Raw genomic sequence first — 57,671 nt, 5'->3', positions numbered from 1 at the left:
CAAAGCCGAGAATGAACAGGCCGAGTGCCGCCAGAAATGGCTGGGTATCGCGCTTGCCGCGGATGCCGGTCAGCAGCAGCGCAAAGCAGCCGAGCACCAGAACCGGTACGATGATGCTGAAGACGGCGGTTGGCCAGCTGAACCAGCGCTCCAGATATTGCGGCCTGAGGAACGGGGTCCACAAGCTGACGATCCCCATGGTGGCGATCGTGGCAAAGCAGGTGCGCAAGGCGATTCCGCGGGCTCTTTCGGCAAGTTCGCCAGTCGTCTTCATGATAAGCCAAGTCGAGCCGAGAAGTGCATAGCCGATCAGGATGGCAAAGCCGGTGGCGATGGAAAACGGTGTCAGCCAATCCCACCATGCCCCGGCATAGGCACGGTTGGCCACCGGGATGCCCTGGACGAGGGCGCCGAGTGCTACACCCTGTGCGAATGCCGCGACCATCGAGCCACCGGCAAAGGCCCAGTTCCACAGGAACTCGCCGCGCCTGGTGCGCCAGCGGTATTCGAACGCAACGCCGCGGAAGACCAGGCCCAGCACCATGGCGATGATCGGGGCGTAGAGGGCAGACAGAATGACGGAGTAGGCCAGCGGAAAGACCGCCAGCAGACCGCCGCCGCCGAGCACCAGCCACGTCTCGTTGCCGTCCCAGACCGGTGCGACGGAATTCATCATCACGTCACGGTCGCGTTTTTCCGGAAAGAACGGGAAGAGGATGCCGATGCCGAGATCGAAACCGTCGAGGATGACATAGGCGAGTACCGCGAAGGCAATGATGGCGGCCCAGATGAAGGGAAGATCAATGGCCATGATGTACGCTCCCATGAGTGTGTCCGGTCGCAGGGCCGGGCATGATGCCCGAGGTCCTGATCGGTCCGTCGCCGAGATCGGGCATCGGATCGCGCGGCAGGCGTTTCATCAGCCGCAGGATGTAGAAGGTACCGGCGCCGAAGACGAAAAAGTAGACGACGATGAAGGCGATCAGCGAGGCGGCGACGGCCGGGGCGGCGATCGGCGAGATCGAGTTGGCGGTCAGGAGTTCGCCGTAGATCGTATAGGGCTGGCGGCCGACCTCGGTGGTGATCCAGCCGGCGAGCACGGCGGCGAAACCGGCGGGCCCCATCAGGACGGCAGCCCGGTGCAGCCAGTCATTGCTGTCGAGCGTGCCCCTGAGCCGGCACCACAGGCTCCACAGGCCGATGCCGAGCATGGCAAAACCGATGCCGACCATGACACGGAAGGACCAGAAGACCACGGCGACGGGCGGCTCGAGGTTGTCGGGAATGGTATCGAGGCCTGCAAGCGGCGCGTTGAGGTCATGCTTGAGGATCAGGCTGGAGAATTTCGGGACTTCGATCGCATAGTCGATGCGCTTTTCCGCCGTGTTGGGAATGCCGAACAGGATCAGCGGTGCACCGTCCGGATGGCTGTCGAAGTGGCCTTCCATCGCCATGATCTTGACCGGCTGGTGTTCCAGCGTGTTGAGGCCATGGAAATCGCCGGCCATGATCTGGATCGGTGCGACGATCGTCGCCATCCACATCGCCATCGAGAACATGGTGCGCGAGCGCCGGGGTGCAGTGTTTTTCAGGAGGTGCCATGCGCCAACGGCGCCGACCACGAAGGCCGTGGTGAGATAGGCGGCAAGCACCATGTGGACGAGCCGGTACGGGAAGGACGGATTGAAGACCACCTTCCACCAGTCGAGCGGAATGTATTGCCCCGCCTCGTTCATGCCGAAGCCGGCGGGCGTCTGCATCCAGGAATTCACCGCCAGAATCCAGGTGGCCGAGATCAGCGTGCCGAAAGCGACCATGAAGGTGGCGAGGAAATGCAGCTTCGGGCCGACGCGGTGCAGGCCGAACAGCATGACGCCAAGGAAGCCGGCCTCCAGGAAAAAGGCTGTCAGGACCTCATAGCCCATCAGCGGCCCGATGATGGGTCCGGCCTTGTCGGAAAAGACGCTCCAGTTGGTGCCGAACTGGTAGGACATGACGATGCCCGAAACCACGCCCATGCCGAAGGCAACGGCGAAGATCGTCTTCCAGAAATTGAACAGGTCCATGTAGACCTGATCCTTCTTCCACAGCCAGAGCGCCTCGAGCACGGCGAGAAAACTCGCAAGGCCGATGGAGAAGGCCGGGAAGATGATGTGAAACGATACGGTGAAGGCAAACTGGATGCGAGCGAGCAACGTCGCGTCAAAACTCTCGAACACGGCACAATCCTTTCGAGGACCCGATCGCCGTCTCTTGGCCTCTCCGCCTGCCGCAGCCTGTCCTCGGCCATGGCGGGTGAGCGCGGCGCCGAACCCTTGGGCTATAGTCTGAGCCAATGGCGCGAAAGGTCAATGACATCGCTGCAACCATGATGTCACACTGCGACAATCGTCCACCTGCGGCATAGTTGCATCCGGCCGGTCGACGCCCCCTGACGTTTCGTCAACTATGGGATGACTTCAATCGGATCGTCCCGAAATGCGACATCCGTAAAATTTTAACTGTTGGCTTAAGCGGCCCGCAAACCCTGCCGGCTATGGTCCGTTTATCGAAGAGCGAAACCTGCCAAACGGTCCTGTTGCATGATGACAACCGTATCTTTGTCGGGCTTCGATCCTGATGGGCTGCACCGCCGGTCAAAGCTTTGCCGCCGCGTGCAGGCCCGATTATTGACTGATCGCTTTCGCGATAGACGTTGCCTGAACTGTCCCGACTTGCCGCAGGAATGTCCCTTCCTGCGGCCTTTTCGTTTTGGAGACTGTTACGCCCGGGAAAGATAGGCTTCCGCCAGCTCGGTCCAGAAGGCGGCGCCGACCGGCAGCAGGTCGTCGTTGAAATTGTAGCCGGGGTGGTGGAGCGATTTTTCGTTGCCGGTCACGCTGGAGCCGAGGAAGAAATAGGTCCCTGGCCTGTCTTTCAGCATATAGGCGAAGTCCTCGCTGCCCATGTACGGGCGTTCGAGATCGACGACCTTGCCGGGACCGGCAAGGCGCACGGCGAGATCGCGGACGAAATCGGTTTCGGCCTTGTGGTTGATCGTCGCGTCATAGCTGCGGTGATAATCGACGGTTGCCGTCATGCCATAGCTTGCCGCCTGGTTTTCGGCGATCAGCCGGATGCGGCGTTCCAGTTCGTCGCGCACCTTCGGATCGAACGAACGGATGCCGACGACGATCTCGGCGCGTTCGGGAATGATGTTGCTGGCCGAGCCGCTATGGAACGAGCCGACGGTGACGACGGTCGGGTCCATCGGATGGATGTTGCGCGAGACGATCGATTGCAGCGCCATGACGATCGAGGCGCCGCAGACGACCGGGTCGGCTGTTTCCTGCGGTTCGGCGCCGTGGCCGCCAAGGCCGTGAACGGTGATTTTCGCCTCGTCGACGGCGGCCATGATCGGGCCTTCCCTCAAGGCGAACTGGCCGAAGGGCAGGCCGGGCTCGTTGTGGAGTGCAAACACGGCATCGCAGGGGAATTTGTCGAACAGGCCCTCGTCCATCATGATCTTGGCGCCGCCGAAATTCTCTTCCGCCGGCTGGAAGATGAGGTGCACCGTGCCATCGAAATTCTTCCGCTCAGCCAGCGCGCGGGCAGCGCCCAGAAGCATCGTCGTGTGGCCGTCATGGCCGCAGGCATGCATCAGGCCGGGGGTCTTGGACGCATAGTCCAGACCCGTTTCCTCGAAGATCGGCAGCGCGTCCATGTCGGCGCGGATACCGATCGAGCGGTTGCTGGTGCCGTTTTTCAAGGTGGCGACGAGGCCGGTCTTTGCCAGGCCGCGCGTGACGGTATAGCCGAGGCCTTCAAGGCAGGTGGCGACGAAATTCGAGGTGCGGACCTCTTCGAGCCCCAGTTCCGGATGGGCATGCAGGTCACGGCGGATAGCGACCAGTTCCGGCATGGAGTTGGTCAGGTTCACGTTCAATGTCATATCAGGCACCGCGGGTTGGTATACGATTTTCAAGATAGCGGAAAGCGAAGACAAGAATTCCTGTCAGGCACATGTAGATCAGCGCGAGCAGCAGAAGCGGCTCGTAGGTGATGTAGGTATCCTGCCGCACCTTGGAGATGACGGCATAGACGTCGATGACGGTGATGGTGGCAACCAGCGGCGTCGCCTTCAGTTGCAGCACGGTTTCGCCGTTGAGCGTCGGCAAGGCCCGATGAATGGCGCGCGGCAGCCAGATGCGGCGAAACAGCGTCCAGCGGCTCATGCCATAGGCCCGCGCGGCCTCGATTTCGCCGGCCGGCACCCCGGCAAAGGCGCCGCGCATCACTTCGCCCTCATAGGCAGCAAACGAAATGGTCAGCGCGGCGACGCCATAGGGCCAGGATTCGCGCAGGTAGGGCCAGAGGAAGGAATGGCGGATCGCCGGAAACTGCGGAAACAGCGAGCCGAGCCCGTAATAGATAAGCCAGAGTTGCAGCAAGAGCGGCGTGCCACGAATGACCGTGCAGAAGCCTTTTGCCAGCGCCTTCAGCGGCCAGGGACCGGTGACCTGCACGAGCCCCAACGGCACGGCCAGAAGAAAACCAAGGATCGCGGTGCTGAACATCATCGCCAGCGTGATGACGATGCCGTAGCCGAGCCGCGGCAGATATTGCGGTACCCAGTCCCAGCGCATGAACCAGGCGATGCAGAAGATGAGCCCGGCGGCGATGGCCAGCAGAACGATGCGGTGCGGCTTGAAGAAGCTTTCCGCCGTCGGCAGATCTTCCGGCGTGAATGCCATGGCATGGGTGGTGGCGTCGGTGGTCGTCGTTTCGATCATGACTGCTCCACGAAGCCGCGCCGGGCCCGGCGTTCGATGATCTTGATGATGACGTCAGAGACAAGCGTCAACATCAGGTAAAGCACGCCGGCCGCACAGAAGAACAGCAGATAGGCCTTGGTCGATCCGGCCGCCTGGCGGGTGACGAGCGTCAGTTCGGAAAAGCCGACGACGGCGAGAAGGGCTGTGTCCTTGGTGGCGATCAGCCAGAGATTGGAAAGGCCGGGAATGGCGTAGGGCAGCATGGCGGGCAGGGTCACCCGCGTCATCACCTTGGCGGGCGACATGCCGTAGGCGCGCGCCGCCTCGATCTGGCCGGCGGGAACGGCCTTGATCGCGCCGCGCAGCACCTCGGTCGTATAGGCGCCTTGCACCACGCCGATGACGAAGATGCCGGCGACCAATCCGCTGATATCGACCTCACCGATGCCAACCAGGCCAAGAACGTAGTTGAGCGCGTCGGTGCCCGCATAATAGAGAAGCAAGATCAAAACCAGTTCCGGCACGGCGCGCACGATCGTCGTATAACATTCCATCAGGTCGCGCGTGATCGGGCCGCCATAGAGCTTGCCGCATGCGCCGCCGATGCCGAGCAGCAGGCCCAGGGTATATCCGCCGATGGCGATCTCGATTGAATTCATCAGGCCGTGCAACAGCACGCCACCCCAGCCGGGCGGTTCAAGGGCCAGAAGGCTCCAGTTTATCAAGGATACAGGATCGGCCATGAATTTTGATCTTTGCCTCTGCCCCTCACCCTAGCCCTCTCCCCGCAGGCGGGGAGAGGGGGTGACGGAGTTTGCCGCTTGTCCTTCTCCCCGTTTACGGGGAGAAGGTGCCCGATAGGGCGGATGAGGGGCAGACTGAGGCCGCCTCATTGCATCCCATCATTCGCCGTAGATGTTGAAATCGAAGTACTTCTTGGAGAACGTGTCGTAGGTGCCATTGGCGCGGATCGCCTTGATGGCGGCGTTCAGGCTGGCCTTCAATTCGTCTTCGCCCTTGCGCAGACCGATGCCGGCGCCGGCCCCGAGGATTGCCGGGTCATCCTTGACCATGCCCTTCAGGTCACAGCATTCCTTGCCCTGGTCGGTCTTCAGGAAGGCGTCGAGCGCGATCACGTCGGCCTGCACGGCATCGAGGCGGCCGGCAGCCAGATCGTTGTTGGCCTCGTCCTGCGTCTGGTATTCCTTCACGGTCACGCCGTTCTCGCCGAAATACTTATTGGCATATTCCTGGTGGATGGTGGAGACCTGAACGCCGATCGTCTTGCCTTTCAGGCCTTCCGGTGTCGGTTCGAAAGTCTCTGACTTCGGGCCGATGACGGCGGCCGGCGTGTTGTAGTATTTATCGGAGAAATCGATGGTCTTCAGACGCTCTTCCGTGATCGACATCGAGCCGATGATCATGTCGATCTTCTTTGAGGTCAATGCGGGAATGATGCCATCCCAGGCGACGGGCGTGATCACGCAGTCCAGCTTGGCTTCTGCACAGATGGCCTTCTGGAATTCCACCTCCCAGCCTTCCCAGTTGCCCGAGGCATCCGGGGAGGTGAACGGCGGATAGGGCTCGGCGGCGAAACCGACCTTGATCGGTTCGGCAGAAGCGGCGCCGGCGGCTGCAATGCCGAGCGCGAGCGACATAGCGATGGTTTTGAGCGTCTTTTTCATGCTGTTTCCCTTTTTTGTTTTCGTGGTTTTTGACTTTAGTGGATGGAGCTGATGAATTTTTTCAGGCGCTCCGACTTCGGATTGCCAAAAATCTCGTCCGGCGATCCCTGTTCGTCGATGACGCCGTCGGCCAGGAAGACGATGTGGTTGGCGACATTGCGGGCAAACTTCATCTCGTGGGTGACGAGGACCATCGTCCGCTTCTCCCTGGCAAGGTCACCGATGACCGTCAGCACTTCGCCGACGAGCTGCGGATCGAGCGCCGAGGTCGGCTCGTCGAACAGCATCACCAGCGGTTGGATCGCCAAGGCCCGGGCAATCGCTGCGCGCTGCTGCTGGCCACCGGAGAGAAAGGCCGGATAGGCATCGCGTTTCTCGAACAGGCCGACGCGGCGCAGCAACGCCTCGCCTGTGGCGGTGGCTTCGTCCTTGGACTTGCCGAGCACATGGATCGGAACTTCGATGACATTCTGGAGAATGGTCATGTGCTGCCAGAGATTGAAGCTCTGGAACACCATGCCGAGCTGGGTGCGCAGGCGCTGCACCTGTTTGCGGTCCGAAGGCATCAGGCCGCCGTGACCGTCTTTTTTCATGGCGATCGTTTCGCCATGTACCGTGACCGAACCGGAGGTCGGCAGTTCCAGCATGTTGATGCAGCGCAGGAACGTCGATTTTCCGGAGCCGCTGCCGCCGATGATGGCGATGACGTCGCCTTCGTTGGCGGTCAGTGAAACGCCCTTGAGCACTTCAAGCGGCCCGAAACGTTTGTGGAGGTTTGTAACCGCAATCGCCTGGGCAGGTTTCGTCATGAAAAGTCAGTCCTGTCGAGACAGGTCGCCAAATCTGAACGCATGAAAACAGTTCCCCTGTTTGTCTGTCGTGCGGCATTTTTGCCTGTCACGCTGTTCCATGAAACGCATCGTGGCACTTGTACAGAAATTATTCAACCGTATAATAACTTCGACGCTGCTTTTTTGGCAGCCCCGCCAAATGAACAATTTTCCAACAGGAGTAGACGATGACGGCTTATGGTTCGCAGGAGATGTCGGCCAATCTGACACGCGTGCTGATGCGGCGCCCGGGCGCAAGCCTTGCCTCCGCCGATCCTGCGAAATGGCACTACGGTCCGACCTTCGACGGTGAAAAGGCCGTGCGCCAATATGCGGAATTCGCGCGCCTGGTGGAAAAGTCCGGTGCTGAAATCCTTTGGCTGGAAGACAAGGGCGATGGTCTTGCCGACGCCATGTTCACCCATGATCCGTCGCTGATGTCCAACCATGGCGCCATTCTCCTGCGCATGGGCAAGCCGCTGCGCGAAAAGGAAACGGCGTTGCATGAGGCGGCCTACAAGGCGGCCGGCATCCCGATCCTCGGCCGCATCGTCGCGCCGGGCACCGTTGAAGGCGGCGACTGCATCTGGCTTGACGCCGAAACACTCGTCGTCGGCCGCGGCGTGCGCACCAACGAGGAGGGCATTTCCCAGCTCTCGGAGATACTTGATCCGCACGGCGTCACCGTGCTTGGCTACGACCTGCCGCTCTGGCATGGCGAGGAAGCCTGCCTGCATCTGATGTCGGTGATGAGCCCGCTGTCGCGCGATCTGGCGCTGGTCTTTGCGCCATTGCTGCCGGCCTCGTTCTACCAGCTGCTGAAGGAATGGGGCATCACCCTGATCGAGGCGCCGGCTGACGAATTCCATGCCAGCAACGGCCTCAGCCTCAATGTGCTGCCGGTTCGCCCGAACGAGGTGATCATGGTCGCGGGATTCCCCAAGACCAAGGCGGCGATGGAAGCGGCGGGCTGCAAGGTCGAGACCTTCGACGCCGATGCGTTGTGCATCGCTTGCGAGGGTGGCCCGACCTGCCTGACACGGCCTGTCCTGCGGCGAGCCGCATGAACCGGCGGACGTTCCATCGCGCACCGGAGGGGGAGCGGCGGCAGGAGCTGATCGAGGCGACTCTCGACACGATTGCCGAGCTTGGCCTGCGCGGTGCGACCGTCCGCCAGATCGCTATCCGGGCCGGTGTGACGGCGGGGCTGGTGCGGCACTATTTCGCCTCCAAGGACCAGATGGTGGAGGAGGCCTATCGCTCGGTTCTCGCGACCTTCGCCGCCAAGGCCGCCGATATCACCGGCGATCCGGCGACGCGTCTGAGGCGCTTCATCGCGTTCAACCTGACGGCGCCGGTCGCCAATGACCGCAGCCTGTCGCTCTGGGCCTCGTTCATCAGCCAGGTCCGGCTGGATCCGGCGCTTGCCGCGATCCACCGCGAAGGCTATCTCGGCTTTCGCAATGATTTGCAGGGTTTGATCGGCGATTTCCTGAAGTCGCAAGGCAGGCTTTCGGGAGAAGCCGATTGCCGCCGCCATGCGATTGCCATCAACGGCATGATAGACGGGCTGTGGCTGGAAGCCTGCCTTGCCGGCGAGCTTTTCGAAGAGGCCGAGCTTGTGGCAATCGCACTATCGTCGAGCGAGGCCCTGTTGGGATTGCCGTTCGGCAGGGATGAACACACGGCCGCCTCGTAGTGGCCTAAGCGCGGCAAGGACGCCGCAACATTTTGACTGAGGGCAGGAGGCTCCCATGCGCTATTCATCGATCACCGACCGTCTGGCCGATCTCGGTTCGGAAAAATGGGCGCTGCATATCCGCGCCCGGCAGATGCAGGCGAGCGGAACGGACGTCATTCAATTGACCATCGGTGAGCCGGACATGCCTGCCGATCCCTCGCTCCTGGCTGAAGCGCAGCGGGCGATGAACGCGGGGCGTTACCGTTATTCGAATGGCCGCGGCGAGCCTTCGGTGGTCAACGCGCTGACCGCCCGCTACGCCAAACGCCGCCCGGACGTGACGGCGGAAAACGTGCTCTGCTTCCCCGGCACTCAGACGGCGCTGTTTGCCGTCATGCTGGGTCTCGTTGAGGCGGGTGACGGCGTTTTGGTCGGCGATCCGCTTTATGCCACCTATGACGGGGTCATCCAGTCGACCGGCGCGCATCGCGTCACCGTGCCGTTGAAGCCGGAGCATGGGTTTCACATGCAGGCAGCCGATCTCGAAAAGGCGATTACGCCGAAATGCCGGGCTCTGTTGCTCAACACACCGCACAATCCGACCGGCGCTGTGCTGACGGCCGGCGAAATCAAGGCGATCGGCGACATCTGCCGCAAGCACGATCTCTGGATCGTCTGCGACGAAGTCTATGAGGAATTGATCTTCAACGGCCCGTTCGCCTCGCCCTTCGACGATCCGGACCTTGCCGAGCGCACGGTCGTGGTCTCGTCGATCTCCAAGTCGCACGCCGCCCCCGGCTTCCGCAGCGGCTGGGCCGTCGGCCCCGTGGAGTTTGCGAGCCGCCTGCTGCCGGTATCCGAAACCATGCTGTTTGGCGTGCAGCCTTTTATCGCCGACATGACGGCCTATGCATTGACCCATGACATCGGCACCTCCGCCGCCATGCGCGCCACCTATAAGACGCGCGCCGATCTGATCGTCGAGGGGCTTTCGAATGTGCCGGGTATCGTGCCTCTACCGCCCGAGGCAGGCATGTTCACGCTGATTGATGTGGCGGGCACCGGCCTGACTGGCGAAGCTTTCGCCTGGATGCTGCTGGAACAGGAACATGTTGCGGTAATGCCGGGAGCGTCGTTCGGCAACGAGGCGACGTCCTTCCTGCGTGTCAGCCTGACGGTGCCGGACACCGTCATCCAGGAAGCCTGCGCCCGTATCGCCAAGCTGGCGATCCGGCTTCTGACGCCAAAGGAGCGCTGTGCATGAGCGAAGCGATGAAAACCGTCGGCGAAGTGCTGGTCGACCTGCTTGAGGCCAATGGTGTCGAGGTCGTGTTCGGCATTCCGGGCGTGCATACGGTCGAACTCTATCGCGGTCTTGCCGCCTCGAAGATCCGCCATGTCACGCCGCGCCACGAACAGGGTGCGGGCTTCATGGCCGACGGCTATGCCCGTGTCAGCGGCAAGCCGGGCGTGGCTTTGGTCATCACCGGGCCAGGGCTGACCAACACGATCACGGCGATGGCGCAGGCGCGGCAGGATTCGATCCCGATGCTGGTGATCTCCGGCGTCAACCGGCGCGATTCGCTCGGCCATGGCCGCGGGCTGCTGCACGAATTGCCGGATCAGCACGGCATGCTGAAGACGCTGGCGCTCTATTCGCAGACGCTGCTCAATCCGGCCGATTTGGGGCCTGTCGTCGAACGCGCCTTTGCCATCCTGACCTCCGGCAGGCCGGGCCCAGTGCATATCGAAATCCCCACGGACGTCATGACTGCGCGGATCGCCCCGCCGCCGCTCAGGAAAGCCACGGCGACGCGGCCAAGGGCCGATGCCGAGACACTGCAGAAAGCGGCCATCCTGTGCGGCGATGCCAGCCGTCCGGTGATCCTGTGCGGTGGCGGCGCGATTACCGCCGAAGCCGAGATCCAGGAACTGGCCGAGCGCATCGGCGCGCCTGTTGTCATGACCGTCAATGCGCGCGGTATGCTCGCCGGTCATCCGCTGAGGGTTCCTGCCAGCCCCAGTCTCAAGGCCGTTCGTTCGTTGATTTCCGACGCCGATCTGGTCATCGCGCTCGGCACCGAAATGGGCCAGACCGACTATGACATGTATGCCGATGGAGGCTTTCCGATCCTCGGCAACCTGATCCGCACCGATATTGACGCAGCGCAGCTGGCACGCGGGCCGCATGCGGCCCTGTCGATCCTGTCGGGCGCCAAAGCGGCGATATCCGGCATTCTCGTGTTCCTGACAGCCAAGCCGGCGAGCAAGGGCAAAGAACGGGCAGCAGCAACGCGCAAGGCTGCCATGGCCGAGCTGACGGCAAAGACGCGCACCGAAATCGGCGTCATCGATATCATCTATCAGGCATTGCCGGATTGCGTGATCGTCGGTGATAGCACCCAGGCCGTCTATGCCGGCAACCTTTACTGCGATGCCCCGCGGGCAAAATCATGGTTCAACTCTGCGACCGGCTTTGGCGCGCTCGGCTACGCGCCGCCGGCCGCTGTCGGCGCGGCCGTTGCCGATCCGACAAAGCCGGTCATCTGCCTTGTCGGCGATGGCGGCATTCAGTTTTCGCTGGCCGAACTGGGATCGGCAGCCGACATCAACGCCAATGTCATTTTCGTCGTCTGGAACAATGACGGTTACCAGGAGATCGAGAGCTTCATGGTCGATGCCGGGATCACCCCGGAAGGCGTAAAGCCATCGGCCCCCGATTTTCTGCTTGCGGCCAGCGCCTATGGCGTACCGGCGGTGCGGCTGTCGAAGGCGGGCGACCTTGCGGCGGCACTTGCGAATGCCCGCAAACGCGGCGGTCCGTCGTTGATCGAGATCCACCAGACGCTGACAGCCGGCGTCACGGCGTGAGCGCGCAGGCTTGAGGTGTTCAGTAGGCGTGTCTGATGGTAAGATTTGACTTTGGCGGCGGGCGATGGTTTCTAGGCCCGCTTGCGCGCTGAATCGGCGCGAGGCCGGCGATTTTCAGTGAACCGCCAACGGGAAGGACGATGTCCTCTATGGGCATGAACGGCAACAGCATCGGTCGGAACCAGGCAGGCAAGCTTTTTGCCGTGCTGTGGATTCTGGCGGCGGCACTTGCCATGCAGTTCGTCGCGTCGGCGCAAGGCTTTTCGTCGCGGTTTTTGACGGAAGCGAGTGCCGGAAACGTCGGGGTTCCGGAAAGCGGCACCTCAGACACGACGCTTTCGCGTCACGCCGTTCGTGCTTTTCCGGTTGCCGACCTGCGTTTTCTGGCTGATCGCACCGACGGCAAGTCTTCGCCGGGCGGGCCGGGGCCATTTGTGCTGCCTGCGCCGGTTCGGGTCGCATCCATCACTTACGGCAGCATGCCCGCCATGGGCTCCTCGCATGCTGCGATAACCGGAACGCAGGGTGACACGACCCGCGCTCGCGGACCTCCGGCGTTTTACGCCTAAATACTGCCCAGGGCAGTCTTTTGCGCATCGGCGCAACTTTCCTTGATGCATCACACCTGCCGTCCCAGCCTTTGCCGGATGGGCGCAGGCTATAATGGAACCTCAACATGCGCACTTCGAAATGGGCCGTTCTGGCCTATGTCGCGATTACCCTCTTTGGGATACTCGCGGCGCTGCCCAACATACTGCCGGCATCCGTCCAGCAGCAATATGCCTCGTTCCTGCCGGTCAAGCCGGTCACGCTCGGCCTTGACCTGAAGGGCGGTTCCCATCTGGTTCTGGAAGTCGATGCGGCCGGCCTGCGTCAGGCGCGCCTGAACACGCTTCTCGACGATATCCGCGGTGCACTGCGCACCGAACGGGTGCCGACGTCCTCGGCCCGCATTGCCGGCGACGCAATCGCCGTCAAGATCGCCGATCAGGCCGATCGCGACAAGGTGATGCCGAAGATCCAGGAGCTGGCAGCCCCCGTCGGCACGCTTGGCTTCGGCGCGGCAAGCTCCGATATCGAAGTCACCACCGTCGATGACACGATTACGATCAAGCTCACCGAGGCCGGCCTCAGCGAACGCATGACGGCGGCCGTCGATCAGAGCCTTGAAATCATCCGCCGCCGCGTCGACCAGGTCGGCGTTGCCGAGCCGCTGATCCAGCGCGTTGGTTCCGACCGCATTCTCGTCCAGCTTCCGGGCCTTCAGGATCCGACGCGCCTGCGTCAGCTGCTGGGCTCGACCGCGCAGATGAGCTTCCACATGGTCGATACATCGGTCGATCCGAACACGACCACGCCACCGCGCGGCGTCGACATCCTGCCGGGGACCAATGACGGTGCCAAGTATGCGGTCGAAAGCCGCGTGGCGATTTCTGGCGAACGTCTCGCCGACGCCAAGGCCGGGTTCAACCAGCAGACCAACGAACCGATCGTTTCCTTCACCTTCGACAGTCAGGGCGCACGCCAGTTCGCGGAAATCACCCGCGACAATGTCGGCTTGCCTTTCGCCATCGTGCTTGACGGCAAGGTCCTGACAGCGCCGCGCATCAACGAGCCGATCCCGGGCGGCCAGGGCCAGATCAGCGGCAACTTCACTGCCCAGGAAGCAACCGTTCTCTCGGCACTCTTGCGCTCCGGCGCCCTGCCGGCGCCGCTCACCATCATTGAAGAGCGTTCCGTCGGCCCGAACCTCGGTTCGGATTCGATCCGCATGGGCATTTACACCGGTCTTGCCGGTTTTGCCCTCGTCGTCACGCTGATGGTGCTGCTCTATGGCGCCTGGGGCATGATCGCCAATCTTGGCCTTCTGCTGCACACGATCCTTACCATCGGCGTGCTCGGCATGCTCGGCTCGACCCTGACGCTGCCCGGTATTGCCGGTATCATCCTCGGTATCGGTATGGCGGTGGACGCCAACATCCTGATCAACGCCCGTATCCGGGAGGAAACGGAGGGCGGTGCAGGGGCGATGAAGGCGCTCGATATCGGCTTCAACAAGGCCTATGCGACCATCATCGACAGTAACGTCACGACGCTTTCCGGCACCATCCTGCTGTTCATGTTCGGCACGGGCCCGGTTCGCGGTTTTGCCATCACCATGATGCTCGGCATCGCCATCTCGATGTTCACCTCGATCACCGTCGTCCGTCTGGCGATGCGTGAGGTTGTTGTCCGCCGCAAGATGAAGAAGCTGGAAATCCCGTCGCTGTTCGGCGGCGTGCCGCATATCCCGAAGATTTCCTTCATGAAGGGGCGCTTCGTCGCCATCGGCATGTCGGCCTTCCTGTCGGTCAGTTCGGTGGTTCTGTTCTTCCATCCGGGCCTGAATTACGGCATCGATTTCGTCGGTGGTATCCAGGTGGAGGCGACGTCGAAGTCCGTGCTCGACCTGCCCAAGCTGCGCGAAGAGCTCGAAGGCCTCAACCTCGGCGAAGTCGCGCTGCAGGAGTTCGGCCAGAACCAGTCCGTCCTGATCCGCGTCCAGCGTCAGCCGGGTAGCGAGCAGGAGCAGACGGTTGCCCTGAACAAGATCAAGGAAGGTGTGGCCCAGGTCATTCCGGATGCAAGTTTTGAGCGCACCGAAGTCGTCGGCCCGACGATCTCGGCCGAACTGGCCCGCTCAGGCTTCCTGGCCGTCGTGCTCGCGATGCTGGCGATCCTGTTCTACATCTGGTGGCGGTTCGAATGGCACTTTGCCGTCGGCGCTATCGCGGTGCTGCTGCTCGACATCACCAAGACGATCGGCTTCTTCGCGCTGACCGGCATCGACTTCAACCTGACGGCCATCGCCGCCCTTTTGACGATGATCGGCTATTCGGTGAACGACAAGGTGGTGGTCTATGACCGCATGCGGGAAAACCTGCGCAAGTACAAGTCGATGCCATTCTCCGACCTGATCGACATGTCGATCAACCAGGTGCTGGCGCGATGCATCTTCACCTCGATGGCAACGGCGTTTTCCCTGGTGCCGATGGCGATCTGGGGTGGCGACGCCGTGAAGAGCTTCGCCTGGCCGATGATCTTCGGCGTCATCGTCGCAACCACCTCGTCGATCTATATCGGCGGGCCGATCCTGCTCTTTCTCAGCCGTTGGTGGAAGGACCGCGAATCTACCCGCGCTCCGGGGACCGAGCTGGCCAAGAACTGATCAGCAGGGATGCGAAAAAAAATCGAAAGGGCGGCTGCGGCTGCCCTTTTTTCGTCCCATGAAAGGTCTATATCTCCGCTTGCGGGCGAACTGAGTCGTGCTCAGGAATTAGATTGTGATTCCACAATCCGGCTTTTCTTGAACATGTTCTGCTTCGATCGATGAAAGTCACGAACAAAAGAGTATTATTTTTCGTTTTCAGCCAATTTTAATTGACAAAATTGGTGATGTATTCTACTTTTGGATTATCCGCTGATGGAATGAACCAGAGCGGAGCTTGAAACTTGCCCGGAAAAGCATCCGACCGGGCCTTTGCCGAAGGAGAGAGCCATGTCTGACAATGCCCGCATCGCCGCTTTCCGAGGTACGCATTCCTATTGTCGCACAATGAAAGACCTTTGCATTCGCACCTTCTGGCGAATGTGAAATCCAGGCCGTCCTTTCCTTGAGTTTTGTACGATTTGAATGATCCGCGCCATGGCGTGGAAGGAGCATTTTTCCATGAACAAGCAGGTTATAGAATTTGGCGGCGAAGCCGTCGGGGTGGTGGTTCCGGAGGCCGGCCGGCTGAAGTTCGTCGCCGTGAAATATCATGTCTGGGATCTGGATTCGCGGCACTTTCGCACGGCCGACGAGGCTCGGGCGGCGGTGCGCCAGTTGATGGTTTCGCAGACTGCCCGGCGGCCAGCGTTGCGGGTTGCGGATACATCGCAGGCATTTGCGCTCGCATAAGCCATAAATATGCATGAAAACCGCAGTTTGGCCATCTTTTCACTAAATCGGTATATTGGCACGGCTTCTCATGTGATATGCCGTGTATATATGATGGCAATCAGCAGGCAGGCGCTGTTTTCAGGTGCCTGTTTGTGAAAAGAGCGAACTGCGATGCTGACCAAAAAGGGAAAATACGGATTGAAGGCGCTGGTCGATCTGGCACGGCTTGATCCGGGTGAGACCGCTTTCATTACCGAGATCGCAAGCCGGAACAATATTCCAAAGAAGTTTCTCGACACCATTCTCTTGGAACTGCGCAACGCCGGCATCCTGCGCTCGAAAAAAGGGCCTGGCGGCGGATATTCGCTGTCACGCCCCGCATCGGAAATCCGCATCGGCCAGGTCGTGCGCACGCTCGATGGGCCGCTGGCGCCGATCCGCTGTGCCAGCCGGACCGCTTATGAGGTCTGCGATGATTGCAATGATCCCGATACATGCGAAGTCCGCCGCTCGATGACCACCGTGCGCGACGCCATTGCCGAGATTCTCGATACGATGACGCTGGAAGCTTTCATCAGCAATCCCGGCCAAGCGATTCCCGGGGACGACGAAAGCGTCACGAAACGGGCGGGCTGACGCCGGAATCCGATTTTCTTGGGCTGAAAGCTCTCGTGGTTTCGCATTTTCTCCGGAAAAAGCGCAATTTGGCCGTTTTGGTTTGATCTGAGGGCGCTCTGGTTATAACCGGATGCGTAGTTGTGCTTTTGGAGTGGCGATGATGGGTCTCAGGCAAGTCGATATGAATACACCGCAAGAGGGTATTGTTATTGAATCGCTGACGCGATCGATCGCCACGGCGGTTGACGGCATCAATGCGTTTGCAACCCAATTTGCCGCCGATCAGGTGCTTTCGCGCAGCCTGGTCGATGCCGTCGAGCTGATCGCGGGCGGCCGTGGCCGCGTGGTGGTTTCCGGCGTTGGCAAGAGCGGCCATATCGGCCGCAAGATTGCTGCGACCCTGGCATCCACCGGGACGTCGGCCTATTTCGTCCATCCGACGGAAGCCAGTCATGGCGATCTCGGAATGATCACGTCCGAGGATTTGCTCATTCTTCTGTCCTGGTCGGGAGAGACTGTCGAGCTTGGAAACATGCTGGCCTATGCCAAACGTTTCAATGTTCYGGTTGTCTCCCTCACCTCCAATGCGGAAAGCCTGCTGGCGCGCAATTCCAGCGTCGCCATCACCTTGCCGAAAGTGCAGGAGGCCTGCCCGCACGGATTGGCGCCAACCACGTCTGCAATGCTGCAGCTGGCGGTGGGCGACGCCCTGGCGATTGCGCTTCTCGAGCGGCGGGGGTTTTCCGCGCAGGACTTCAAGACATTCCACCCCGGCGGCAAGCTCGGTTCCCAGCTGCTCCTCGTTCAGGAACTGGCGCATGAGGGCGACGCGATCCCGCTGCTTTCGCTCGGCAGCCCGATGGGCGACGCGGTTATCCAGATGTCCTCCAAGGGCTTTGGCGTCGTCGGAATTACCGACGAGACGGGTAAGCTCGCGGGCGTCATCACCGATGGCGACCTGCGCCGCCACATGTCGCACGGTCTGCTTCTCGAAACCGTCGATACCGTCATGTCGCATAGCCCGCGGGTCATCAAGGGCAGTGCCTTGGCAAGTGCTGCAATGGAAATCATGCAGGCACAGAAGGTGACCGTGCTCTTCCTGGTGGATGATGCTGGGCTTCCGAGCGGAATACTTCATATCCACGATCTGTTGCGCGCCGGTGTGGCGTGACACAGGCTTGGTGAGAAGGGTCGCGGCCCTTGTCCCGTGCCGATAGTTTTGACCCTGCTTCTATAAGAAGCGGCGTTCGGAAAATGGCCTTGCGAGCGGATGTCCTTGTCTGAACAGCACCAACTCACGATTTCGCATCCGGAGCAACCGCCTGGTGAGGCGGGCTCTCCTGCGCCGGTCAAGATGATTACGACTTATGCCTTCCACATCCACGGTTGGAAGAAAGAGATTTTCAGGCGTTATTTTCCCGATCGCACGTTTGTTTTCGTTCCGATGTACGCGCGCGAGGCCGATTTTGAGGATTGGGCGGTCCGCATTCTCCGCGAGGAAAATCCCCAGATCTTCGTCTGGAGCTTGCGGGCGCCAAAGAAGCTTAAATCCTTTGCCGCACAGCATCAAATTCCTGTCTTCTACATAGAAGACGGTTTTATCCGCTCGGTCGTGGCCAATGCCAGCCGTACCCCACCGCTGTCCCTCGCCCTTGACCAGGGCACTGCCTATTTTGATTGCCGTGAACCATCCGATCTGGAGCGGTTGTTGTGCAGCTACGATTTCGACGGTGCGCCAGAGCTTCTGGCGCGGGCGTCGGCCGGTATTCGCTTTCTGCTTGAAACCGGCGTGAGCAAATACAACAGCGATATCAGGACAGATATCAACGATCTCTATGGCCCGAAATCCGGCAAACGCGTGCTGGTGATCGGTCAGGTCGAAGATGACGCATCCATTCAATTCGGCTGTCTCTCGCCCGTGACGAACAATGATCTGGTGCGGTTGGCGGCCAAGGAAAACCCGGGCGCGCAGATCATCTACAAACCGCATCCGGATATTCTCAACCGGGTTCGCCTTGCCCAGTCCGATCCCCAGGATGTCCGGCATCTCTGCCAGATCATCACGCAGCCTCTCTCCATGAGCCAGGCGTTCGAGACGATCGACCACGTTTATACCATCACATCGCTTGCGGGCTTCGAGGCCTTGCTTCGAGGCCTGAAGGTGACCACCTACGGCTGCCCATTCTATGCCGGCTGGGGGCTGACGGACGATCGCCAGCCCAATGAACGCCGCGGTCGGACCCTCACCATCGAAGCGCTGTTTGCGGGCGCGTATCTTTTGTATCCACGGTATTTCGAACCAAAAAGCGGCAAGGGCCTCTCTTTCGAGGAAACTGTGGACGGAATATTGCATTATTTCTCAATGGCGAAGGATGACAGGCCGCCCCCGCAGCCGTTAGCACCGGAATGGCAGGCATGGGGGGCATATGGCATTCTTGGCTGGAGGCATTTGATTGCCCCTCCTTTGTCTCTGATTATTTCCAGGATCGGCAATGATCGAGATGCGAAGACGTTCCGGCAGGATCCAATCCTGTTTTTCCGGGAGCTGTCCAACCCAAAACTCAGATTTATCGGGCGCATCCTCTATCCGTTTGGATAGTTGCGTTTTCGAACAGATGAGATCGACATGAGCCGGACTTGATGGTCCATCAACTTGAAAATTGCTTTCAAGAGAGTAAGAGCTAGGTACGCAAGCCATATCGCACGCCGGGACGTGAGTCGCCGTTATTGGCATCCATGCGTTCTGCGGTTAGAAAGCAGCCAGAGTTTGGAACATGTCGTCACACATATGCGGGTCGTTGCTGCCTTGCTTATCCGCGAAATGGAAGCGCGGTTCGGCAGCAAGCCGGGAGGCTATGTCTGGGCATTGCTGGACCCAGCGGCGCATGTGTTCCTGATGACGATCATATTTCAGGCAATAGCACGCGCCCCTGCCTTAGGCGCCAGTTTTCCACTTTTCTTCGCAACCGGCTATATCGGGTTCCAGTTCTACCAGGCGACCGCGACCTATTTGAACGGGGCGGTCAAGGCCAACAGGTCATTGCTGAGCTACCCCAGCGTCGCGCCGGTTGATACGATCGTTGCCCGATATTTTCTGCAACTGGGCACGACGGTGGTGGTGGGTGTCGTTGTCCTCGGGACGATTGTCGTGTGGATGCGCACGCCACCCGAACTCACCTGGCTGGCGATCATCGAAGCGGCCCTTGTCGCAAGCATCTTGGGGCTTGGCATGGCGTTGGTCAACAATGTCATGTTTTTGAAATACGCGCTGTATGAGCAGGTATTCGGTATCGTCAACCGGCCGCTTTTTCTGATTTCCGGCGTCTTCTTCCTGCCCGACGCTATGCCGCACCCCTATCGGGAAGTGGTGCTTTTCAATCCGCTTGTCCATGTGGTCATGCAGTTTCGAGTGGGGTTCTACAGCGAGTATAGGGCGGCGGGCCTTGATATGCCCTATGCCTATACTTTCGCATTTTTGACATTGTTTATTGGAATGCTGTTGTTCACGTCATCGTCCGCATTGTTGAGAAGTGAATAATGATCAGGCTTGAGCAGGCGACCAAGTTCGCACGCACGAAAGGCATCAAGAAGCCGATCATTGATCGCGCTTCGCTTGTTTTGCAGCGGGGAAAGAGCATTGGCCTGCTCGGCCGCAACGGTGCAGGAAAATCCACGCTGCTTCGGCTGATCGCCGGTACGATCAGGTTGGATAGCGGCAGGATCATACGCAAAGGCAAGATTTCCTGGCCGCTGGGGTTCCAGGGGAGTTTTCAAGGGACCATGACAGGCGAGCAGAATGTTCGTTTCGTGGCGCGCATCTATGGCGTGGATACCCGTGAATTGATCGCCTATGTCGAAGATTTTGCCGATCTGGGGCCGTTCTTCAAGGCGCCGGTGGGGACTTATTCCTCCGGGATGAAGGCCCGTCTTGCTTTTGGATTGAGCATGGGCGTCAATTTTGACTATTATCTCGTCGATGAAATTACCGCCGTCGGGGATACGAACTTCAAGAAGAAGTGCCAAGTCGTGTTCGAAAGCAGGCTTCAGGATTCCGATGTGATCATGGTGTCTCACAGTACCTCGACCATTCGCGATTATTGTGATTGCGGGGTGGTTATGGAAAATGGCAAATTAACCTATTATGATGATATTGAGGACGCGATCCGCGCTCACAATGGCAATATGAGGGAACGATAAATGGCGACCATCGGCAATGCGGCTCCAGGGGCTGCGCAAAATGATGGGGCTGTGGATCGGCTGAAAAACGCGGATGTCGTCAAGTCGAAAAGCGTACACCTGCTTGAAGGGCTGCTTGGAAACGATGATCGTATGCTGGCGCCAAAGCTAAAGTCAAAAGCGCCCAACAAGCTCCACAAGGTTATCACGCATCAAGTCAAGAAGCGGGGTTGGTTGAGTTCGCTTCGGCTACGCCATGCCGTGATCATCGGCAGCTTTTTTGCTTTCGTCGCATTCCCCGCCGCGCTGGCATCGCTCTATATGATCTTCGTCGCCTCCGACCAGTATCATAGTTCGGCATCCTTTTCGGTCCGCAGCATCGAGGCAGCCGGCGCACCTGATATTCTTGGGATGTTTTCGCAGGCATCGACGGGCAATACACTCTCCGATAGCTACATTCTGATGGATTTCGTTCGCAGTGAAAGAATGCTGACCGAAGTCGAGAAGAAATTTGATCTCGAAAAAATCTACGCGGCGCGGGGCCTGGATTACTTCTATGGAATGGCGGCCGGCCTGCCGGTGGAAAACAGGCTTGAGTATTGGCGCAGCATGATCGACATCAATTTCGATCATGCGTCGGGAATCATGCAGTTGCAGGTCAAGGCATTTGACCCCCGGCAATCGCAGGAGCTTGCCAAGTTCGTCATTCAGCAGAGTGAAACCTTGATCAACGATCTCTCCGCGTCGGCCCGTGACGGTGTCCTCAAGGCCGCGCAGGATGAAATGCACCTTGCGGAGGGCCGTATTTCCAAGGCGCGCGTGGCCGTGCGCCAGTACCGCGATGCCTCGCAGGAAGTTGACCCCGTGGAAGGCGCCAAGCTCGCGGCTCAATTGATTGGGGGATTGGAGGCCCAATTGGTGCAATTGAATTCTGATCTGGCAACGGCAAAATCGCAAATGAGCGACGACACGCCGCGCATGCGCGTGCTCAAAGCGCGTATCGCCAGCGTCGAGGAACAGCTTGCATCCGAGCGCCAGCGTCTGGGCAGCGGTAGTGCCGACAGCCAATCCTCGGAAGCCAATAGCGATGTTGCCGGCCGGATTCAGAAATACGAAATTTTGGAAACAGAGCGCGAATTCGCCGAGCGTGCCTATACCGCATCTCTGGCCAGCCTCGAAAAGGCACGCATCGAAGCGAACAACAAGCAGCGTTACCTTGCGGTCTTCATCGAACCAACGCTTTCGCAATTGGCTCAGTACCCGGCACGCTTCCTGAATTCATTCCTCGTTGCGCTGGGCCTGCTCTTCGCATGGGCCGTTTTTGTCATGGGTTACTATAATATTCGTGACCGCACCTAGTTCGAACTGACAATGGAGAGTGTCGAGGCCGGGCAAGCGCGCTTGCTCGGCGATAATTCTTCTGATTTGCTGTGAACCGCTGAGCCATCAAGGTTTATTTCCGTAGCGCATGAGCGCCGGCCCGAACGAGGCCTGCCCGGTATTCAATAATGAATTTTTTTGCGAAGGCCCGCCGGTATATCAAGTCTCTGCCGCGCATTCGTTTTTTCAAGCCCTTGGCCATTCAGCTTGATTGGGGACATGACAATACCGTCGATGCGAAAGGCCGATTGATTGCGACAGTGCGTCTCTATGGCAGCCAGAATCGGATTGAACTCCCCAGGTCATCCTCCTTCACCGGACATATAACCATTCGGGGGCAGGGCAACCGGATTGTGATCGGCGACAATTGCCGTCTGGCGGGCGAGTTCATCGTCAAGGGGTCCAATCAGACCGTGACCGTGGGCGAGGGAACCACATTCGAGTCAGTCTATGTCCTCTGTCTCGAGCGCTGTGACGTCACCATCGGGCGTGGCTGCATGTTTTCCCGGGGGATCGAGGTGCGCACCAGCGATGCCCACGCGTTGATCCGGCGAAGAGACGGCCGGCGGCTTAACCGGGCCGCGCCGGTCGTGGTCGGCGATCACGTCTGGGTTGGTCTCGGTTCCATTCTGAACAAGGGGACAGTGATCCCGGAGGATTGTATCGTCGGTGCCAAATCCTTTGTTAACAAGGCTTTCAGCGAAAGCGGCGTCGTGCTGGCCGGAACGCCCGCAGCGATCGTCAAGCGTGATGTTACATGGAGCCGGGGACGCAAGCACCGCTGGTMACGGGAAGAAATGGATGCGTGGCGCGTTGCCGAACCGGTCAATGAGGACGAAGACTGATTTTTGACGGCTTGTTGCGCGGGGGCGGGTCGACGAACCCGCCGGGTTGATTGACCGATCGGTTATGCAGTCTTTCCGCGATCGCCTCCGCGCCGGCATCCGTGCCGGTTGCCGAGTAGAAATTGCCCCTGACCTGAATTGCCGCCGCGAGCAGACGGAAAAAAGCGGTCCGGACCGGTCCCTGCGGCTGTGCCGGAGCTGTCCAGAACCGATCGAGCTCTGTCTGGTCGCTGAGGCCGGCAATATCGAAGACGGCCGTTCCCAGCACCTTCACGGGTTTGCCGAGCTGTAGGGCATGGAGGCCGACGGTCGAGTTGATCGTGACGACGCCCGCGGTTTTGCCCAGCAGCGCATTCAGGTCGCCGCCGTCAATAAACTGCACGCGCCCGCCAATCCCAAGTCCGGTTGCAAACGCCTCGACATGGGCGCGCCAGTCGATGAGCCCGTTGTCGAGCGGGTGGATTTTGACAATCAGCTGGGCCGTGCGCGGGGCATGCGCGGCGAAGGAGGTAATCACCTCGGTGATTGCCTCGCGTTGATCGTTGTAGGGCGAATGTGACCGCAGCTGGAAATCGGTTTGCAGTTGCAACGGGAAGACAAAAAATGGGGCGTCGCCGGCCAGCGCGCGCTTAACACGCATTGTTGCATCCAATTTTCTTTTCTTGCCACCCGCCAGCCGCATCACCCAGCCGACATACTCTGCCAACGGATGGAACAGGGCGTGGCGGCGATAGTGCGGAAAGAGAAACCACAGGAAAACGTTCGGCAGATTGTAGAGAAGGTCATAGGCAGCTTCGGCAGCAAAGCTCTGCGTATGACGTCTCTTCCAGTCCGGTTCGGCAAGGGTACGGGCCGCCTCGACGATCTGCTGGGGATCATTGGGAAAGTGCGAATTGGACGACATTCCATCGCGTTCGACCGTCAGCCAGTCCGGCCGCAGATAGCCCATTTCGACAACTGAAACCGCTATCTTCCGGTTCCTGGCGGCTTCGAGTGCAACGAGATGGTAGGGACGCTCCTCACCCAGCAGAACGAGATCGGTGACAGCATGCCGATCCATGAAGGCGCCAACATGGACATGCCAGGCGTTTCCGCCCCGGCCGCGGTAATTATAGCCGCCCTTGCGCCGCCAGAAAATCTGGTCGCCCGGATTGAGGTTGATCCTCAGGCATTCATGACCCTTGACCTCCAGCCGATCGGCGATCTTGGCAAAGATCGGCGAGGATGGGCCCTGCAGGAAGAGGAAGACGCGCCGCTCCGGTGCATTTTGCAATGCCATCGTCACCGAACCTTTGAGAACAGCGCCGGCACTATCGCAGATCATCCTTGTGCAGATTGGCATGCTTCAGCATCGCTTCCAGCAGTTTCCACGGTTCCTCATTACGCGGAAACGACGGAGCATTCTGCGGTGTGCGCGCGGCTGCCAGGGGCACGATGAAATAATCGGTGCGGGGATCGGGGAAAGGGTCGGCAAAGGATTTCAGCAGCGGCGCGTGGTCACCGTAGAAAACCATCCAGACGGGGCGGTCGAGCCTGTTCAGATGGTCGACAAGTTCACCCAGCGCCTTGTCGGACTGCTGCAGGATCTCGAGATAGATCGCCACAGGATCGGCCATTCCTTCGACGCGGTTGGGCTCCCACGGCCCGTGGTTGGCCATCGATGCAACGAAGAGAAAGCTGCCCTTGTCGTCCGTCTGGCTTTCCACCTCGGCGATGACCTTTCGGGTCAACGCAGCGTCCGAGACATAGGGGCCATCGCGGGCCGGATCGTGCTCGAATTCATCGAGCATGGTCATCTTTTCGAAGCCGAGCTGCGGCATGGCTTTGTGGCGAAGAAAAAACGTCCGGTCATACGGGTGCATGAAATGCGTGCTCCAGCCCGCATTCTTCAGCTTCGTCGGCCAGACGACGTCGGTATAATGGCTCGCCCGCAGGTAGGGATAGCTTGCATCGATATGCAGATCGTCGGGAACCAGGCCGCTCAACACGGCGAACTCCGTGCGCAGCGTGTAGCCGCCCTCGAAGACAGTTGCCAGGCGGCCCCATTGCACGGCAAGTTTCTGCAGCCTGTCGATGGCCGGAAGCTTGATGCTGTCCACCCCGCAATGGCGCATGTCGATGAAGGATTCCGACTGCCAGACAACGACCAGCGGCGCCTTGTTGTCGGCGTCGTGACCGATCAGGTCCTGAACCGCAGCGAAAAAGCGTTCCTGCAGTTCGGCAACGATCTTTTCGCGGCGCCGGCCGAGCCAGAGGATGAAATGGAAGACGACGGACGCGAAGGTTCCGAAGCGGATGGTGCTGACCTTGACATTCGGCTTGCCGACAAGATGTTGCACGAAATCAGCCACTGGCCGGTTGACCGGGCCATAGAACAATAAAATCCAGGGCAGGTCGGCGGCCAGGATCATCAGGATGATCCAGAGGAGCTTCTGGCTGGCAGGCAAGACACTGGGCTCGAAATACATGTACAACGCCGAGACGCCGAAGACATACAGGAAGGCGACCACCCAGAAAACGATATTGAGCGAGTTGGCGTAGAAGATCGACTTGTACTTGAATACGTCGGCGACCAGGGCAATATCCGAAAAGACCAAAGGTTCGCGAATGAACTTGTATTTGGCCCGGGATATGCCGGTGAAGATGACGAAAAAACTCATGGCGCCGGCGCTCGCATAGAGAGGGCGCCAGGAAATCGCAAAGAAGCCTGCAAAGACGAGGGCAATGATCGGCAGCCGCGACAACATATCAACAGTCGCACGCCGGCGGCTGAACGGCGGCCGGTGTCTGCGGCGTTCGCGTGCAGGCAAGGCAAACTTGTCCGTGAACAGGATGACTGAACAGGCCAGCGCGTAGCAGAAAAAAGTCAGCGTTACCGGGTGGTAGTGCATGTGGAGCGACGTCAACGCCAAACGGATACCTTCGATCTTTCATCCATCGCTGACGCGTCATGCACCCCGCGACAGAGCGACACTTATACCAAGTCTCAATGGCAGAGACTTGGTATTAAATCCTATTGGCGGCGGATACAAGCAGTTCAGCGCCGGCCGCTTATCCGTTCGATGGCCCGGTCGAACCACCAGTTGAGACCCGGCTTGATCGCAGAGCCCAAACGCCCGAGCGCCCATAGGGACCAGCCGAAAAACACCTCGAATTGGCCTTTGTCGATGGCGCGCGCGATGCGCGCCGCAACAATAGCGGCGGGCCATGGAGCAACGCGACCCATGACCACCGCTGCTTCAAGCGGACGATGTTCCAGTTCGCGGGAAAACTGCGGCGTTTCGGTATCGGGCGGAAAGCAGACGGAAATGCTGACGCCGTGCGGTTTTGCTTCCGAGCGCAGAGCCTCGGCGAAACCGTGCAGGGCAAACTTCGAGGCACAATAGGCCGTGTAGCCATAGATGCCAATCAAGCCCGCGCCGGAGGATACCAGCATGATCCGGCCGGCACGCCGTTCCTTCATCCCCGCATAAACAGCGCGCACCGCATGGACGCTGCCGGAAAGGTTTGTCTGTAGCTGACGATTGAAGTCAGCGGACGACAGAGTGTCGAACCGTCCGGGTTCGACAATTCCCGCCGAGGTGATCAGGATGTCACAGGGCCCGAAGGTGTCTTCGCATTTGCGGATTGCGGCCAATGTCTGATCTTCGTCGGCAACATCGGTACTTTCGATGCGGATCGCTTCTTCGCTACGGTCTTTGGTAAGCTCGATCCTGGCGGCCTCGAGTGCCGGCAGGGAGCGTGCTAATAGCGATATGCGGGCGCCGCGTGCCGCATAGATGCGTGCCAGCGCCAAACCTATCCCGCTTGAGCCGCCCGTAATGATCACATGAGTCATGCCGCAAGACCGGTCCGGTTCATGGAGTAGCCGCTCACCGGACTTATCGGGAGGCCAGCATCTTCATCATCTGCTGGACATCGATTGATGCGAGACCGAAATTCCGCTCGGTGAGATCCTTGAGCTTTTCAGCCGTCATCGCCACCGTCTCGCGGATCTGTTCCTCGGTATGTTCGCTGGTGATGAAGAACCGCAGACGCGCCATTCCTTCCGGAACCGCGGGATGGATGATCGGCAAGGCGTTGATGCCGGCGGCAAGGAGATCGTTCGACAGCTGCACAGCACGCAGTGAGTCACCGACCAGAACCGGAACCACGGAGAAACCGGCACTCAGGCCCGTATCGAGGCCGGCTTCCTGGGCAAGCTTCAGGAAGAGGGTCCCGTTGCGTCTCAAGGCCGCCACGCGTTCCGGCTCGCTTTCCACAATATCGAGGCTTGCGATGGCTGATGCGGTCAGGACGGGCGCGAGGCCGACGCTGTAGACGAAACCGCCGGCGGTTGCCTTGAGCACCGCTGCCAGAGCGCCGCTGCCGGCGATATAGCCGCCGCAGCTCGATGTCGTCTTGGAGAGCGTTCCCATCCAGATATCGACCTGGCGGGGGTCGATGCCGAAATGCTCGAACGTGCCCTTGCCGCGCTTGCCGAGAATACCGAGCGAATGAGCTTCGTCGACCATCAGCCAGAACCCGTATTCGGCCTTGAGCTTCATGATGGCCGGCAGGTTGGCGATATCGCCGTCCATCGAATAGACGCCCTCGACGATCACCAGGATGCGGCGATATTCCCCGGCAACCGTGCGCAACACGTGTTCCAGGTCGTTTGCGTCATTGTGCTTGAACAGGCGCCGAGTGGCACCGGACAGCTTGATGCCGGCAAGTGCGCTGTTGTGAATGAACTCGTCATGCACGACGAGGTCCTGCGGACCCATCAGACAGCTGATCGCCGTGACATTGGTCAGATAACCGCTGACGAAGCAGACGGATGCTTCGACGCCGTAGAAAGCGGCGATGCGCTCTTCCAGTTCGGCGTGGGCCGGGCGTTCGCCTGCCACGAGCCGGCTGGCGGACGCCGAGATGCCGAAAGTGTTGATGGTATCGCGGGCCTGGGCCAGAACATGCGGATGCCGGTTGAGGCCGAGATAATCATAGGACGCGAAATTGATCAGCTTGCGTCCGTCGATCACCGTCGTTGCACCGGCTGCCGTCTGGTGCGCCCGGTGGAACGGGTTGTCGATACCCAGCTGCTCACTGGCAATCTTCTGGGTTTGAACCTGCTTATATTCCGGCAAATCCTCGAACCGCGTCTGCTTGCGCCTGACCGGGGGAGGAACGTCGCGTTCGGAACGTGCCATGCGGTTTCGCTCGGAAGACTGATGCGCGCTGCGCATCTTGTCCACGAGGTTTTCCTTCAGGCTGCTGTTCATCTTCGAAACGTTGTTGCGTTCCTCGTTCTTGCTCATTGGCTCGCTGCCTTCTCCGTGCCGGTGCCGGTATGGCGCTGGGCGAGCTCGTTGACGATCTTGTTGTCGGCTGGCTCGCTGTCTTCGTCGCTGCCGTGATCCCGCTTGCTGACCTTGTCATAAAGCTTGCGTGCGACGTCGCCAACAGTCGTATTGTCGGCAACGCCACTTAGCGGCATGTCAAAGCCGGTATTCTGCTGGAAGCTGATCCCCAGTTCCACGGCCATCAGGCTGTCGAGGCCGATTTCCTTCAGAATCTTGTTGCGCGAAATCGTGTCCTTCGACACGCGCAGAATAGCGGCGATTTCGCTGGCGACCAGATCATAGAGAATATCTTCGGCCTCTTGCGCTGATTTTCCATCGATCATCGCCACAAGATCCATGGTCTTGCCGTCGCCACCGGTGGAATGCTGATCGGCTGTTCGCAGGATGACCTCGAAAAGGGCATTGCGGACCACAGGCAGGTTGCGCGCTGCCGCCCAATCGAGCTCCGAAACCATTGCCACGGCGGCATCGACGGTGCCCGGATCGGAGCGGATGTAGCTCTCGACCTGGTCGAGGGCGGACTGTGCCTTCAGCGCCGTCTTGCCGATGCGCTTGGAGAGCAGATCGTTGACCTCGGTGTTCTGCGCCAGATAGCCCTTGTCGGCGATCGCGCCGAAGCCGATCGCGAGCCCCGGCAGGCCTTCAAGCCTGCGGGCACGGGCAAGGCCCTCGAGATAGCCGTTGGCGGCCACGTAATTGGCCTGGCCGGGGTTGCCGACCAATGTCGTTGCCGATGAGAACATGATGAAGTGTTCGAGCGCGTCGGCGCGCGTCAACCGGTCGAGAACGGCAGCTCCCTGCGCCTTCACGTCGATGACCGGGCGATTGCGCTCGCGGCTGAGATTGTTGATCAGCGCGTCATCGAGAACCATGGCGGCGTGAACGACGGTCTTCAGGGGACCGATCTGCCGAAGCGTTTTCAGCAGAGTGTCCGCTGCAGCTTCGTCCGTCACGTCGCAGGCGTGAATGGTCGCCGAGACGCCCATGTTTTCCCAGCGCTTGATCGCTTCAAGCGTCTCGATGTCGGCAATGCCGCGGCGAGTGGCGAGCGCGATGTTGCGCGCGCCCTTGTCGACCAGCCAGTTGGCAGCCGCGAGACCGAACCCGCCGATGCCGCCAACGACCAGATGCACGCCGAGACTATCGACCGACATGCGCCCAGCGGGCTTGTTGGAAACCTCATCGCGTCCGGCAACAGGCGGCAGCACGACGATCTTGCCGATATGGCCGGCGTTCTGCATCAGGCGGAAGGCGTTGCCGATCTCGTCGAAACCGAAGGCGCGATAGGGAAGAGGTACAAGCTTGCCTTCTTCGAACAGCGCGCCGATTTCAGTGAAAATCCGCTTCGTCAGGTCTGGCGCGTTGACCAGCAGCTGATCGGCATCGATGCCGAAGTAGCTGATGTTGCGGCGGAACGGCCGAAGACCGATCTTGCTGTCGGCGTAGTAGTCACGCTTGCCAAGTTCGAGGAAGCGGCCGAACGGCTTCACCAGCGACAGGCTCTGTTCCATGGCTTCGGCAAACAGCGAGTTCAAAACCAGATCCACGCCTTCGCCGCCGGTGACACCATGGATGTCGTTGACGAAGGCCAGCGAACGTGAATCAAAGACGTGATCGGCGCCGAGCATCTTCAGGAAGCGCCGCTTTTCGCGCGTTCCCGCCGTGGCGATCACCTTGGCACCGGCAAGCTTGGCGACCTGCAGGGCTGCGAGGCCGACACCGCCGGCAGCGCCGTGGATGAGGATCGTTTCGCCGGCGCGAATGCGGCCGAGTTCGATCATGGYGTAATAGGCGGTGAGGAAAGCAACCGGAACGGTCGCTGCCGCAACGGGACTGACGGTCTCCGGCAGTCTGGCAACGCCCGACCGTGAAACGACCACGTGGGTAGAAAATGCCGCGGGCGCGATCGCCATCACGGCATCGCCGACCGAAAGATCCCGGACGCCACTGCCGATGGCGACGACATGGCCGGAAAGCTCCATGCCGATCGTTGCTCCGGCAAAGCCGTCTTCCAGCGCTTCTTCCGGCAGAAGGCCCATCGCCCACATGACGTCGCGGAAGTTCAGGCCGGTTGCAGCGACCGCAACGACGACATCGTCCGGACCTGCCTGCGGGATTTCGGATTGTTCCCAGGCAATGCTGCCGACCTGAGAGCTGACACGTTGGCGGATGGTCGCGGCCTTGAAATCGGCCGTCTTGCGCAAGCTTTGATCGACCGGGCCGGGTACGGCCCGGATTTCCGACAGGATGCCGCTGGTTCCGTCCAGCAGCCATTCGCGGTTTCCGCTGGTATCGCCCAGCATCGAGATCGCTGCCGCAAGCTGGTTGCCAGCTCCGGCCTTGGGCCCGGTGAAATCGAGCGAATGGATATCGAGGAAATCATACTCGTTCTGAAGCACCCGGGCGAATGCCCACAGGCCGCTATTGACGCTTGAACCGGACAGATCCTTGTCGCGCGTGCTCAACGTGACGGGTGCGCCACCTTGAGCAGCGATCACCAGGCAGGGCCTCTGATCGGCTGCAGGCTCCGCATGTGCATAATGCTGGCGCAATGCTTCAGCAAAGGCGCTGAGCGACAGGACGCGATTTTGCAGGGCAGCCGAATCCTGGCTGCGGTCCGCCGCGGTCGGGGCGGACAGATAGACCGCCCGTACCGGCTTCTCGTTCAATCCCTCGATCGCTTCGGCGATCTTATCCTTGTCGGCCTCAAAATCGCCCGTCAACTGAACCTGGATAAGAGGCGCCTGTATAGCGTCCTTCCCAGAAGGGAGCTGGTTGTGCAGGCTCGAAACGCTGCCTTCATGCAGGACAAGTACCGGCCTTGCAATCTCCGCAGGCTGCGCGTCGGCAGCCTGGGTGGTCTCGGTAAACTGGCCACCCTGCGCTTCAACGGTGATGATGTTGCCGTGCGACAATTCGCGGTCTTCGACCGAGATGTTGCGCAGGCCAAGGTCGGTCAGATCCTTTTGCCATTGCGTGACCGTTGCCAGCTTGCCAATCGGAAACTCGACGGCCTGGGTGCGGGCAAACCAGCTCTCGGTCAATCCGAAAGCAAAGTCGCTGAACACTGTCGGCGCATTGGCTGCAGCGACAAGCGCCCCATTTTCACGCAGGCAGACGCGCAGTGCGTTGCGAATGGCACCGTCTTCATCGATCAGCGTGAAAAGCGTATCCGACGCGCTGACAACGAGATCGAAAGCCGGAAGCGTGGCGAACGCGTCCTTCTTCAGAACGCGGACATGAGCGTCTTCCTCGAAGGCGATCTCCAGATTGCGCTGGGCATTTTCGCGCGGTTCGACAACGATCAGGCTGGCGCTGTATTTTGCAGCCAGCGTGGCGAGCTTGCGGGTGAAACCGGCAGAGACAGTGCCTGCTTCGACAATCCGCAGGTCGGCTTTACCGTTTTCGCTGGCGAGTGCCTTTTCGACCGCTGCCAGAACCAGATCCATGCGCTGGCGGGTGGATTCGGAGTGAACCGTCTGGTGGTCGAGTGTTGCGTCGCTGATGAAACCTTGCGGCTTGGCCGTCACTTCAGCCTCGTTGCCCGATATCTCAGAGGCAAAAAGGTGGTCGATTCGATCAAGCGCTTCAGCGTAGGAATTGTTGATCAGCACAGCTTCCACGGCGCGCTCGGCGCGTTCGCCATAGAGTTCCTTGAGGATGTCGCCGACGGGAGGAAGCGAAAATTCAGCCGCGATCTTCCAGCTGCCACCCCTGTGTTCGCAGAGGCCTGCGTCTTCCAGCACATAGAGGCAATTGGCGAGGAAGCAGCGGAATGCAAAATCGCCGGGAAGTGACCTTGTATCGACCTTGGCCGTGCCCTTACCGAGCTTGAGAGCGATTTCGTGGCAGGCCCGGTAGATCGCCGCGTTGAACAGAAGCGTCGTATTGTCGATGCCGTTCTCGTCCGCTCTAGCAAGCAGAGGCAGGGGCAGGGCATTCGGGCTCGTCAGCGTCGCAAGCGGCGCAGCACGATCGGACGGGACTGCCTCATAGTGGAAGGACAGCATGTCCAGCGTCTTGTGCTGGCGCAGATAGGTCCGGCGGAACCGGCAATCATCGAATGTTGCAATGACTTCTCCGGACTTGCCGAAGAAGCGGAACGTCGCCTTGATCGAATTGGCGCTGATGCGCTGGATCTCGACCAGGGCGCGTTTGACGGTCAGGCCGGAATTGGTCAGCCGCACGGAGCCGAAGCGCACCGGAATATAAGGCGCGCCGCCGGCTTCACCGGTAAAGCGGTCAAACAGCGCGACCAGCCCATGGAAGGTCGCATCCACGGAAATCGGATTGAGGCTGTAGGAGACGAAGGGGTTACCTGCGCTCTCCGGATCTTTCAGCTCGACGTCGATGAAACGGTCGCCATAGGAGACGGCCTTTGCCATCAGCTGGAAGCGTGGACCGTAATCCAGGCCGAAGTGACGGGCCGTTTCATAGGCTTTCGCAGGCGTCACGGTTGCCGTTTTTTCAAGGCCGGCAAAGGGGTTCCCGGAGGTGATTCCGTCGGTGGGAATCGGTTTGCGGCTTCTTGCCACCGCATGCACCGCCCAATCGTCTTCCGAAAGACGCTCGCGGGAGCGGATTTCGATATCGCCGGTTTCCGGCGACAGGATCGTCGAAAGTTCCATCATCCGGTTGTCGGCGAGCTCCAGCGGCCGGACAATCTCCAGATTGGTGATGTCGACCTCTGCAGTGCCATAATATTGCTGCGCGGCGGAGATGGCGATCTCGATGAAGCCGCTGCCGGGCAGGATGGCCTTGCCGTCTACAATGTGCTCCGCGAGATCGGGGAACAGATGTGCGTCGATATGGTTCTTCCAGCTGCCGCTGTTGAGATCGGCTCGCCAGCCTGCCAGGGTATACGGGGTCTTGGAGCCGCGGCCAAACAGGTCCGTCGCATCGCTTGTCGATGCCGGGCGCAGTTCGGTCTGTTCGAACGGCAGGTTCGGAAGGCGGATGAACGCATTGCGTTTGCCGAACAGGCGGGCCTCGTCGAATGCGGCGCCATGGGCGATCGCACGCGCCATGGCGCGAGAGATGGGGTCCTGGCCCTTTTCGCCGGCATCGCGCAGCAAGGTCGCAACGACCATGCCGGGGATCGATGCCTGCTTGACGGTTTCCTTGAGATAGGACGACAGGATCGGCCGCGGCGAAATTTCGATGAACAGGCTGCAGCCGAGTTCGATGGCGGCTTCGGTCGCTGCTTGAAAACGGACCGGCTCGCGGACGTTCTTCCACCAGTAATCCGGATCAAGCTGCGTGCCGTCCATCCGCTCGCCGGTGACGGTAGACAGATAGGCAAGCTCCGATTTGCGCGGCGCGATGTCCGGGATATCGGCGAGGAAGGCCTTCTTGGCGCGATCGATGATCGGATGATGGAACGGATAGTTGATATCGAGAATCTGGACCGGGATCTTTGCCTTGCGCGCGGCATCGCGGAAGGCCGAAACTTCGTGTGCCGGGCCAGAAATCGTCACCGAATTATGCGCATTGATGGCAGCGACACAGACGTGCTCAAGCCCACGCGCCTTGGCGAACGCGTTTGCAGCCTCTTCGCCGAGCATGGCGGCTGCCATGGTGCCCTGGCCAGCCAGCAAATCCTGGTGCAGCGAGCGCTTGGCAACGATCGAGACAGCATCGACGAGCGATAGAGCACCGGCAGCGTAGGCTGCAGCGATTTCACCGACGGAATGACCGAACACGGCTGTCGGCTTGATGCCCATGGCAACGAGCGAATCCGACAGTGCGGCCTGGACGGCAAACAGCAGCGGCTGGGCGAATTTGGTATCGGACAGCTTCTTGTCCAGATCCGGATCGGTCAGCAGATCGGTCAGCACGATGTCCGAATGGAATTTGAACAGTGCACTCACAGAGGTGAAACACTGGCGGAAATGCAGGTTTTCGCGGAAGGCCTCGACCCCCATGCCGGCCCATTGCGAGCCGTTGCCGGAGAAGACGAAGGCAACCTTCGCATCCTTCGTCACCGCTTCGCCGGTTTCGCCGATATCGGACGCCGGCTTTTCGAGGTGGCTGGCAATGGCGCGAATGATATCTTCGGGATGGTCGCTGCGGGCCGCAAAACGGTGGCGCATCTGCGTGCGATTGGCGCCGGACGCGGCGATGATGGCCCGCGCCTCGTCCTGAGAGGCTTTTGCAAACGTCGACTTGTACGACTTCAGCAGTTCCTCGAGGCTGCCCACGGTGTGGGCGCTTGCCATGAAGACATGGCCGGTGGCGTTGTTGCGGCTACGCTCGTCCTGAACCGGATCCGGATCGCTGATGACGACGTGGGCATTGGCGCCGCCAAAACCGAAGGAGTTGATGCCGGCCAGGCGCGCGCGCTTGCCGCGCAGCAGTTCGATCGGGTTTGCGGTAACGCGGACATTCAACCCATCGAAATCGATATTCTCGTTCGGCGTTTCGAAATGCAGCGAAGCGGGCAGATAGTTGTTTTCAAGCGCCATGACGGCCTTGAGCATGCCGAACAGACCGGACGCCGGCTCCGTATGGCCGATATTCGATTTGATCGAGCCGATCGGTACAGGCGCACGCCGGTTGGCGCCGATCACCGTGCCGATTGACCAGACCTCCGAGGGGTCGCCGACCTTCGTGCCGGTCCCGTGGCCTTCGACGAAGGCAACCTGGTTGGCATCGATATTGTTGCCCTCATAGATTGAACGCAACAGATTGGCCTGAGCCTCGCGCGACGGCAGTGAAATGCCGTTGGTACGCCCGGCTGAATTGACACCGGTCGCAACGATCTTGGCGTAGCTGCGGTCCTTTTCCTGCCGTGCCCTGTCGGAACGGCGCAGAACGAACACGACGCCGCCCTCGGCGCGGACGTAGCCGGCGCCGTCATTGTCATAGGCGCGGCAGAGCCCTTCCGGGGACAGCATGCGCGCCTGCGCAAAGCCGACAAACGGCAGCGGGTGGGCAAGGATGTTGATGCCGCCGACAATGGCCGTGTCAATTTCGCCCGCGTTCAGCGCGCGCATGGCCTGATCGAGCGCAACCAGCGATGACGAACAGGCGGTATCGACCGTCATGCTCGGGCCGCTCAGGCCGAAAATGTGGGAAATACGGTTGGAAACGATCGAGAGCGTGTTTCCCGTCATGAAATAAGGACCGGCGGCAGCCGGATCCTCGACGGTCAGGTTGGCGTGGTCAAGGCTGGATGCGCCAATATAGACGCCGACATTTTCACCATGCAGCGTCGGGATGGAAATATTGGCATCTTCCAGAGCGCGCCAGGCCAGTTGCAACAAAACCCGCTGCTGCGGGTCCATGTACATGGCTTCGCGCTGCGACATTCCGAAGGCCGCCGGATCGAAGTCATAGATACTGTCGAGCACGCCGGCGGCGAAGGAGTAGGTCTTGCCTTGATTGCCAATGACAGGGTGCCAAAAGCGGGCAAGGTCCCAACGATCGGACGGAATACGCGTGACGGTGCATTTGCCCTGACGCAAAATTCGAAACAACGCCTGCGGCGAATTTGCTCCCGGGGCGAGACATGCACGCCCTATGATTTCAACTGTCATACTTTATCGAACGCTCTGAGCTGCTGTGAATATCTTGCTGATTGCACTTGATACGCGAAAAAGCAATTGGAACTTCTCCCCCGATCAGGGGAGGGGGCCCGTCATTTCTTCGGTGTCAGCTATATTAGTCCCGTTTTTAAAATCATGTTCACGAGGTTTCAACCCTTTCGTGGGAACATACACGCGGTGAGTTGCGGTCCAAGACAATTATCAAGACAGGTCGTAACCGTTGTGGAGAACCTATGGCCGGAAAGGCGCACTTGCCAATTATTTGAGCGGATGTGTCTGTGAGTGGCTTGTTGTGGGACAACGATTGTGCTTTTCAAGGGGCGATCGGGATTCCGGTTGTTAGAAATGCAGCGGCACCGTTGGTAGTTCAAATACCGATAGGGTCGATTTCGGAGTGCGTTAATTGAGCCGTTTGAATGCAATCCTGATTTGCGCCCTTCTCACGGGATGTCAGGCAGTTCCGGGCGAGGGCCCGCTTTCTTCCGCAATTACCAAGGATGCCGGTCTTTCGGCGCAGGAAATTGGCCGGCAAAACACAGTTGCCTATGATATTGTCGATGTGGATGCCCGTTCAGCGCGGCTCGTCTCCGACTATGTGGCAACAGCGCTCAATCGCCGCTTCGGCATCGGTGGCGGTGTCGGCCGTGTTGTTATCGGCGTCGGCGACGCGCTCAAGGTCACCATCTTCGAGGCCGGAAGTGACGGTCTGTTTTCCACAACGGATTCGAAGCAGACGAACATGGATCTGATCGTGCAGCCGAATGGCATGGCGACGATCCCCTATGTCGGCCCGGTCCAGTTCGCGGGCAAGACCCTGGAGCAGGCCCGCCAGACAATTCTCGATGCGCTTGTGAAAAAGGCTGTCGAGCCGGATGTGATCGTCACCAGCCTTGCAACTGCATCGCGCAACGTCACCGTCTCGGGTGCGGTCGGCCACGCCTCTGTCGTGCCTCTGAGCCTGGTCAGCGAAACGATCAACGAAGTCATTGCCAAGGCGGGCGGCCCGGTCGCACAGCCTTATGAAACCTACGTTACATTGGTTCGCGGTAAGAAAACCGGCACCGCGCTGATGAAATCGATCATCGAAAATCCGTCGGAAAATGTTCACGTCCAGCCCGGTGACCAGATTTTCGTGACGCGCGATCCGCGCACCTTCACGGTTCTCGGTTCGACCAGGATCAACAAACGGGTCGAATTCGGCGCCAGCGAGCTCAATCTGCTGGAAGCTGTGGCGCTTGCCGGCGGCGGTGATGACACCACCATCGATGCGAAGGGCTATTTCGTCTTCCGTTATGAAGAGCCCGATGTCGTCATGAGCCTTTTGGGAACCGAAAGGTTCAACACGATGCTGCGCAAGGGCATGGCCCCGGACAGCGTTGGACGCTATCCAATCGTCTACCGCCTCAACATGACCCAGCCCGACAGCTTGATCGTCGGACAGACATTCCCGGTCAAGAGCCGCGACGTTATCTACGCATCGCGCCATCCGTCCGTGGATATTGCAAAATTCATGGCGTTTGTGGCCCGGCCGATCGGCGTCGCCAATGGCGTCACCAACATCGCGCAGGATGTTCAAGACCTCGAGAACTGATCGGTTTATCGACCGCCTTTTGTGAATGCGAAGAGCCGGCGTTCAAACGGAGCGCTGGCTTTTTCTTTTCCATCTGATCAGAAGGACAGGTCCAACATGCCGTCTTCGAACAGCCGGTTGCGGGAGCTTTCGAGGTGAAGGCGCATGGCGTCATGATGCGCGAAGATCGCTGTAGCCATTTACATTTGCAGTACAATTCTCCTTAAACCGATTCCGGTTTAAGGAATTATGCAATATGCGGCGTTGGCGCGGTCTCAATTCTGATCGAAAAAGTCGCTGCGGATCTCGCGGCGGATAAGCTTCARCGAACGGTCCGGCTGAATGACATAGGTCTCATAGGCAACGCCGGTAACGGTGCGGAACGAATTGTGGACGACGCTGCCGACCGGCGATTTCGTCAGTTTGGTGCGCGGCTGGCCGCCATAGGTGATGCTGCCGGGGATCGGCTCAACGTCCGGCGTGGTGCACGAGGCAAGCATCAGCGCGGCTGCGCTCAGGAAAACGAGAGATTTCATCAGGGCTTACTCCGCAAGGGCGCTTACTGAGAGCATGCCATATGGTCGGCAGCGCTTGCAAGTCTGGGCGTTTCGTCGTTCCGTTCATCTTGGTCGGGCTCGGATGCTGATTCTGGCGCGGGGTTTGTTTTCGCACTCCAGGCATCACGACGGAAAAGTCTATTTGGCTTCCGGGTCCTTCTGGAGCTTGGCGCTGAGCGCGGCGATGCACAGCGCCAGGGCCGGCGTATGGGCGGTGAAATACGGCCCGTCGTCGATTTTGGCCGTCCCGCCCTGTGAATCCCAGCTGACCCCGCCAACACAGCCTGGCGCGAGGCTTTGCGCCAGCAGATAGGCGTCGTCGATCAGGGCGGTAAATGCCGGCAGGCTGCTTTCGTTGCCATTGTTGGGATAGAGCCAGACGACCTTTCGCTCCTGCTCTGTGTCATTCCCCTTGTCCGTCTTCACATGACGCTTGTAACCCATGACGATCCCGATGGAGATATCGAGTTCCTTGCTGGGTTCTTTGGCGTGCTGGAGCTGCAGGATCAAATCGGAAATTGCCATTATCGGAACCCGGTATCTTATTTCAATGCGGCCCTCAGTAGACCGGCACCGGCCCGCAATCAATATCCATGCACTATATCATGACAGCTGGACGGCACAGCAAGCGTTCAAGACGAAGGGGCGGTAAGGTGCACAGTCATGGCTGTCAGCATCGCACATGCTCTCTTCCTCCGCTCAAGGAAGCGATATCGGGGAACACACGGCGTTCCCTAGTGCTTTGGCCTTTCCGCGTTGGAAGAGGGGAAGACGAAATGAAGCTGGCCCGACTTGATCGAGGCGCGCTCGATCAGAGCCTTGTGCTCCTCGCGCATCGCTTGCGAACGCTCCCGGAATGCTCTCGACCGCGCCAGAACCGCCTGCGTCCGCGCCGTAATTTCATCAACATGGCTCATGTCTTACCCTCAAAGGTTAGATGGCGGAATGATCCTGCCGGGCAACGGCACGACGTTTGCCGGCCTGCACAGTTTCATTTGTTCACTTTATGTTCTCATTTCGGTCGGGAGTCAAGACGCTATTGCGTTGGGGTATCCGCGCTTGGCTCGTTGACGCGGTTGACAACCGGAGTTGACGCCGCGTGACAGATTGACAGAAGGGCGCAGGTGGTCCTGCGAGCCATCGCGCACGACAGCTCTACCCTCGTTGCAGGCGAAAGGGACACTCCCGGATACCTTTTTGGCCTCAAAAACGTAATGTCGGGATAACCTCACGTCCACTCGCGGCACGCGGTGTCGCTGAACTGCGGGTATGTGGTCGGCAATCGGAGGCATGTCCGATTTGGGTCCGATATGAAAAGCTTCTCCACATAGCAGGGAAGTCAGCAGCTACGGCTGAGTTGGCTGCCGAAATCGCGGTGGAGAGGATTAATCGCATGAACGATATAAAATTCACGACGGGACTGTCGGCAGTGGCGGGCGCCCGGGTTGCGTTTCGTGGCACACCTTTCGTCGAGCGGACCGCTCCGCTGAACCAGAACGCTCTTTGGATGCGCTGGGACAGGAACATGGTCGTCGATGCCTATTCTGACATGGTCGAGGAGCTGGCGGCGATCCGCAACAGGGTTGCCATGGGCGACATGTCGCCGCTGTCGAAATACGTGATTGCAGGCCCGGATGCAGAAAAGCTGATGGACACGCTCATTCCGCGCGACATTACGAAGCTCAAGATCGGGCAGATCTACTACGCGCCCTGGTGCGATGAAAACGGCCACGTCGTCGGTGACGGCCTTGTCTTCCGCATGGACGAAACCACGTTCCGCGTGTCCGCCGATCCGGGCTTCACCTGGTGGAAGCAGCATGCCAACGGCCTCGATGTCCAGGTAACAGACATTACCGAGGCCTATGGCATTCTCACGTTGCAGGGACCGCGTTCCCGCGAAGTTCTTCAGGCGGTCACGCAGGCCGGGTTCGAGGAGCTGCCTTTCTCCCGTCTTGCCGTCGTCACGATCGCCGGCAGGCAAGTGGAGATCCTGCGCCAGGGGTTCACCGGCGAGCACGGCTACGAACTCTGGGTCAAGGCCGAGGACGGTGTCGCCGTTTGGGACGCGGTGCAGGAGGCAGGCAAGCCCCATGGCATTCTTCCCGCAGGCGCCTGGGCACTGGACATTGCCCGGCTCGAAGCCGGTCTGCTGATCGTCGGCTATGACTACACCAGCGCGGGGCCGGATGACGGCGGTGCGGGTATCCAGGCCGCCGGAAAATACCGGGCTTCTCCCTTCGATCTTGGCCTTGGACGGTTGATCGACCTCAAGAAGGGCGATTTCCTTGGCAAGGCAGCGCTTGAGCGCATGTCGAGCACGGGTGACCACCGCCAGCTTGTCGGGCTCGACATCGACTGGTCGCAGGCGGCCGGCGGCGCCGGTCTCGAGGGCGGCACGCCAGGCAATCTTCGTCGGGTACGCTGGTATCCGGTACAGGTGTTCCACGGTTCCGCGGAAGTTGGCCATGCCAGCAGCGTCGCCTGGGCGCCGTCAATCGGCAAGATGATCGGCTTTGGCCATTTGCGCCGCGATGTCGCCGAAACCGGAACGCAGCTAACCCTGCGCTGGAACAAGGACGGCACGACGATCGACGTCGGTGCGCGCATTGTCGATCTGCCTTTCCTGTCGCTCCGGCGCGCGGCAAACGGCTAAGACGTTGTTCCTGACGATGGCGCTCCCGTCGTCGCATTCCCCCAAATAATGCACCGGGCGGTCTGTCCGCCCGGTCGATCCGGAGTGTTGAACGCCGCCAGCGATGGCGACGAACGGCCCAGGCATGTCTATCGAACCCCAGGGAAGACCATGACAAAAACCAGCGAAACTCTCGTCGACGGGCCGGTCTTGTCCACCTGGACTGCCCACGCCGATGCGTCGATCGAGCTTGCTCCTGAGCAGGTACGCAATTTTTCGCCGCGAGCCGAACATTTTCCCCGCGGCTCGCGCGTCTTCCTGACCCATCTTACCGGCAAGCCGGAGGCGCTACAGGTCGAAGCGGCCCTGCGCATACAGGAAATGGGTTATGTCGCCGTGCCTCACTTTGGCGCACGCAACTTCAAGACCGAGAAAGACTTTGTCGAGCTCATCTCTGCCCACAGCCGCAACGGTATCACCGAAGCGCTGTTTCTGGGTGGCAATCCGCCGCTGTTCGCGGGGCCGATGGGCGAGTCGGCGCAACTCCTTGCCCATCCGGTGCTGAAAGACAGCACGATCAAGACGGCCTTCGTCGCCGGCTATCCCGAGGGGCATCCCAACATCGCCGAAATCGGTCTGAAGGACGCGTTGAGACGCAAGGTCGATATTTGCAGAGATCGCTCGCTCGAAATCCGTGTCGCTTCACAGTTCGCTTTTGACGGAAGGATGATCGGCGCTTGGGCGGAGAGCCTGCATAGGGAGTATCCGGGGCTTGCTGTCCATGTCGGGTTGGCCGGTGTCACCAGCCTGACCAAGCTCATCCGGTTTTCCATGATGTGCGGGGTTGGGCCGTCGATCGCTGCACTAAGGCGTTCTGCAAGCGGCCTCTTCAATATCATCGCCGATCGCAATCCCGCCGAGGTTCTCGAGGCGATGGCTGCCAGTTACCCCGAACCCACAGCGCCTGTGCACCTTCATTTCTTCCCGTTTGGCGGATGGGAGAAGACGCTGTCCTGGTTTGGGGATTATCAGGAGGCGCGCGGGCAGCGGGCGATCGACCGATGAACTGCGCGGCGACGATGCAATCCTTCGTGCTGACGCTTTCCTGCGCCGATCGTGCCGGTATCGTAGCGGCGGTGACGACGCAGCTCGCCAGCCTCGGCACCAATATTACCGAGAGCAACCAGCATTGGGACAGGGCTTCGAACAGCTTTTTCATGCGCATCGCCTTTTCGGTCCCCGCCTGGGCGTCGAAAGCCTCGCTTGAAAAGGGGTTGAGGCCGGTGATGGAGCAGTTCGGCATACAGAGCGCACTGTTTGATCGCGGCCAACGGCCGAAGATGGTGATCATGGTCTCCAAGTTCGACCATGCCCTGCTGCACCTTTTGTATCAGATCCGTGTCGGGTGGCTCGACGCCGAGGTCGTGGCAATCATCTCCAACCACGAGGATAGCCGGGAAACGGCCGAGTGGGCTGGTGTTCCCTATTACGTCCTGCCGGTGACGAAGGAGAACAAAGCCGAGCAGGAGGAGAGAATTCTGACCGTCGTCGAAAACACCGGCGCCGATCTCGTCGTCCTTGCGCGCTACATGCAGGTTTTCTCGGACAATCTGGCCGGGCGATTGTTCGGCAAGGTCATCAATATCCACCACTCGTTTCTGCCGAGCTTCAAGGGTGCGCGGCCCTATCACCAGGCCCACGAACACGGCGTCAAGCTGATCGGAGCCACGGCGCACTATGTCACCGCCGATCTGGACGAAGGGCCAATCATCGAACAGGAAGCCGAGCGGGTGACGCATGCCATGGGCGTCGAAGACTTCGTCGCCGCGGGCCGCGATATCGAAAGCCGCGTGCTTGCGCGTGCCGTCAAGCGGCATGTCGAGGGTCGCGTGATGCTCAACGGACGAAAGACGGTCGTATTCGCGTAGACGCGGCATCGATCGAAGACAGTGAAGCCAAGCTCGCCCGGCCATGGGGGCATAGACGGGAGACGATCACCGATCGTCGTGCATCGTCGCATCACCTGGGAGGAATACGTGATGAAGAATGGAACTACGCATCTTTTTGTGCCCGGTCCGACCAATATCCCCGACGCGGTGCGCCGGGCCATGAACGTGCCGATGCAGGACATGCGCGCGCCGGACTTCCCGGAACTCGTGCTGCCGCTGTTTTCGGATCTGAAGCGGATATTCAAGACCGAGACCGGCACCGTCTTCATCTTTCCTGGTTCGGGCACAGGCGCCTGGGAATCGGCTATTTCCAACACGCTCAACCGCGGCGATCGGGTGTTGATGTCGCGCTTCGGGCAATTCTCGCATCTCTGGGTCGACATGGCCCAGCGGCTCGGCCTCAACGTCGACTGTATCGACGCAGAATGGGGCGAGGGTGTGCCGGTCGAGGAATATCAGCGGCGTTTGAGCGCCGACAAGGATGGTCAGATCAAGGCGGTTTTCGTCACGCACAACGAGACTGCGACGGGCGTTACATCTGACGTCGCCGGTGTGCGCGCGGCTCTGGATAACGCTGGTCACGGCGCGTTGCTCTTCGTCGACGGCGTCAGTTCGATCGGGTCGATCGACTTCCGCATGGACGAATGGAGCGTTGACCTTGCCATCACCGGTTCGCAGAAGGGGCTGATGCTGCCGGCGGGGCTCGGCATCCTGGCTGTCAGCGAAAAGGCGCTGGACGCGCACAGGCATTCGCGCATGGAACGCTGCTACTTCAGTTTCGAGGACATGAAGGCGCCTTCTGCGACTGGCTACTTTCCTTACACACCACCGACCCAGTTGTTGCTGGGCCTCAGGGCATCGCTCGATCTCATCTTCGCCGAGGGGCTGGAAACGGTGATCGCGCGCCACCGTCGTCTCGCCGAGGGTGTTCGCCGGGGGGTGCATGCCTGGGGGCTGAGGCTCTGCGCCAGGGAAGATAAATGGTGGTCCGACACGGTTTCGGCAATCGTTGTTCCCGATGATGTCGATGCGCGGCATGTCATCGCCAACGGCTACTCCAGATATCGAACGTCGTTCGGTGCCGGGCTCAGCAAGGTTGCGGGCCGGGTCTTCCGGATCGGGCATCTCGGCGATCTCAACGAGGTCATGTGCCTGTCGGCGCTCGCTGCGGCGGAAATGTCCCTTCGTGATGCCGGCGCGCGGATCGAAGCTGGCTCGGGTGTTGCCGCAGCACAGGAATGGTACCGGGCCGAAATCACGCGGAGCGCCCAGCCGCACCGTGAACGTGCGGCATGAGGAGGGAACAGATGACAAAGCCCAAGGTAATTGTAACGCGGCGCTGGCCGCGCGAAGTCGAAGCCCGCCTCGCGGCCGAATTCAGCGTGACCTTCAATGAGGCGGACCGGCCCTTAGGGCAAAAGGAGCTTCGAGAGGCTTTGCTTGAGGCCGATGCCGTGCTGCCGACAGTGACGGATCGGCTGGGTGCCGATCTTTTCGAGGGGGGCGTCCGGGCGAAAATACTCGGCAATTTCGGTGTAGGCTTCAATCATATCGACATCGAGGCGGCACGCTTGGGGGGGCTGGTCGTGACGAATACCCCGGCGGTGCTGACTGATGCCACGGCCGATCTTGCCATGACGCTGCTCCTGATGTGTGCCCGTCGTGCCGGAGAGGGCGAAAGGGAGGTGCGATCTGGCGGATGGACCGGCTGGCGGCCGACGCATCTCTGCGGCACCCAGGTCACCGGCAAGACCATCGGGATCATCGGAATGGGCCGTATCGGCCAGGCAATGGCACGGCGCTGTCATTTCGGGTTCGGGATGGACGTGGTCTTCTTCGACAGCTATCCGGTTGCAGATCCCGGCATGCGGGCTCGACAAATGGCCACCGTGGAAGACGTCCTGGCCGCTGCAGATTTCGTGTCGCTGCATTGCCCGGGAGGTGGTGAGAATTACAACCTGATCAATCAGCAACGCCTTGCCTGCATGAAACCGTCGGCATTCCTCATCAACACGGCACGGGGCGATGTCGTCGACGAAGAGGCGCTGGTACAGGCGCTTGACAAGGGGGTGCTCGCGGGCGCCGGACTGGACGTGTTCAAGACAGAACCGGCGGTGCCCACCACGCTGACGGGACGTCAGGACGTCGTGCTGTTGCCGCATCTTGGAAGCGCGACCAGCGAGACGCGCGTCGCCATGGGCATGCGGGTGATCGACAATCTCCTGGCGTTCTTTGACGGACGCCGACCGCCGGATGCGGTGAATTGAGATTCCCGACTCTGCAATTGAACTTCAATCGATATGCGGCGCGCGACTTCGGATCGAAGGCTGCCGTTTGCCAGGAGGCCAGAACAATGTCCGGTTTTTTTCAACGCGATCTCCAGCGCCATGACACTCTTGTCGCCGATGCGATTGCACGGGAAATGGCGCGCCAGAGGACCGAGATCGAATTGATCGCCTCGGAAAACATCGTCTCGCCCGCAGTGCTTGCGGCGCAGGGCTCGGTGATGACCAACAAATATGCCGAAGGGTATCCGGGGCACCGCTACTACGGCGGCTGTCAGTATGTCGATCAGGTCGAAGCGGCGGCGATCGAGCGTGCGAAGCATTTGTTCGATGCGGCCTTCGTCAATGTCCAGCCGCATTCCGGCGCGCAGGCAAACGGCGCGGTGATGCTTGCGCTCCTGAAGCCCGGCGATACGTTCATGGGGCTGTCACTCGCAGCAGGCGGACACCTCACCCATGGCGCCAGACCGACCTTGTCGGGGAAATGGTTCAACGCCGTTCAATACGGAGTGAATCAAAGCGACTGCCTTATCGATTATGACGAACTGGAAGCCAAAGCGCGGGAAGCGCAGCCGAAACTGATCATAGCCGGGGGCTCTGCCTATCCCCGGATCATCGATTTCAAGCGCATCCGGTCGATCGCCGACTCCGTTGGCGCGCTGATGATGGTGGACATGGCGCATTTCGCTGGTCTGGTTGCCGGTGGTGTGCATCCCAATCCAGTCGATATCGCCGACATCGTCACCACGACCACACACAAGACGCTGCGCGGCCCTCGCGGCGGCATGATCCTGACCAATAACCAGGACATTGCCAAGAAGGTGAACTCGGCCGTGTTTCCCGGCCTGCAGGGTGGGCCGCTGATGCATGTCATCGCCGCCAAGGCGGTTGCCTTGGGAGAAGCGCTCGAGGATGGTTTCAAGGACTATGCACGGCAGATGGTGATCAACGCCCGCACGCTTGCCGCAACTCTTGTCGAGCGCGGCTTCGATATCGTCTCCGGCGGAACCGATACGCATCTGCTTCTGGTCGATCTGCGCGGCAAGGGAATATCCGGCAAGGATGCGGAGGAGGCGCTTGGGCGAGCAGGGCTGACCTGCAACAAGAACGGCATTCCCTTCGACCCGGCGCCTCCGGCAATCACTTCGGGCATTCGTCTCGGTACGCCGGCGGCCACGACCCGGGGATTCCGCGAGGCGGAGTTCGTTCAGGTGGGCGCTCTGATAGCCGACGTACTGGATGCCGTTGGCACTGACAGCAGTAGTGAACAGGAAAGGGCGGCCCGGATGTCGGTCAAGGCGTTGTGCGCCGCCTTCCCGATTTATTGATTGCGAGAACCGCGCGCGGGGCGCGGCACCGGCAGGGACTTGCATCGGTAAGTCTTTGCTCGGATGATTGCTTGTGAAGCGAGGGGCGCGCGCCTCGTGAGGTTCGCCGCGCCCAGAATTGGAAGTGCCAAGATGCGCCTACCCCCCATCGACCTCGGCCGTGAAAATACGTTTGGCGAAATAACGTATGAAAATGGCGGCCAGTACGGGCCGATAAAAGGCGACTACCTCGCATTCATGATCGTCCACATTGGGGCCGTTAATATCGAGGCGGATACGGTAGTCACCTCGCTGGAGGCGGGGCAGTGCGCACTCTCGCTCACACGCGAACAATATATCTGTACGGCAGAGCCTGGAATCTTGACGCATGTGAGCTGGTGCGACAGTCGGCCGGAGAATGCATCCTGGTTGTTCCAGGAGCGCCAGAATATCGCTGCAAGCACAGAGACGTCGCATCAGATTGAAACTATTGCGCAGTTGGGTGTCGATCTCGGCCTTGGCGACCAAGGTAGCCGCGGCGGGCTTCGCGAGGCTCTCACGAATGCTCTGCTCAATGCCTACATCTATGAAGCGGAGGTTGTTGCGGCCGAGCGACCGATCCCCCAGACCATCCTTCAGGCACGCCGATTTCTCGATGAGAACTTTGCCGCCGACATTTCGATCGAGAAGGTGGCGCGGCAAGTGCGCGTCAGCCCTCAATACCTTGTGTCGGCGTTCAAAAAACATCTCGGTGTAACGCCGGCGAGATACCTATGGCGCTGCCGGCTCGACTATGGCGCACATCTGCTGCAGCGGTCCGGTTTGACCGTCAGCGAGATCGCCTATCAGGTAGGCTACAAGAACCCGTACCATTTTTCCCGTCAGGTGAAGCTTGCTTTCGACTGCTCGCCGACGGAATTGCGCGAACAGAAGCGCGAGGGCTAGGCGAGTAAGCCAGATGAACTGGCGGTATGTCTTCTCCAAAGACAGGCATGGTTATTTACCTGTCACACCATGACAATCAGGTGAAACGCAATGCAGCTTGAGCTGAAATGGCAATCAACCATGTTCACACATTGCTTGCATCTCGACAGACGCACCATAGCCCGCCGATCGCCTGCGTTTGCGCGCAATCCGGTCGCGAGCCAATCATTTGGATGGCATGATGGAAAACCTTTCTCATATTGATCACATCGCGCGCGACGAATGGCACGTCGTTGCGTCCCTGCAAGAGCTCCCGACGGGAGGCATGCTCTCGACCGCCTTGCTTGGCGAGCGGATACTGGTGGGGCGCGATGGTGACCAACTCGGCGCATGGCGCGAGCATAAGGGCGAGAAAGGACCTGCAGTCCCCGGCGAGCAACTGCGAACGATTCAACGGTTCGGTTATATCTGGGCAACGCTGGGCAATCCGTCGCACGACCTTTTCGAGATTGTTGAATTCGACGAGCCGGACAGAAACTACGTGATTCAGGGCGTAACACGGGTCGGCGTTTCCGCGCCGCGTGCTGTCGAAAACTTCCTCGACATGGGACATTTCCCGTTCGTCCATACCGGCATTCTGGGCGAGGAGCCGCACACTGAAGTGAAACCCTACAAGGTGGATGTCTATTCCGAGCCGCCGGAGATACTGATCACCGAATGTGAATTTTACCAGCCGCAGGCCAATGCCGATTCGTCCACGGGCGCCGATACCGAGTATATCTACCGAATTCCACATCCGTTCTGCGCTGTTCTCTACAAGACAGGATCGACTCATCGCGATCGCCGTGACGTCATCGCTCTCTTCGGCCAGCCGGTCGACGAGGACTGCGTGCTCGTGCACATCGTCATCTGTCTCGCTACCGAGATCAATGATCTGGCCGCGATGCGAAAGTTTCATCAAACCATCCTTGGCCAGGACAAGCCGATCCTGGAAAACCAGGTGCCCAAGCGCCTGCCGCTGGATTCACGCTCGGAGGTTCCGATCCGAGCCGACGCGGCCTCGGCAGCCTACCGCCGCTGGCTGAAAGAGCGAGGCCTTCGCTATGGGGTCGTGGTCGGAGCATCGGGGCGGGCGGCATGATCAACATCTGCGGCCAGATTAATTGGAGATATGCAGCGCCAATATAGCAGCCATTGTTGCCAGGCTTGGTTCATGAAAGCCTTGGCAGCAGATTGGATACCTCAAGTCAGCGACGAAAAATCAAAAGGGGACGTCGTTGGAGTGAATATCCGGTTGGTCCTTAACCGCCTGGCTCGACATGTGAATCGGGCATTGCGGCAACCAGCCCCAAACCGAAACTGAGAGGAAACTGATATGGTAACGACCTTCACACGGCGCACCGCGCTGCTCGGCGCGGCAGGTGCATTGTTCTTGTCGCGTATCGCGCCATCACTGGCTGCCGAAGCCCAAAAGCTCAAAATTGCGATCATCATGGAGAGCAACCTCGACGTCGGCTGGTCCTCAACGCTTGTGGACTCGCTGACAAAGATTAAAGGCACTCTGCCCGAAGGCATCGATCTTTCCTGGGAACATACCGACCCGCTGTGGGGCGACGACGCCGAAAACGCAATGCGCTTCTACGCCGAGAGCGGTGAATACGACATCATCTGGTGCCATGGCCGTTATTCGGACCAGGTCATGAAACTCAACGCCGAATTCCCCGATGTCATGTTTGTGGTAACCGGCTCGGGCAACCTGCCGGTCGGTGCCAACCAGTACTGGCTTTACAAGCGGCTGCACGAGCCGTCCTATCTGCTCGGGATGCTGGCCGGTCGCACCACCAAATCAGGTGTCATTGGTCTCGTCGGAACCTTCGCTGCGGATGACGTCAACGATCAGATCAACGCCTTTTTCGACGGCGCACGTGCCGTGCGGCCCGATGTGAAGCACCGGCTCTCCTTCATCGGATCGTGGTCCGACAATGCCCTGGCCGCCGAACATGCCAATGTCCAGATCGCCTCGGGCGCCGACGTCGTGTTCATGCTGACCGATAATTTCAAGCCTTGCCAGGAGCACAAGATCATGTGCTTCGCCAATATCAACGACCAGAACAAGAATGCGCCCGACGCAATCGCCTCCAGCGCCATCATCGACTGGCAGCCGGATATCAAGTGGCTCGTCGACGAATGGCTGAAACACAAGGCAGGCACTGCCTACAACGGCAACGCCGAACCCAAGTGGTTTTCGATGGCGCAGGGCGGGGTCGATATCGCCCCCTATCATGAGTTCGATACGAAACTACCGAACGCCGTGAAGGAAGAGCTTGCGGCAATGCGCCAGAAGATCATTGCGGGGGAATTCGTCGTTCCCTTGAACACGGCCGAAGTGAAATAAGACAAACCGAACAGGCGGCCTGGTACGATCAAATGGAAAATCTGCTCAGCGTTCAAAATCTCACGAAGCGATTTGGCCCTGTCACGGCCAATGACGGCGTCAATCTGGAGGTCCGGAAGGGCGAAATTCACTGTCTCTTCGGTGAGAATGGCGCAGGAAAATCGACACTCTCGTCCTGCCTCTACGGTTACTATCGGGCCGACAGTGGTGTCATTCGGTTCAAGGGCGAAGTGGCGGAGCTGAATTCTCCGGCCGATGCGCTTCGTTTGGGGATAGGCATGGTGCACCAGCATTTCGTGCTGGTTTCCAACTTCACCGTCCTTGAGAATATCATCGTCGGCAGTGCCGAAGCCGGCCTGTTCCTTACGAAATCCGATGCCCGCCGGAAGATCGGCGAGCTCTGCGAAAACTGCGGCATCCGGATCGACCTCGACCGGGAAATCTGGGAGCTCTCGGTCGGTGAGCAACAATGGGTCGAGATCCTGAAGGCCCTGTATTTCGGTGCGGAACTCCTCATTCTCGACGAGCCGACGGCAGTCCTCACTCCACAGCAATCCGACCAGTTGTTCCGGATACTGGATGGTATGCGTAAGCGCGGCCTTTCGATCATTCTGATCAGCCACAAGCTGCGCGAAGTCATGCAGTCGGATCGAGTGACGATTCTGCGCAAGGGCAGGGCCATTGCCACTGTCGAAACGTCTGAAACCACCGCCGAGGCGATCACATCGCTGATGGTCGGCCACAAGGTGAACAAGCATGTGCGGGACAGATCGGTCGAGCCGGCCGGCGAGGTCCTTGCGCTCGATCGGGTCTGCGCGACGGGTAAATGGGGCGAAGACATCCTCAAGGATGTTAGCTTCAGCATCGGCCGCCACGAAATCCTGGGTCTCGCCGGTGTCGCAGGCAATGGCCAGAAGGAACTGTTCGAAACCTTGATGGGTGTGCGTGCCCTGAGTTCCGGCGGCTTTTCTCTCGAAGGGGAGCTCATAACCAAACCGACCTCGCGGGAAATGCTGGACCGAGGCGTCGGTTTCGTTCCGGACGACCGTTTCCTCGAAGGGCTGATACCGGAGTTCGGGACGGCCGAGAACCTGGTCCTCGGATGGCAACGGGCAAGGGAATACTGTCGCGGCCCGTTTCTGGACCGGCGAAAAATGGATGCCCTGGCCCGCCGCAAAATCGAGGAATTCAAGGTGGTGACCGCCTCTGCCGACCTGCCGGTAGAACGGCTGTCGGGTGGCAATGCCCAACGCATCATTCTGGCGCGCGAGTTCCTGCATTCGAGGGGTCTGTTGCTGGCCAACCAGCCGACACGCGGCCTCGACGTCGCCGCCTCGGAATTTGTTTACGAGAAGATCCTCGAAAAGCGCGCCTCTGGTTTCGCCGTTCTGCTCGCGTCCGAGGAATTGGACGATCTCCTGCGCTTGTGTGACCGCATCGCCGTCATCTTCAAGGGCCGGATCATGGGCATAGTGCGGCCCGAGGAAACAACGCTCCTCGAGCTTGGGATGATGATGGCGGGTGACGCCAACGACGTGCAACGGACAGTTCAATGATTTCGATTCAAAGACGCTCGGGCAGCAGCCTGAAATGGAATTTCGCCTGCTTTTCGGCGGCGATCCTCGGTGCCTTCCTGTCATCCGCCGTGCTGCTTGCGCTTTCAGGCGGCGATGCGGTGAAGGCCTTCTCGGCTCTGTTTGCGGGAGCCTTCGGCGGCCAGACTGCGCTCTTCGGTTCGCTCGCGAAGGCGACCCCGCTTTTGCTCGTCGGTCTCGGTACCGTCATCGCCTTCCGGGCGAAGATATGGAATATCGGCCAGGAGGGACAAGTGCTTGCCGGAGCGATGATGGCCTATTGGGCAAGTCTCATGGTGGGCTCCCTGCCGTATTGGCTGGCGCTTAGCGTGATTGCGCTCGCCGGGCTGTTGGGCGGTGGCATCCTTGGCCTGCTGGCGGGATACCTCAAGACGCGTTTCGGCACCAACGAGGTCATCTCGACGGTCATGCTGAACTATATCGTCATTTTCTTCCTTGCCTATCTGCTGGATGGCGGACCTTGGATGGAAGCAGGCGTCACCGTCGCTTATCACCAATCGCCGCCGGTCAATCCGGCACTGGAGTGGCCGGAATTATTCGCCCGGGGTGCCGGCAAACTGCATATCGGCTTTCTCTTCGCTCTTGCAGCCTCGGCCTTCTGCGCAATCCTGATCGACCGGACGTCGCTTGGCTACGATATTCGCGCATTCGGCTCGAACCCGACGGCCTTGCGGTTCCGCGGCACCAATGTCCGCCGGCTGCTGTTGGTCGTGATGCTGCTGTCGGGGGCTCTGGCCGGGCTTGCAGGAGCGGGAGAACTTTTCGGCACATCGCATCGCCTTCGCGCCGAAACACTGCTGGGCATCGGCAGCTCCGGCATCGTCGTCGCCATGGTGGGCGGGCTGCGCCCCAGCGGTGTCATGCTTGCGGCGCTGTTCTTCGGTGCACTCAAAAGCGGCGCCATCTACATGCGGCTGCAAAGCGGAACGCCGGCCGGACTGGTTTCGGCAATGGAGGGGCTGGTCCTGCTCTTTTTCCTCTGTGCCGCGGTCGCGACCAAATTCCAGATTGTCAGGAGCAACGTACATGCTTGAACTCATGCAAGGGCCGCTGCTGATCAGCATTCTGGCCGCAATGGTGCGGATCGCCACGCCTCTTTTGTTCTCGGCGATGGGGGAACTGGTAACCCAACGTGCCGGCATCTGGAATATCTCCGTCGAAGGCACGATGCTGCTAGGGGCGGTGGTGGCCTATGTCGTGGCATCGACCACAGGCTCCCCGTGGTTGGCGCTGCTGGTCGCGGTGTTGGCCTGCGCTCTGATCAGCCTGATCATGTCCTTCGTGACGATCGTTCTGAAAGCCGAGCAGTTCGTCGCCGGTCTGGCATTGAATCTCCTTGCCTCCGGCCTCACCCTGTTCTGGTTCCAGACCTATGTCATCGGCCGCGAGCCACCCAAATTCGCGGGCTTCGAACAGGTGGATATCCCTTTTCTCTCCGATATCCCGATCCTCGGCCCGGTGTTGTTTTCGCAACGTGCGCTGACCTATGTCAGCTTCCTGCTGCCCCCATTGGTCTGGTTCTTCCTCTACCGGACGCGCTATGGATTGGAAATCAGGTGCGTCGGCGAAAACCCGAARGCACTCGATGTAAAAGGACTTGGCGTCGGCCGCCGCCAGTGCCTGGCGATCATGTTCGGCAGCCTGATGTCAGGCCTCGGCGGAGCCTTCCTCATGCTGGGATATTCCGATCGGTTCGTGCCGGATCTGATTGCCGGCCGGGGGTGGCTGGTGGTGGTCGCCATCATCGCAGGCAACTGGATGCCGTTCAGGATCGTCGGCGCGATATTCATCTTCGCTCTTCTCGAGGCGGTCGGTATCCATGCCCAGGTTGTTGGCGTCGCAATCCCCCATCACGTTTTTCTGGTCCTGCCGTATGTTGCTTCGCTCGCTCTGCTTGCCGGACTGCGATCGCGCACGCATCAACCGGTGGCGCTTGGCGTCCCCTATAGCCGCGAATAGCACGATGTGAATTGCCGGCATGCCATGCCGGCGCCTCCGGGACCCGCCGCGCAAGTCTGCCCGGCGGGTTTCCGCATGTGAGGCTTTTGGAGCAGCCTCGTGAAATCGGCACCTGCCGGCCTTTTGTCGTCAGCAGTACCGGTGACGCCGCGTGCGACGCGGCAGATGCTCAGAAAATGCTCACCTTAATTGCGGGCATCCGCGAGGCAATGCGGGACATTTCACCCGGGCTCTTGCTGTGGGACCATCTCTCACGGTTGCGATGCTTCGCTGACCGGGAAGCCAACCTTCCGCGTTGGCGGTAGTGACGGAGAGAACGATATGTCCGCACCCAGTTGCAATGACCGAGTTTTGCTGAACGACTGGCATGTCGTGGCCGATAGCTCGGCGCTCGTGCCAGGCGTGCCTTTCGCAACGCGGCTGATGGGCGTCGATCTGATCGTCACCCGCAGTGGTCTGTACACGACGATCGTGCGCGCCGATACAGGCCAGAGGGTCTGCTCCGAAGGGCGATATGGTTTTATCTGGGCGTGTCTCGGCAAGCCGGAGCGGGATCCTTTCTATGTCAGGGAGTCCGACGAAATCGACCGTCATCTCCTGAGCGGCGGCTCGATTGCGGTCAATGTGTCCGGCCTTCGTCTCGTCGAGAACTTTCTCGACATGGGACATTTCCCGTTCGTCCATACCGGATGGCTGGGCGAGGAGCCGCACACCGAAGTGCTGCCCTACAATGTCACGGTCACCGAGGAAGACGAAATTCTCGCGACTGAATGCAAATTTTTTCAGCCGATAGCGTCGCCGACAGCCCAGCAAGGCATGCTGGTCGATTATACCTACAAGGTTATCCGGCCTTACACAGTTGCGCTTTACAAAAGCAATCCAGTCCATCCCACACGCATGGATGTCATTGTGCTCTTCGTTCAGCCGGTCGATGAGGACAACTGCGTCGCGCATTCCTACCTCTGCTACCTCAAGGACGGCATGGAAGCAGCGGCGGTGCGCAGCTTCATGCAGCTGATCTTCGCGCAGGACAAGCCGATCCTCGAGAACCAGGTTCCCAAACGCTTGCCGCTTGATCCGCGTGCCGAAACGCCGATCCGCGCAGATATCGTCTCAATCAAATACCGGCGCTGGTTGGGCGAGCGGGCGGTCACTTATGGTGCGATCCCGTTGCACGTCGCATCAAGTGCCGGCGTCAACGGCCGAATGGAAGGATGAAAATGATGACACAGCAAAAGACCTGCCTGGACCCAGTCATCCTCAATCTCTGGCATCCGCTGGGGGCCGTAGATGAGGTGGCGAGCTGCACTGTGGTCGAGACAGAGCTGCTGGACGAGCGCGTCAGCTTCGCGGTGAGCGAGGAGGGTAAGGTTTTTGTCTGGCGTTCGCGCGCCGGCCTGCGGCCAGGCGACCGGCTCGATCCGTTGGCTGTCGACGATCTTTTACCGGCCCAGAGCGCGTATGGTTATGTCTGGACATCGCTCGGCACTCCGTCAGACGATATTTTCCCGATCCCGGAATATGCCGAAACCGACCGGCGCAAACTCAATGCCGCCACGTTCGGTGTGAACGTCTCGGCGCCGCGCGCCATCGAGAACTTTCTGGACATGGGCCATTTTCCCTATGTCCACACCGACATACTCGGAGTCGAACCGCACACTGAGGTGAAGGAATACGATGTCGAGATTTCCGTCGACCGCGACGAAATCCTGGCGACACGCTGCCGTTTCTATCAGCCGATGGCCTCCATCGCGTCGGACGGCGGCGCGGATGTGGAATACATCTATCGCGTGYCGCACCCCTATTGTTCGGTGCTCTACAAATCGAGCCCGCTCGATGAAACGCGGATGGACGTCATCGCCGTCTTCCTGCAGCCGCTCGGCGAGGAGCGCATTCGTGCGCACATGATGTTGTGCGTTCTGGACGATACGAATGCGGACAAGATCATAAAGCGGTTCCAGCAGACCATATTCGGTCAGGACAAGCCGATCCTGGAGAACCAGTTTCCCAAGCGGTTGCCACTGGATCCACGGGCGGAAACACCGATCCGCGCCGACAAATCCGCCATCGCTTACCGCCGCTGGCTCAGCCAGAAGGGTCTGACCTACGGGGTCATCCCCGTTGCGAATTGAACGTTGCAGTCAATGACGAAACTTGATGAAGAATGGGAGAAGCAGATGTTGAAGGATGTTCGGGGCACATGGCATCCGATTGCCGCCACGACCGACCTGCCGTTGCGCCACGTGTTCCACGGCCAGCTCTACGGCCGGGAGTTCGCGGTCTGGCGCGCTGACGATGGTTACGTCAATATATGGGAGAACCGCTGTCTGCATCGCGGCGTCCGGCTGTCGATCGGGATAAACGACGGCCGCGAGTTGAAGTGCCAGTATCACGGTTGGCGCTATTCGAACCGCACCGCCGGTTGCACCTATATTCCTGCGCATCCGGCCGACGCGCCTGCTCGTACCATCACAAACCGCACGTTTCCGGCGGTCGAGCGATACGGGCTGATATGGTCGTCCGAAGAGGCTGTCGGCGACTTGCCCGAGATCGCCGGCCTTGAAGACAAAAACACAGTCGCTTTGCGCGCCATTCCGGTCAACGCGCCTGCCGAACTGGTCGTCGATGCCCTTCGGGCATATCGGTTCCAGCCCAATGACGCCCTCGAAGGGAACGGCGTGGAAGTTTCCGCGGAGACGGTTTCTGCATCGGCTGTGACACTGCGAGCCCACGACGGGGCGGCGCAAACGTTCGGCATGTTCTTTGTCCAGCCGGTGGATTCCAACCGCTCGGTGATACGAGGCGTGCTGGACGGGTCTTTGGATCCCGTGAAGCGTTCGGCTGTCCTTCGCCATCACAACGAACGGCTGTCGGCGCTGCGCGCCGATATTGAACGCCAGGCGTCGTCGATGCCGGTACCCCCACCGATCGAACCGCTCTTTGAGCCGGTGTCTGAGGAGCTCGCCAGCCTTCCCGAGCTTTCGGCACATGGCCGCAAAGCCGGCATTCGCGTTCAGGTTGGGCGGAAATGGCTGGCAGCAGAAGGAATCATGGCCTTCGAACTCAAACCGATCAAGGGCCTGCTGCCAACCTTCCAGCCGGGAGCGCATATCGACGTTCACATGCCGAACGGCGATATCAGGCAGTATTCGATCGTCAACGGTCCCGGCGAGACGGACTCGTTCACCATCGGTGTCAAGCTCGAGCGCGACTCCAGAGGCGGTTCCAAATGCATGCACGAGACGGTGCGCGAAGGCGACGTTCTGGCAATTTCGGAGCCGCGCAATAATTTTCCTCTGCGAAGAGATGCGTTGAAAACACTCTTTGTTGCCGGCGGAATTGGCATCACGCCGTTGCTGGCAATGGCGCAGACCCTCAAGAACCAGAACCTGGCGCATGAACTGCATTATTTTGCCCAGAACGAAGGTCAGCTCGTCTTTCCAGAGCGGCTGAAGTTGCTCGGCGAAGCGGTCAAGCCTCATCTCGGGCTGTCGCCGGACGACACGGTTGCGCAATTGCGCGCGCTGCTAACGCCGTACCGGCGCGATACGCACCTGTATGTCTGCGGTCCTGGTCCCATGCTGGAGGCCACGCGTTCGGTTGCGGCGGAAGCCGGCTGGCCGGAGGAGGCGGTGCACTTCGAATATTTCAAGAACACCAAGCCGATCGATGACAGCTCGAGTTTCGAGGTGGCACTGGCGCGCTCTTGCCTGACGTTGAAGGTGCCGGCGGGGAAAACAATTCTGGAAGTCATGCGGGAAGCAGGAATCGATATGCCGTCGTCCTGCGAGCAGGGGGCCTGCGGTACCTGCTTGGCGACGGTGATCGAGGGAGAGCCAGATCATCAGGACGTCTATCTCAGTGCTTCCGAACGAGCATCGGGAACGAAGATCATGACCTGCGTTTCGCGCGCCAAGTCCGCTCGCCTCGTGCTTGATATCTAAGGAACGGAATGATGATTACGCTCTACGACTATGAACTGTCCGGGAACTGCTACAAGCTTCGCTTGCTGATGAGTTTTCTCGGGATTGACCACAAAATCGTGCCGGTCGATTTCTACCCCGGCCGCGAACACAAGTCGGACTGGTTTCTGAAGCTCAATCCTCTTGGCCAATTGCCGGTCCTCGAGGACGACGGCCTTGTGCTGCGTGACGCCCAGGCGATCCTCGTATATCTCGCCTCCAGATACGATACATCCAAGAGCTGGTATCCGCATGACAACGCGGCTCTGCTCGGAGAGATCAGCCAATGGCTGGCCTTCGCCGACGGTATCACCGGCACGGCCTCGGCCGCACGCCTGCATGATGCACTGTTCTACGACTTCGACATCGAGGCAGCGCGGGCCGGTGCGCACAGGCTTTTCCGCGTCCTCGACGAGCATTTGTGGTTCGGCGAGCAGGAAGGGCGCGACTGGATCTGTTCGGCTCCGCACCCCACTCTCGCCGACATCGCCTGCTTTCCTTATGTGATGTTGTCGGAAGAAGGCGGCATTTCGCGCCAGGACTATCCTGCGATCCGTCGCTGGTGCGATCGCGTGAAGCGTATCAAGGGGTTCATCGTCATGTCGGGGGTCTTCCCGGCAGGGCCGGCCAAGACGGCGTAAACAAGCACAAGCGCTGTTTGCAGACCGCCAATCGCAATTGAAATTTGGAGAACAACCATGGACGTACGCGCCGCCGTTGCCGTGCAGGCTGGCAAGCCACTCGAAATCATGACCGTTCAGCTCGACGGCCCGCGCGCCGGCGAAGTGCTGGTCGAGGTCAAGGCGACCGGCATCTGCCACACCGACGAATTCACCCTGTCGGGCGCCGATCCGGAAGGCCTGTTTCCGGCCATCCTCGGCCATG

The 57,671-nt window shown here is 59.9% G+C and carries 47 protein-coding genes (1 of these 47 running past the window's edge); 32 read left to right on the top strand and 15 right to left on the bottom strand.

Going from position 1 to position 57,671, the window contains the following annotated elements; genetic code table 11:
• The 7 genes from cydB to AC1D17_RS13380 form a co-directional block, all read right to left on the bottom strand.
• Positions 1 to 811: the 5' portion of a cytochrome d ubiquinol oxidase subunit II gene (cydB, locus tag AC1D17_RS13410; protein WP_477565890.1), read on the bottom strand. Its footprint begins 194 nt before the window's first position; the window shows 811 of its 1,005 coding nt (coding positions 1–811); the start codon lies at positions 809 to 811; the stop codon falls past the left edge of the window.
• Entirely contained in the window at positions 801 to 2,219 is a 1,419-nt protein-coding gene (locus AC1D17_RS13405) for a cytochrome ubiquinol oxidase subunit I (RefSeq protein ID WP_477565889.1), read from the bottom strand. The genes cydB and AC1D17_RS13405 overlap by 11 nt, the downstream gene beginning before the upstream one ends.
• Before the next feature lie 542 nt (positions 2,220 to 2,761).
• Positions 2,762 to 3,931 carry a M20 aminoacylase family protein gene (locus AC1D17_RS13400; RefSeq protein ID WP_477565888.1) on the bottom strand — a complete coding sequence of 390 codons (1,170 nt, stop codon included), beginning with the start codon at positions 3,929 to 3,931 and terminating at the stop codon, positions 2,762 to 2,764.
• Between the two features lies 1 nt (position 3,932).
• A complete protein-coding gene (locus AC1D17_RS13395; protein ID WP_477565960.1) occupies positions 3,933 to 4,733 on the bottom strand; it encodes an ABC transporter permease in 801 nt (266 codons plus the stop codon).
• A gap of 35 nt (positions 4,734 to 4,768) precedes the next feature.
• The gene (locus AC1D17_RS13390; protein ID WP_477565887.1) at positions 4,769 to 5,497 is read right to left on the bottom strand and encodes an ABC transporter permease; all 729 of its coding nucleotides are present in this window, start codon (positions 5,495 to 5,497) and stop codon (positions 4,769 to 4,771) included.
• A 159-nt stretch (positions 5,498 to 5,656) separates the two neighbouring features.
• Positions 5,657 to 6,439, bottom strand: coding sequence for a transporter substrate-binding domain-containing protein (locus tag AC1D17_RS13385; RefSeq protein WP_477565886.1), 783 nt, complete (start codon positions 6,437 to 6,439; stop codon positions 5,657 to 5,659).
• A 35-nt stretch (positions 6,440 to 6,474) separates the two neighbouring features.
• A complete protein-coding gene (locus AC1D17_RS13380) occupies positions 6,475 to 7,248 on the bottom strand; it encodes an ABC transporter ATP-binding protein (RefSeq protein WP_477565885.1) in 774 nt (257 codons plus the stop codon).
• Positions 7,249 to 7,457: 209 nt separating this feature from the next.
• On the opposite strand from AC1D17_RS13380, the gene AC1D17_RS13375 reads away from it, so the two are divergent.
• From AC1D17_RS13375 to AC1D17_RS13310, 14 genes are all read left to right on the top strand, one after another.
• On the top strand, positions 7,458 to 8,336 hold the full coding sequence (locus AC1D17_RS13375; RefSeq protein WP_477565884.1) for a dimethylarginine dimethylaminohydrolase family protein: 879 nt from the start codon (positions 7,458 to 7,460) through the stop codon (positions 8,334 to 8,336).
• Positions 8,333 to 8,968, top strand: coding sequence for a TetR family transcriptional regulator C-terminal domain-containing protein (locus tag AC1D17_RS13370; protein ID WP_477565883.1), 636 nt, complete (start codon positions 8,333 to 8,335; stop codon positions 8,966 to 8,968). The genes AC1D17_RS13375 and AC1D17_RS13370 overlap by 4 nt, the downstream gene beginning before the upstream one ends.
• Positions 8,969 to 9,023: 55 nt before the next feature.
• Positions 9,024 to 10,214: a pyridoxal phosphate-dependent aminotransferase gene (locus tag AC1D17_RS13365; RefSeq protein WP_477565882.1), complete on the top strand. Its 1,191-nt coding sequence runs from the start codon at positions 9,024 to 9,026 to the stop codon at positions 10,212 to 10,214.
• Positions 10,211 to 11,821 carry a 5-guanidino-2-oxopentanoate decarboxylase gene (locus tag AC1D17_RS13360; RefSeq protein ID WP_477565881.1) on the top strand — a complete coding sequence of 537 codons (1,611 nt, stop codon included), beginning with the start codon at positions 10,211 to 10,213 and terminating at the stop codon, positions 11,819 to 11,821. Before AC1D17_RS13365 ends, AC1D17_RS13360 begins: the two co-directional genes overlap by 4 nt.
• Positions 11,822 to 11,961: 140 nt before the next feature.
• Complete coding sequence (locus tag AC1D17_RS13355; RefSeq protein WP_477565880.1) at positions 11,962 to 12,390, top strand: hypothetical protein; 429 nt, start codon at positions 11,962 to 11,964, stop codon at positions 12,388 to 12,390.
• Positions 12,391 to 12,497: 107 nt separating this feature from the next.
• Positions 12,498 to 15,029 carry a protein translocase subunit SecD gene (gene secD / locus AC1D17_RS13350; RefSeq protein WP_477565879.1) on the top strand — a complete coding sequence of 844 codons (2,532 nt, stop codon included), beginning with the start codon at positions 12,498 to 12,500 and terminating at the stop codon, positions 15,027 to 15,029.
• Between the two features lie 501 nt (positions 15,030 to 15,530).
• Positions 15,531 to 15,761 (top strand): hypothetical protein, encoded by a 231-nt coding sequence (locus AC1D17_RS13345; RefSeq protein ID WP_477565878.1) that lies wholly within the window; start codon positions 15,531 to 15,533, stop codon positions 15,759 to 15,761.
• Between the two features lie 153 nt (positions 15,762 to 15,914).
• Complete coding sequence (locus AC1D17_RS13340) at positions 15,915 to 16,379, top strand: RrF2 family transcriptional regulator (protein ID WP_477565877.1); 465 nt, start codon at positions 15,915 to 15,917, stop codon at positions 16,377 to 16,379.
• A 142-nt stretch (positions 16,380 to 16,521) separates the two neighbouring features.
• Positions 16,522 to 17,532, top strand: coding sequence for a KpsF/GutQ family sugar-phosphate isomerase (locus AC1D17_RS13335; RefSeq protein ID WP_477565876.1), 1,011 nt, complete (start codon positions 16,522 to 16,524; stop codon positions 17,530 to 17,532).
• Between the two features lie 183 nt (positions 17,533 to 17,715).
• Positions 17,716 to 18,960: a capsular polysaccharide export protein, LipB/KpsS family gene (locus tag AC1D17_RS13330; protein ID WP_477565959.1), complete on the top strand. Its 1,245-nt coding sequence runs from the start codon at positions 17,716 to 17,718 to the stop codon at positions 18,958 to 18,960.
• 168 nt (positions 18,961 to 19,128) lie between these two features.
• Entirely contained in the window at positions 19,129 to 19,899 is a 771-nt protein-coding gene (locus AC1D17_RS13325) for an ABC transporter permease (RefSeq protein ID WP_477565875.1), read from the top strand.
• On the top strand, positions 19,899 to 20,558 hold the full coding sequence (locus AC1D17_RS13320) for an ABC transporter ATP-binding protein (protein ID WP_264220578.1): 660 nt from the start codon (positions 19,899 to 19,901) through the stop codon (positions 20,556 to 20,558). Before AC1D17_RS13325 ends, AC1D17_RS13320 begins: the two co-directional genes overlap by 1 nt.
• Positions 20,559 to 21,896 (top strand): KpsE/RkpR family capsule polysaccharide export protein, encoded by a 1,338-nt coding sequence (locus tag AC1D17_RS13315; protein ID WP_477565874.1) that lies wholly within the window; start codon positions 20,559 to 20,561, stop codon positions 21,894 to 21,896.
• Between the two features lie 149 nt (positions 21,897 to 22,045).
• Positions 22,046 to 22,762: an acyltransferase gene (locus AC1D17_RS13310; protein ID WP_477565873.1), complete on the top strand. Its 717-nt coding sequence runs from the start codon at positions 22,046 to 22,048 to the stop codon at positions 22,760 to 22,762.
• Here the strand turns inward: AC1D17_RS13310 and AC1D17_RS13305 are convergent.
• From AC1D17_RS13305 to AC1D17_RS13285, 5 genes are all read right to left on the bottom strand, one after another.
• Positions 22,743 to 24,041, bottom strand: a complete 1,299-nt coding sequence (locus AC1D17_RS13305; protein ID WP_477565872.1) for a capsule biosynthesis protein — start codon at positions 24,039 to 24,041, stop codon at positions 22,743 to 22,745. The genes AC1D17_RS13310 and AC1D17_RS13305 overlap by 20 nt on opposite strands.
• A gap of 31 nt (positions 24,042 to 24,072) precedes the next feature.
• The gene (locus tag AC1D17_RS13300) at positions 24,073 to 25,653 is read right to left on the bottom strand and encodes an LTA synthase family protein (protein WP_477565958.1); all 1,581 of its coding nucleotides are present in this window, start codon (positions 25,651 to 25,653) and stop codon (positions 24,073 to 24,075) included.
• A 146-nt stretch (positions 25,654 to 25,799) separates the two neighbouring features.
• Positions 25,800 to 26,600 (bottom strand): SDR family oxidoreductase, encoded by an 801-nt coding sequence (locus AC1D17_RS13295; protein ID WP_477565871.1) that lies wholly within the window; start codon positions 26,598 to 26,600, stop codon positions 25,800 to 25,802.
• Between the two features lie 43 nt (positions 26,601 to 26,643).
• Entirely contained in the window at positions 26,644 to 28,059 is a 1,416-nt protein-coding gene (locus AC1D17_RS13290; RefSeq protein ID WP_477565870.1) for an aminotransferase class I/II-fold pyridoxal phosphate-dependent enzyme, read from the bottom strand.
• Entirely contained in the window at positions 28,056 to 35,642 is a 7,587-nt protein-coding gene (locus AC1D17_RS13285) for an SDR family NAD(P)-dependent oxidoreductase (RefSeq protein ID WP_477565869.1), read from the bottom strand. The genes AC1D17_RS13290 and AC1D17_RS13285 overlap by 4 nt, the downstream gene beginning before the upstream one ends.
• A gap of 412 nt (positions 35,643 to 36,054) precedes the next feature.
• Between AC1D17_RS13285 and AC1D17_RS13280 the strand changes: the two genes are divergently transcribed.
• Positions 36,055 to 37,242, top strand: coding sequence for a polysaccharide biosynthesis/export family protein (locus AC1D17_RS13280; RefSeq protein WP_477565868.1), 1,188 nt, complete (start codon positions 36,055 to 36,057; stop codon positions 37,240 to 37,242).
• A gap of 254 nt (positions 37,243 to 37,496) precedes the next feature.
• Here AC1D17_RS13280 and AC1D17_RS13275 read toward each other — a convergent pair whose 3' ends face one another.
• The 3 genes from AC1D17_RS13275 to AC1D17_RS13265 form a co-directional block, all read right to left on the bottom strand.
• The gene (locus AC1D17_RS13275; RefSeq protein WP_477565867.1) at positions 37,497 to 37,757 is read right to left on the bottom strand and encodes a hypothetical protein; all 261 of its coding nucleotides are present in this window, start codon (positions 37,755 to 37,757) and stop codon (positions 37,497 to 37,499) included.
• A 159-nt stretch (positions 37,758 to 37,916) separates the two neighbouring features.
• Complete coding sequence (locus tag AC1D17_RS13270) at positions 37,917 to 38,303, bottom strand: hypothetical protein (protein ID WP_477565866.1); 387 nt, start codon at positions 38,301 to 38,303, stop codon at positions 37,917 to 37,919.
• Between the two features lie 209 nt (positions 38,304 to 38,512).
• On the bottom strand, positions 38,513 to 38,695 hold the full coding sequence (locus AC1D17_RS13265) for a hypothetical protein (RefSeq protein ID WP_477565865.1): 183 nt from the start codon (positions 38,693 to 38,695) through the stop codon (positions 38,513 to 38,515).
• A 476-nt stretch (positions 38,696 to 39,171) separates the two neighbouring features.
• Between AC1D17_RS13265 and AC1D17_RS13260 the strand changes: the two genes are divergently transcribed.
• From AC1D17_RS13260 to AC1D17_RS13180, 17 genes are all read left to right on the top strand, one after another.
• Positions 39,172 to 40,431, top strand: coding sequence for an aminomethyl transferase family protein (locus tag AC1D17_RS13260; protein WP_477565864.1), 1,260 nt, complete (start codon positions 39,172 to 39,174; stop codon positions 40,429 to 40,431).
• 87 nt (positions 40,432 to 40,518) lie between these two features.
• Positions 40,519 to 41,475, top strand: coding sequence for a methylenetetrahydrofolate reductase (locus AC1D17_RS13255; RefSeq protein ID WP_477565863.1), 957 nt, complete (start codon positions 40,519 to 40,521; stop codon positions 41,473 to 41,475).
• Entirely contained in the window at positions 41,472 to 42,338 is an 867-nt protein-coding gene (gene purU, locus AC1D17_RS13250; protein WP_264223994.1) for a formyltetrahydrofolate deformylase, read from the top strand. Before AC1D17_RS13255 ends, purU begins: the two co-directional genes overlap by 4 nt.
• 111 nt (positions 42,339 to 42,449) lie before the next feature.
• Positions 42,450 to 43,655 carry an aminotransferase class V-fold PLP-dependent enzyme gene (locus tag AC1D17_RS13245; protein ID WP_477565862.1) on the top strand — a complete coding sequence of 402 codons (1,206 nt, stop codon included), beginning with the start codon at positions 42,450 to 42,452 and terminating at the stop codon, positions 43,653 to 43,655.
• An 11-nt stretch (positions 43,656 to 43,666) separates the two neighbouring features.
• Positions 43,667 to 44,626 carry a 2-hydroxyacid dehydrogenase gene (locus AC1D17_RS13240; protein ID WP_477565861.1) on the top strand — a complete coding sequence of 320 codons (960 nt, stop codon included), beginning with the start codon at positions 43,667 to 43,669 and terminating at the stop codon, positions 44,624 to 44,626.
• An 86-nt stretch (positions 44,627 to 44,712) separates the two neighbouring features.
• A complete protein-coding gene (glyA, locus tag AC1D17_RS13235; protein WP_477565860.1) occupies positions 44,713 to 45,972 on the top strand; it encodes a serine hydroxymethyltransferase in 1,260 nt (419 codons plus the stop codon).
• Positions 45,973 to 46,104: 132 nt separating this feature from the next.
• Entirely contained in the window at positions 46,105 to 46,896 is a 792-nt protein-coding gene (locus tag AC1D17_RS13230; RefSeq protein ID WP_477565859.1) for a helix-turn-helix domain-containing protein, read from the top strand.
• A 220-nt stretch (positions 46,897 to 47,116) separates the two neighbouring features.
• The gene (locus AC1D17_RS13225) at positions 47,117 to 48,016 is read left to right on the top strand and encodes an aromatic ring-hydroxylating dioxygenase subunit alpha (protein WP_477565858.1); all 900 of its coding nucleotides are present in this window, start codon (positions 47,117 to 47,119) and stop codon (positions 48,014 to 48,016) included.
• A 234-nt stretch (positions 48,017 to 48,250) separates the two neighbouring features.
• Complete coding sequence (locus AC1D17_RS13220) at positions 48,251 to 49,270, top strand: BMP family lipoprotein (RefSeq protein WP_477565857.1); 1,020 nt, start codon at positions 48,251 to 48,253, stop codon at positions 49,268 to 49,270.
• Positions 49,271 to 49,302: 32 nt separating this feature from the next.
• Positions 49,303 to 50,826 (top strand): ABC transporter ATP-binding protein, encoded by a 1,524-nt coding sequence (locus tag AC1D17_RS13215; RefSeq protein ID WP_477565856.1) that lies wholly within the window; start codon positions 49,303 to 49,305, stop codon positions 50,824 to 50,826.
• Positions 50,823 to 51,899 (top strand): ABC transporter permease, encoded by a 1,077-nt coding sequence (locus AC1D17_RS13210; protein WP_477565855.1) that lies wholly within the window; start codon positions 50,823 to 50,825, stop codon positions 51,897 to 51,899. Before AC1D17_RS13215 ends, AC1D17_RS13210 begins: the two co-directional genes overlap by 4 nt.
• Positions 51,892 to 52,824: an ABC transporter permease gene (locus tag AC1D17_RS13205; RefSeq protein WP_477565854.1), complete on the top strand. Its 933-nt coding sequence runs from the start codon at positions 51,892 to 51,894 to the stop codon at positions 52,822 to 52,824. Before AC1D17_RS13210 ends, AC1D17_RS13205 begins: the two co-directional genes overlap by 8 nt.
• A 321-nt stretch (positions 52,825 to 53,145) precedes the next feature.
• Complete coding sequence (locus tag AC1D17_RS13200) at positions 53,146 to 54,042, top strand: aromatic ring-hydroxylating dioxygenase subunit alpha (protein WP_477565853.1); 897 nt, start codon at positions 53,146 to 53,148, stop codon at positions 54,040 to 54,042.
• Positions 54,043 to 54,047: 5 nt separating this feature from the next.
• Complete coding sequence (locus tag AC1D17_RS13195) at positions 54,048 to 54,956, top strand: aromatic ring-hydroxylating dioxygenase subunit alpha (RefSeq protein ID WP_477565852.1); 909 nt, start codon at positions 54,048 to 54,050, stop codon at positions 54,954 to 54,956.
• Positions 54,957 to 55,001: 45 nt separating this feature from the next.
• Positions 55,002 to 56,768 carry a Rieske 2Fe-2S domain-containing protein gene (locus AC1D17_RS13190; protein WP_477565851.1) on the top strand — a complete coding sequence of 589 codons (1,767 nt, stop codon included), beginning with the start codon at positions 55,002 to 55,004 and terminating at the stop codon, positions 56,766 to 56,768.
• Between the two features lie 11 nt (positions 56,769 to 56,779).
• Positions 56,780 to 57,427 (top strand): glutathione S-transferase family protein, encoded by a 648-nt coding sequence (locus AC1D17_RS13185; RefSeq protein ID WP_477565850.1) that lies wholly within the window; start codon positions 56,780 to 56,782, stop codon positions 57,425 to 57,427.
• Positions 57,428 to 57,484: 57 nt separating this feature from the next.
• Positions 57,485 to 57,671, top strand: a 187-nt coding sequence (locus AC1D17_RS13180; protein WP_477565849.1) for an alcohol dehydrogenase catalytic domain-containing protein, incomplete at its 3' end; no start/stop codon positions are given.

This window comes from Pararhizobium sp. P1_E7, from assembly GCF_056405855.1.
Note: the sequence above shows the minus strand (reverse complement) of the source record. Positions and strands in the feature narration are given on the sequence as shown.

Bases quoted from the DNA above. Each gene is read 5' to 3' on its own strand.
- AC1D17_RS13400 (WP_477565888.1), bottom strand. From the start codon at position 3,931: ATGACATTGAACGTGAACCTGACCAACTCCATGCCGGAACTGGTCGCT.
- AC1D17_RS13395 (WP_477565960.1), bottom strand. From the start codon at position 4,733: ATGGCATTCACGCCGGAAGATCTGCCGACGGCGGAAAGCTTCTTCAAG.
- AC1D17_RS13390 (WP_477565887.1), bottom strand. From the start codon at position 5,497: ATGGCCGATCCTGTATCCTTGATAAACTGGAGCCTTCTGGCCCTTGAA.
- AC1D17_RS13385 (WP_477565886.1), bottom strand. From the start codon at position 6,439: ATGAAAAAGACGCTCAAAACCATCGCTATGTCGCTCGCGCTCGGCATT.
- AC1D17_RS13380 (WP_477565885.1), bottom strand. From the start codon at position 7,248: ATGACGAAACCTGCCCAGGCGATTGCGGTTACAAACCTCCACAAACGT.
- AC1D17_RS13375 (WP_477565884.1), top strand. From the start codon at position 7,458: ATGACGGCTTATGGTTCGCAGGAGATGTCGGCCAATCTGACACGCGTG.
- AC1D17_RS13370 (WP_477565883.1), top strand. From the start codon at position 8,333: ATGAACCGGCGGACGTTCCATCGCGCACCGGAGGGGGAGCGGCGGCAG.
- AC1D17_RS13365 (WP_477565882.1), top strand. From the start codon at position 9,024: ATGCGCTATTCATCGATCACCGACCGTCTGGCCGATCTCGGTTCGGAA.
- AC1D17_RS13360 (WP_477565881.1), top strand. From the start codon at position 10,211: ATGAGCGAAGCGATGAAAACCGTCGGCGAAGTGCTGGTCGACCTGCTT.
- AC1D17_RS13355 (WP_477565880.1), top strand. From the start codon at position 11,962: ATGTCCTCTATGGGCATGAACGGCAACAGCATCGGTCGGAACCAGGCA.
- secD (WP_477565879.1), top strand. From the start codon at position 12,498: ATGCGCACTTCGAAATGGGCCGTTCTGGCCTATGTCGCGATTACCCTC.
- AC1D17_RS13345 (WP_477565878.1), top strand. From the start codon at position 15,531: ATGAACAAGCAGGTTATAGAATTTGGCGGCGAAGCCGTCGGGGTGGTG.
- AC1D17_RS13340 (WP_477565877.1), top strand. From the start codon at position 15,915: ATGCTGACCAAAAAGGGAAAATACGGATTGAAGGCGCTGGTCGATCTG.
- AC1D17_RS13330 (WP_477565959.1), top strand. From the start codon at position 17,716: ATGATTACGACTTATGCCTTCCACATCCACGGTTGGAAGAAAGAGATT.
- AC1D17_RS13320 (WP_264220578.1), top strand. From the start codon at position 19,899: ATGATCAGGCTTGAGCAGGCGACCAAGTTCGCACGCACGAAAGGCATC.
- AC1D17_RS13315 (WP_477565874.1), top strand. From the start codon at position 20,559: ATGGCGACCATCGGCAATGCGGCTCCAGGGGCTGCGCAAAATGATGGG.
- AC1D17_RS13305 (WP_477565872.1), bottom strand. From the start codon at position 24,041: ATGGCATTGCAAAATGCACCGGAGCGGCGCGTCTTCCTCTTCCTGCAG.
- AC1D17_RS13300 (WP_477565958.1), bottom strand. From the start codon at position 25,653: ATGCACTACCACCCGGTAACGCTGACTTTTTTCTGCTACGCGCTGGCC.
- AC1D17_RS13295 (WP_477565871.1), bottom strand. From the start codon at position 26,600: ATGACTCATGTGATCATTACGGGCGGCTCAAGCGGGATAGGTTTGGCG.
- AC1D17_RS13290 (WP_477565870.1), bottom strand. From the start codon at position 28,059: ATGAGCAAGAACGAGGAACGCAACAACGTTTCGAAGATGAACAGCAGC.
- AC1D17_RS13270 (WP_477565866.1), bottom strand. From the start codon at position 38,303: ATGGCAATTTCCGATTTGATCCTGCAGCTCCAGCACGCCAAAGAACCC.
- AC1D17_RS13265 (WP_477565865.1), bottom strand. From the start codon at position 38,695: ATGAGCCATGTTGATGAAATTACGGCGCGGACGCAGGCGGTTCTGGCG.
- AC1D17_RS13260 (WP_477565864.1), top strand. From the start codon at position 39,172: ATGAACGATATAAAATTCACGACGGGACTGTCGGCAGTGGCGGGCGCC.
- purU (WP_264223994.1), top strand. From the start codon at position 41,472: ATGAACTGCGCGGCGACGATGCAATCCTTCGTGCTGACGCTTTCCTGC.
- AC1D17_RS13245 (WP_477565862.1), top strand. From the start codon at position 42,450: ATGAAGAATGGAACTACGCATCTTTTTGTGCCCGGTCCGACCAATATC.
- AC1D17_RS13240 (WP_477565861.1), top strand. From the start codon at position 43,667: ATGACAAAGCCCAAGGTAATTGTAACGCGGCGCTGGCCGCGCGAAGTC.
- glyA (WP_477565860.1), top strand. From the start codon at position 44,713: ATGTCCGGTTTTTTTCAACGCGATCTCCAGCGCCATGACACTCTTGTC.
- AC1D17_RS13230 (WP_477565859.1), top strand. From the start codon at position 46,105: ATGCGCCTACCCCCCATCGACCTCGGCCGTGAAAATACGTTTGGCGAA.
- AC1D17_RS13225 (WP_477565858.1), top strand. From the start codon at position 47,117: ATGGAAAACCTTTCTCATATTGATCACATCGCGCGCGACGAATGGCAC.
- AC1D17_RS13220 (WP_477565857.1), top strand. From the start codon at position 48,251: ATGGTAACGACCTTCACACGGCGCACCGCGCTGCTCGGCGCGGCAGGT.
- AC1D17_RS13215 (WP_477565856.1), top strand. From the start codon at position 49,303: ATGGAAAATCTGCTCAGCGTTCAAAATCTCACGAAGCGATTTGGCCCT.
- AC1D17_RS13210 (WP_477565855.1), top strand. From the start codon at position 50,823: ATGATTTCGATTCAAAGACGCTCGGGCAGCAGCCTGAAATGGAATTTC.
- AC1D17_RS13200 (WP_477565853.1), top strand. From the start codon at position 53,146: ATGTCCGCACCCAGTTGCAATGACCGAGTTTTGCTGAACGACTGGCAT.
- AC1D17_RS13190 (WP_477565851.1), top strand. From the start codon at position 55,002: ATGTTGAAGGATGTTCGGGGCACATGGCATCCGATTGCCGCCACGACC.
- AC1D17_RS13185 (WP_477565850.1), top strand. From the start codon at position 56,780: ATGATTACGCTCTACGACTATGAACTGTCCGGGAACTGCTACAAGCTT.